The 54698-nt window shown below is 62.8% G+C and carries 57 protein-coding genes, 4 tRNA genes and 1 pseudogene (2 of these 62 only partly in view); 37 read left to right on the top strand and 25 right to left on the bottom strand.

Features of this window, described 5'->3' with window-relative positions:
- From HWX44_RS07865 to HWX44_RS07850, 4 genes are all read left to right on the top strand, one after another.
- A protein-coding gene (locus tag HWX44_RS07865) for a hypothetical protein (protein WP_070513471.1) crosses the window boundary here: on the top strand, positions 1-534 show its 3' portion. Its footprint begins 336 nt before the window's first position; the window shows 534 of its 870 coding nt (coding positions 337-870); its start codon lies beyond the left edge, outside the window; its stop codon occupies positions 532-534.
- Between the two features lie 162 nt (positions 535-696).
- On the top strand, positions 697-1488 hold the full coding sequence (proC, locus tag HWX44_RS07860) for a pyrroline-5-carboxylate reductase (protein WP_175974057.1): 792 nt from the start codon (positions 697-699) through the stop codon (positions 1486-1488).
- A gap of 200 nt (positions 1489-1688) precedes the next feature.
- The gene (locus tag HWX44_RS07855) at positions 1689-1877 is read left to right on the top strand and encodes a helix-turn-helix domain-containing protein (RefSeq protein WP_010189818.1); all 189 of its coding nucleotides are present in this window, start codon (positions 1689-1691) and stop codon (positions 1875-1877) included.
- Positions 1878-2122: 245 nt separating this feature from the next.
- On the top strand, positions 2123-2224 hold the full coding sequence (locus HWX44_RS07850; RefSeq protein WP_003855542.1) for a 30S ribosomal protein bS22: 102 nt from the start codon (positions 2123-2125) through the stop codon (positions 2222-2224).
- A 101-nt stretch (positions 2225-2325) separates the two neighbouring features.
- Here HWX44_RS07850 and HWX44_RS07845 read toward each other — a convergent pair whose 3' ends face one another.
- Positions 2326-3606, bottom strand: coding sequence for an HNH endonuclease signature motif containing protein (locus HWX44_RS07845; protein WP_254868141.1), 1281 nt, complete (start codon positions 3604-3606; stop codon positions 2326-2328).
- A 152-nt stretch (positions 3607-3758) separates the two neighbouring features.
- On the opposite strand from HWX44_RS07845, the gene HWX44_RS07840 reads away from it, so the two are divergent.
- A complete protein-coding gene (locus tag HWX44_RS07840; RefSeq protein ID WP_175974055.1) occupies positions 3759-4337 on the top strand; it encodes an LURP-one-related/scramblase family protein in 579 nt (192 codons plus the stop codon).
- Here the strand turns inward: HWX44_RS07840 and HWX44_RS07835 are convergent.
- Positions 4334-5350, bottom strand: coding sequence for an HAD-IB family hydrolase (locus HWX44_RS07835; RefSeq protein WP_046647811.1), 1017 nt, complete (start codon positions 5348-5350; stop codon positions 4334-4336). The two genes, HWX44_RS07840 and HWX44_RS07835, sit on opposite strands and share 4 nt — an antisense overlap.
- 106 nt (positions 5351-5456) lie before the next feature.
- Between HWX44_RS07835 and HWX44_RS07830 the strand changes: the two genes are divergently transcribed.
- The 9 genes and pseudogenes from HWX44_RS07830 to HWX44_RS07790 all read left to right on the top strand — a co-directional run bounded on the left by HWX44_RS07830 (position 5457) and on the right by HWX44_RS07790 (position 14669).
- Positions 5457-5696, top strand: a complete 240-nt coding sequence (locus tag HWX44_RS07830; RefSeq protein WP_070513456.1) for a glutaredoxin family protein — start codon at positions 5457-5459, stop codon at positions 5694-5696.
- 105 nt (positions 5697-5801) lie between these two features.
- On the top strand, positions 5802-7178 hold the full coding sequence (locus HWX44_RS07825; protein WP_175974053.1) for a glutamyl-tRNA reductase: 1377 nt from the start codon (positions 5802-5804) through the stop codon (positions 7176-7178).
- Positions 7179-8069 carry a hydroxymethylbilane synthase gene (gene hemC, locus HWX44_RS07820; protein WP_175974051.1) on the top strand — a complete coding sequence of 297 codons (891 nt, stop codon included), beginning with the start codon at positions 7179-7181 and terminating at the stop codon, positions 8067-8069.
- Between the two features lie 179 nt (positions 8070-8248).
- Positions 8249-9979, top strand: coding sequence for a uroporphyrinogen-III synthase (locus HWX44_RS07815; protein ID WP_175974049.1), 1731 nt, complete (start codon positions 8249-8251; stop codon positions 9977-9979).
- Between the two features lie 37 nt (positions 9980-10016).
- Positions 10017-10994: a porphobilinogen synthase gene (gene hemB, locus HWX44_RS07810; RefSeq protein ID WP_049154862.1), complete on the top strand. Its 978-nt coding sequence runs from the start codon at positions 10017-10019 to the stop codon at positions 10992-10994.
- Between the two features lie 10 nt (positions 10995-11004).
- Complete coding sequence (locus tag HWX44_RS07805) at positions 11005-11718, top strand: hypothetical protein (protein WP_175974047.1); 714 nt, start codon at positions 11005-11007, stop codon at positions 11716-11718.
- Positions 11715-12212: a hypothetical protein gene (locus HWX44_RS07800; RefSeq protein WP_046647804.1), complete on the top strand. Its 498-nt coding sequence runs from the start codon at positions 11715-11717 to the stop codon at positions 12210-12212. Before HWX44_RS07805 ends, HWX44_RS07800 begins: the two co-directional genes overlap by 4 nt.
- A gap of 38 nt (positions 12213-12250) precedes the next feature.
- A pseudogene (hemE, locus tag HWX44_RS07795) lies at positions 12251-13286 on the top strand (uroporphyrinogen decarboxylase).
- Positions 13287-14669: a protoporphyrinogen oxidase gene (locus HWX44_RS07790; protein ID WP_046647802.1), complete on the top strand. Its 1383-nt coding sequence runs from the start codon at positions 13287-13289 to the stop codon at positions 14667-14669.
- Between the two features lie 193 nt (positions 14670-14862).
- On the opposite strand, the gene HWX44_RS07785 is transcribed toward HWX44_RS07790, so the two are convergent.
- The 5 genes from HWX44_RS07785 to HWX44_RS07765 form a co-directional block, all read right to left on the bottom strand.
- Positions 14863-15117, bottom strand: coding sequence for a Txe/YoeB family addiction module toxin (locus tag HWX44_RS07785; RefSeq protein WP_046647801.1), 255 nt, complete (start codon positions 15115-15117; stop codon positions 14863-14865).
- 5 nt (positions 15118-15122) lie between these two features.
- The gene (locus tag HWX44_RS07780) at positions 15123-15380 is read right to left on the bottom strand and encodes a type II toxin-antitoxin system Phd/YefM family antitoxin (protein WP_046647800.1); all 258 of its coding nucleotides are present in this window, start codon (positions 15378-15380) and stop codon (positions 15123-15125) included.
- 68 nt (positions 15381-15448) lie between these two features.
- Positions 15449-16960 (bottom strand): ABC-F family ATP-binding cassette domain-containing protein, encoded by a 1512-nt coding sequence (locus HWX44_RS07775; RefSeq protein WP_175974045.1) that lies wholly within the window; start codon positions 16958-16960, stop codon positions 15449-15451.
- 84 nt (positions 16961-17044) lie between these two features.
- Positions 17045-18061: an ABC transporter permease gene (locus tag HWX44_RS07770; protein WP_175974085.1), complete on the bottom strand. Its 1017-nt coding sequence runs from the start codon at positions 18059-18061 to the stop codon at positions 17045-17047.
- A complete protein-coding gene (locus tag HWX44_RS07765; RefSeq protein WP_175974043.1) occupies positions 18061-18639 on the bottom strand; it encodes an ATP-binding cassette domain-containing protein in 579 nt (192 codons plus the stop codon). The genes HWX44_RS07770 and HWX44_RS07765 overlap by 1 nt, the downstream gene beginning before the upstream one ends.
- Before the next feature lie 177 nt (positions 18640-18816).
- Between HWX44_RS07765 and HWX44_RS07760 the strand changes: the two genes are divergently transcribed.
- Together HWX44_RS07760 and HWX44_RS07755 are read left to right on the top strand one after the other, a co-directional pair.
- A complete protein-coding gene (locus HWX44_RS07760; protein ID WP_070513429.1) occupies positions 18817-18996 on the top strand; it encodes an antitoxin VbhA family protein in 180 nt (59 codons plus the stop codon).
- Positions 18997-19016: 20 nt separating this feature from the next.
- Positions 19017-19664 (top strand): Fic/DOC family protein, encoded by a 648-nt coding sequence (locus HWX44_RS07755; protein ID WP_070513427.1) that lies wholly within the window; start codon positions 19017-19019, stop codon positions 19662-19664.
- 10 nt (positions 19665-19674) lie between these two features.
- On the opposite strand, the gene HWX44_RS07750 is transcribed toward HWX44_RS07755, so the two are convergent.
- The 5 genes from HWX44_RS07750 to HWX44_RS07730 form a co-directional block, all read right to left on the bottom strand.
- Positions 19675-20322 (bottom strand): NAD(P)-dependent oxidoreductase, encoded by a 648-nt coding sequence (locus HWX44_RS07750; protein WP_254868140.1) that lies wholly within the window; start codon positions 20320-20322, stop codon positions 19675-19677.
- Positions 20323-20802: 480 nt separating this feature from the next.
- Positions 20803-22098, bottom strand: a complete 1296-nt coding sequence (locus HWX44_RS07745) for an ABC transporter permease (protein WP_070701469.1) — start codon at positions 22096-22098, stop codon at positions 20803-20805.
- A complete protein-coding gene (locus HWX44_RS07740) occupies positions 22095-22769 on the bottom strand; it encodes an ABC transporter ATP-binding protein (protein WP_049154852.1) in 675 nt (224 codons plus the stop codon). The genes HWX44_RS07745 and HWX44_RS07740 overlap by 4 nt, the downstream gene beginning before the upstream one ends.
- Entirely contained in the window at positions 22766-24376 is a 1611-nt protein-coding gene (locus tag HWX44_RS07735; protein WP_175974041.1) for an efflux RND transporter periplasmic adaptor subunit, read from the bottom strand. The genes HWX44_RS07740 and HWX44_RS07735 overlap by 4 nt, the downstream gene beginning before the upstream one ends.
- A 223-nt stretch (positions 24377-24599) precedes the next feature.
- Complete coding sequence (locus tag HWX44_RS07730; RefSeq protein ID WP_010189769.1) at positions 24600-25073, bottom strand: hypothetical protein; 474 nt, start codon at positions 25071-25073, stop codon at positions 24600-24602.
- 202 nt (positions 25074-25275) lie between these two features.
- On the opposite strand from HWX44_RS07730, the gene hemL reads away from it, so the two are divergent.
- The 7 genes from hemL (at position 25276) to HWX44_RS07695 (ending at position 31733) form a co-directional block, all read left to right on the top strand.
- A complete protein-coding gene (hemL, locus tag HWX44_RS07725) occupies positions 25276-26610 on the top strand; it encodes a glutamate-1-semialdehyde 2,1-aminomutase (RefSeq protein WP_175974039.1) in 1335 nt (444 codons plus the stop codon).
- Between the two features lie 31 nt (positions 26611-26641).
- Positions 26642-27250: a histidine phosphatase family protein gene (locus tag HWX44_RS07720; protein WP_175974037.1), complete on the top strand. Its 609-nt coding sequence runs from the start codon at positions 26642-26644 to the stop codon at positions 27248-27250.
- Entirely contained in the window at positions 27250-27855 is a 606-nt protein-coding gene (locus tag HWX44_RS07715) for a TlpA disulfide reductase family protein (RefSeq protein ID WP_175974035.1), read from the top strand. Before HWX44_RS07720 ends, HWX44_RS07715 begins: the two co-directional genes overlap by 1 nt.
- A gap of 17 nt (positions 27856-27872) precedes the next feature.
- Positions 27873-28658 carry a cytochrome c biogenesis CcdA family protein gene (locus HWX44_RS07710; RefSeq protein WP_046647905.1) on the top strand — a complete coding sequence of 262 codons (786 nt, stop codon included), beginning with the start codon at positions 27873-27875 and terminating at the stop codon, positions 28656-28658.
- Positions 28659-28670: 12 nt separating this feature from the next.
- Positions 28671-30302, top strand: coding sequence for a cytochrome c biogenesis protein ResB (locus tag HWX44_RS07705; RefSeq protein WP_046647788.1), 1632 nt, complete (start codon positions 28671-28673; stop codon positions 30300-30302).
- 141 nt (positions 30303-30443) lie between these two features.
- The gene (gene ccsB / locus HWX44_RS07700; protein WP_049154848.1) at positions 30444-31475 is read left to right on the top strand and encodes a c-type cytochrome biogenesis protein CcsB; all 1032 of its coding nucleotides are present in this window, start codon (positions 30444-30446) and stop codon (positions 31473-31475) included.
- Positions 31476-31733, top strand: coding sequence for a helix-turn-helix domain-containing protein (locus HWX44_RS07695; protein ID WP_046647787.1), 258 nt, complete (start codon positions 31476-31478; stop codon positions 31731-31733).
- On the opposite strand, the gene HWX44_RS07690 is transcribed toward HWX44_RS07695, so the two are convergent.
- Complete coding sequence (locus HWX44_RS07690; RefSeq protein ID WP_049154847.1) at positions 31730-32038, bottom strand: hypothetical protein; 309 nt, start codon at positions 32036-32038, stop codon at positions 31730-31732. The genes HWX44_RS07695 and HWX44_RS07690 overlap by 4 nt on opposite strands.
- A 43-nt stretch (positions 32039-32081) precedes the next feature.
- Between HWX44_RS07690 and HWX44_RS07685 the strand changes: the two genes are divergently transcribed.
- Positions 32082-32423, top strand: a complete 342-nt coding sequence (locus HWX44_RS07685) for a DUF4229 domain-containing protein (RefSeq protein ID WP_046647785.1) — start codon at positions 32082-32084, stop codon at positions 32421-32423.
- An 8-nt stretch (positions 32424-32431) separates the two neighbouring features.
- Here the strand turns inward: HWX44_RS07685 and HWX44_RS07680 are convergent, their stop codons facing one another.
- From HWX44_RS07680 to HWX44_RS07660, 5 genes are read right to left on the bottom strand one after another with little or no spacing between them, the layout of a single operon-like run.
- A complete protein-coding gene (locus tag HWX44_RS07680; protein WP_175974033.1) occupies positions 32432-33316 on the bottom strand; it encodes a 1,4-dihydroxy-2-naphthoate polyprenyltransferase in 885 nt (294 codons plus the stop codon).
- 5 nt (positions 33317-33321) lie between these two features.
- Complete coding sequence (locus HWX44_RS07675) at positions 33322-34176, bottom strand: metal ABC transporter permease (RefSeq protein WP_010189755.1); 855 nt, start codon at positions 34174-34176, stop codon at positions 33322-33324.
- The gene (locus HWX44_RS07670) at positions 34173-35027 is read right to left on the bottom strand and encodes a metal ABC transporter permease (protein WP_010189752.1); all 855 of its coding nucleotides are present in this window, start codon (positions 35025-35027) and stop codon (positions 34173-34175) included. The genes HWX44_RS07675 and HWX44_RS07670 overlap by 4 nt, the downstream gene beginning before the upstream one ends.
- Positions 35024-35734, bottom strand: coding sequence for a metal ABC transporter ATP-binding protein (locus tag HWX44_RS07665; protein WP_010189751.1), 711 nt, complete (start codon positions 35732-35734; stop codon positions 35024-35026). The genes HWX44_RS07670 and HWX44_RS07665 overlap by 4 nt, the downstream gene beginning before the upstream one ends.
- Positions 35734-36660 carry a metal ABC transporter substrate-binding protein gene (locus HWX44_RS07660; protein ID WP_175974031.1) on the bottom strand — a complete coding sequence of 309 codons (927 nt, stop codon included), beginning with the start codon at positions 36658-36660 and terminating at the stop codon, positions 35734-35736. The genes HWX44_RS07665 and HWX44_RS07660 overlap by 1 nt, the downstream gene beginning before the upstream one ends.
- Before the next feature lie 107 nt (positions 36661-36767).
- On the opposite strand from HWX44_RS07660, the gene HWX44_RS07655 reads away from it, so the two are divergent.
- Positions 36768-37457, top strand: a complete 690-nt coding sequence (locus HWX44_RS07655; RefSeq protein ID WP_046647781.1) for a metal-dependent transcriptional regulator — start codon at positions 36768-36770, stop codon at positions 37455-37457.
- On the opposite strand, the gene menE is transcribed toward HWX44_RS07655, so the two are convergent.
- The 5 genes from menE to dcuC form a co-directional block, all read right to left on the bottom strand.
- Positions 37454-38602 carry an o-succinylbenzoate--CoA ligase gene (gene menE / locus HWX44_RS07650; RefSeq protein ID WP_046647780.1) on the bottom strand — a complete coding sequence of 383 codons (1149 nt, stop codon included), beginning with the start codon at positions 38600-38602 and terminating at the stop codon, positions 37454-37456. The two genes, HWX44_RS07655 and menE, sit on opposite strands and share 4 nt — an antisense overlap.
- An 11-nt stretch (positions 38603-38613) precedes the next feature.
- Positions 38614-38775 (bottom strand): hypothetical protein, encoded by a 162-nt coding sequence (locus HWX44_RS07645; protein ID WP_168162652.1) that lies wholly within the window; start codon positions 38773-38775, stop codon positions 38614-38616.
- Positions 38776-38801: 26 nt separating this feature from the next.
- Entirely contained in the window at positions 38802-39782 is a 981-nt protein-coding gene (locus tag HWX44_RS07640; RefSeq protein ID WP_070754855.1) for a 1,4-dihydroxy-2-naphthoyl-CoA synthase, read from the bottom strand.
- A gap of 367 nt (positions 39783-40149) precedes the next feature.
- Positions 40150-40611 (bottom strand): DIP1984 family protein, encoded by a 462-nt coding sequence (locus HWX44_RS07635; RefSeq protein ID WP_010189741.1) that lies wholly within the window; start codon positions 40609-40611, stop codon positions 40150-40152.
- A gap of 265 nt (positions 40612-40876) precedes the next feature.
- Positions 40877-42286, bottom strand: coding sequence for a C4-dicarboxylate transporter DcuC (gene dcuC, locus HWX44_RS07630; RefSeq protein WP_175974029.1), 1410 nt, complete (start codon positions 42284-42286; stop codon positions 40877-40879).
- Positions 42287-42375: 89 nt separating this feature from the next.
- Here dcuC and HWX44_RS07625 point away from each other — a divergent pair, with 89 nt between their 5' ends.
- Genes HWX44_RS07625 through HWX44_RS07595 form a run of 7 tightly spaced genes read left to right on the top strand, consistent with a single transcriptional unit; the run spans position 42376 to position 50454 of the window.
- Entirely contained in the window at positions 42376-43395 is a 1020-nt protein-coding gene (locus HWX44_RS07625; RefSeq protein ID WP_175974027.1) for an o-succinylbenzoate synthase, read from the top strand.
- Between the two features lie 48 nt (positions 43396-43443).
- Positions 43444-45795 (top strand): ATP-binding cassette domain-containing protein, encoded by a 2352-nt coding sequence (locus tag HWX44_RS07620; RefSeq protein ID WP_175974025.1) that lies wholly within the window; start codon positions 43444-43446, stop codon positions 45793-45795.
- A 10-nt stretch (positions 45796-45805) separates the two neighbouring features.
- Positions 45806-46420, top strand: a complete 615-nt coding sequence (locus tag HWX44_RS07615; RefSeq protein WP_046647774.1) for a hypothetical protein — start codon at positions 45806-45808, stop codon at positions 46418-46420.
- Positions 46413-48101 carry a 2-succinyl-5-enolpyruvyl-6-hydroxy-3-cyclohexene-1-carboxylic-acid synthase gene (gene menD / locus HWX44_RS07610; RefSeq protein WP_175974023.1) on the top strand — a complete coding sequence of 563 codons (1689 nt, stop codon included), beginning with the start codon at positions 46413-46415 and terminating at the stop codon, positions 48099-48101. Before HWX44_RS07615 ends, menD begins: the two co-directional genes overlap by 8 nt.
- On the top strand, positions 48102-48545 hold the full coding sequence (locus tag HWX44_RS07605; RefSeq protein ID WP_049154838.1) for a DUF3592 domain-containing protein: 444 nt from the start codon (positions 48102-48104) through the stop codon (positions 48543-48545).
- 8 nt (positions 48546-48553) lie between these two features.
- Positions 48554-49753: a glycosyltransferase family 4 protein gene (locus HWX44_RS07600; protein WP_046647903.1), complete on the top strand. Its 1200-nt coding sequence runs from the start codon at positions 48554-48556 to the stop codon at positions 49751-49753.
- Positions 49754-49764: 11 nt separating this feature from the next.
- A complete protein-coding gene (locus HWX44_RS07595) occupies positions 49765-50454 on the top strand; it encodes a demethylmenaquinone methyltransferase (protein ID WP_175974019.1) in 690 nt (229 codons plus the stop codon).
- 20 nt (positions 50455-50474) lie between these two features.
- Here HWX44_RS07595 and HWX44_RS07590 read toward each other — a convergent pair whose 3' ends face one another.
- Positions 50475-51713, bottom strand: coding sequence for a geranylgeranyl reductase family protein (locus HWX44_RS07590; RefSeq protein ID WP_049154837.1), 1239 nt, complete (start codon positions 51711-51713; stop codon positions 50475-50477).
- A 93-nt stretch (positions 51714-51806) separates the two neighbouring features.
- Between HWX44_RS07590 and HWX44_RS07585 the strand changes: the two genes are divergently transcribed.
- Both HWX44_RS07585 and HWX44_RS07580 read left to right on the top strand, forming a co-directional pair.
- Complete coding sequence (locus tag HWX44_RS07585) at positions 51807-52811, top strand: polyprenyl synthetase family protein (protein ID WP_070744480.1); 1005 nt, start codon at positions 51807-51809, stop codon at positions 52809-52811.
- A 76-nt stretch (positions 52812-52887) separates the two neighbouring features.
- Positions 52888-52969, top strand: a tRNA-Tyr gene (locus HWX44_RS07580).
- Positions 52970-53019: 50 nt separating this feature from the next.
- Here HWX44_RS07580 and HWX44_RS07575 read toward each other — a convergent pair.
- The gene (locus HWX44_RS07575) at positions 53020-54123 is read right to left on the bottom strand and encodes a glutathione S-transferase C-terminal domain-containing protein (protein WP_175974017.1); all 1104 of its coding nucleotides are present in this window, start codon (positions 54121-54123) and stop codon (positions 53020-53022) included.
- 246 nt (positions 54124-54369) lie between these two features.
- Between HWX44_RS07575 and HWX44_RS07570 the strand changes: the two genes are divergently transcribed.
- The 3 genes from HWX44_RS07570 to HWX44_RS07560 all read left to right on the top strand — a co-directional run.
- A tRNA-Thr gene (locus HWX44_RS07570) sits at positions 54370-54445 on the top strand.
- Between the two features lie 34 nt (positions 54446-54479).
- A tRNA-Met gene (locus HWX44_RS07565) sits at positions 54480-54551 on the top strand.
- 127 nt (positions 54552-54678) lie between these two features.
- Positions 54679-54698 (top strand) — tRNA-Trp (locus HWX44_RS07560); it runs 56 nt beyond the window's last position.

The raw sequence follows: 54698 nt of genomic DNA, 5'->3' as shown, positions 1-54698 counted from the left end.
CCGGAGACCAAGCGCTCCCAGCCCTCTGATGAGGACACGCGTGTTATCCAAAAGGTCAAGGACGAGCCTAAGGAGAAGGCTGAGGCAAAGAAGACTGAGGCTAAGGCCGAGTCGAAGGTCGAAGAAAAAACCGACGATAAGGTCGAAACAAAGGTCGCTGACAAGACCGCACCGGCGGCTGCGGTAGCAACCGAGGATGACACCTTCACCACGGGGGAGCTCGAGGCAGTCGATCAGGACCGTGAAGAGTACGACGAAGACTACGACGACGAGGAGGAGGGCAAGCTCAACCCCTTCGCCGTCGTCCTGCTCGCCCTCGTGGGTATCGTGCTCGGTGCAATCGTATTCAAGGGCTTTGAAATTCTCTGGGACCGCTTCGACCGCCTAGTCGTCGTCGTGCTCGGCGTCGTCGTCACTGGCGTCATCGTCGGAATCGTCCACGCACTGCGTACCAGCCGCGATGGTTTGTCGATGTTCCTCGCAGCCGTTGCCGGCCTCGTGCTTACCTTCGGCCCGCTGCTCGTTGTGATGTAAGAATTAGCTCCATAGGACACCTTCTCATAAGGCATCTGTCACAAGGTATCTTTGCCCCTGAAAACGCCTTCTGACAGATGCCTTTTGCATGCGCGGGGTCAGCCTGCGTGCACAGCCTTGACCTGGTGGCCGCGTTCCAGCCTTTCTGGCACCCTGGGAAGCATGACAAAAATTGCAGTACTTGGTGGAGGACAAATCGGCGAAGCCCTAGTTTCCGGGCTGGTGAACGCGGGTTATGACGCCGCGGACATCGTGGTGACCAACCGTCGCTCCGAGCGCGGCGAGGAGCTGAAGAGCGCTTACGGCGTGTCGGTTACGAGCGATAACGCCGCGGCTATCGACGGCGCGGAGTACATCTTCGCGTGCGTGAAGCCCTATGCCATCGAGGAGCTCCTTGAGGGCCTCGACATCCCCACGACGTCCGTGGTTGTGTCCATGGCTGCCGGCCTAACCCTCGAGACCTTGGAGAAGGCCGCCGGTGAGGGCGTGCCCGTCGTCCGCGTCATGCCGAACACCCCCATGTTGGTGGGCAAGGGCATGTGCACCTGCGCGGGTGGTTCTCACGTCACCGAAGAGCAGCTCGAAGGCGTGGTCAAGCTCCTGGAAGTTGTCGGCGAGGTTGCCGTCATCGAGGAGAAGCACATCGATGCCGCGACCGCCCTGGCCGGCTCCGCTCCTGCCTACTACTTCCTTGTCACCGAGGCGCTGATTGATGCCGGCGTCCAGCTCGGCCTGACCCGTGACGTCGCCGAGAAGCTAGCTACCCGCACCGCCCAAGGCGCCGGCACCATGTTGGCTGAATCCGGAAAGGATCCGGTCACTTTGCGCGCAGGGGTAACCTCCCCGGGGGGAACCACTGCTGCCGCGCTACGGGAACTTGAGGAGTCCGGCCTGCGGGGCGCGTTCTTCCGTGCCGCCGAAGCATGCACCCAGCGTGCGCAGGAACTTGCTTAAAATTTCCTACTGTTCTGGGAGCCCTGTGACACGAGTTGTCACACGGGCTTGATGGAGAACAGCGGTGCGAAAGAGGAAAAAATTAGCTCTTGGGTCGCATTAGTCACAGGTTTCACGCTAAGCTGGCAGGAGCGCGTGCGTGATAGTCCTGTGGGAGGGGAAGCCTACAGCGCGTCACGTGCTGAAGGGTTAAATAAACTATGACGAATGAAGATAAGGGAACTTTCCTGACCATCGCCGAAGTTGCGGAGATCATGCGTGTCTCCAAGATGACGGTGTACAGGTTGGTTCATGCAGGTGACATGCCGGCCGTGCGCGTGGGACGCTCCTTCCGCGTTCACGAATCTGCCGTCAAGGAATACCTTGAGGCTTCCGTCTACGGAGCCTAGCGTTCACCTCTTTCTGGCAGCGCCCACCACTGTGGACCCCTCGCGGTCCGCGGCGGTGGGCGCTGCCCTTAGTTTTGGTGCTGGGCAAGCCGCTAGGTAAGATAGTGAACATTCGTTTCGGCACTGGTATGCCTGTGTCTCCCTGTTTCGCAGGGGGCCGCCACGAGTGCACCGTGTGCGGTTTCATTCCAGGCGTTGCCGGCCGGTTTACGTACGTACTAATTCCGAAAGTGAGGAAACCTACTATGGGTTCTGTCATCAAGAAGCGCCGCAAGCGCATGTCCAAGAAGAAGCACCGCAAGATGCTGCGCCGTACCCGCGTTCAGCGTCGTAAGCTGGGCAAGTAAAGCTTCGCCTGCAACTCCCCGCATGGTCCTTTTAGGTTCGTGGCGGGGAGTTTCTGCTATCTATTCTCCTTTCTATCCGTCGTTTCAGACGACGACGCCGCTTAGAACGGAATGTCTTCCTGTGGAGCGCCCGGGGTGCGGGGTTCCTCAGCGGCGGCCTGCGCTTCCTTAGCTGCCTGCTGGGCGGCTTCCTCCTGGGCGCGCTCGCGGGTGGCCGTAATTTTCTGGGCCACCGTCTGCGCCCAACGCTTCGTCTTCTTCGCCAGCGGGCCGGTCGGCTCTGTCATGGCCCATGTCCCGTCCTCGTAGAGCCACACGATGTCTCCGGTCTGCGGGTCCATGATGTAGTGTGCGCGCCCATCAGTCTTCATATTGTGATGGTGCTGGCACAAGCTGGCTAGATTGCGCGGGTGCGTGGCGCCACCGTCGGCATAGTTGACGCGATGGTCCATTTGGCATAGGTAAGCCGGCCGGTTGCATCCCGGAGCGCGGCAGGTGCCGTCCCGGCCCTCCACGTATTTGCGGATGAGCTCTGAACAAACGTAGCTGGCTGACTCCGGCGGCTGCGAGGAAAGGTCGCGCGTGCGTGTTGCGGGAATGTCCTGTGACGTCCAACCATGCCCTTGGACGAAGGTAGGGGCGTTGTCAATGTCGGTGGCCTGATAGGTGTGCAGAATGACGGTCGCGGGCGGAGAGATGCTGCCGGCGATGAGCTTCTTCAGGGCGTCAGCCTGTGAGAGGCCGTTCTCCTTTGCTGCCTGCTTGATGTAGCCATCCAGAATCATGCCCGTGGCGCTATCCGTATTGAGCTCGAGGATGCCGCGCTCGCCAGTATCGGTAAAAGTATATGAGTCCTTCTTCGGGGAATCGCGGAAGGAAAAAGACTTGTTGATGCTCTTGCAGATATCGCGCACCTTTCGTCCAATCTGCGCCGGGGTAGGAAAGACCTGGTTTGGCGAGGTAGGGGTGAAGAAGGTGACCAGGGCGTCGTCGATAAGCGCGAGTGTTTCCGCAGGCAGCGCGCCCAGCTTGGTCAAGGTGCGGTCGATGGTGATGAGCGCTTTCATGTCGAGCAAGAACTGGCTGTCTTGCAGGGCCTTGACCTGCGGTAGCTCCGTGAGGCGGTGCACGGCTAGACAGCATTCACTAACGGTGTAGTCCCCGACGCCAAGCTTGGTGACGAGCCTCTGACACGCGACACCGAAATCCTCATCGAGGTCTGGCATGGCGGCTACCCACGAGCGGTAGTCTGCGCGGCGAGCGGCGCTGCGTTCTACGGCGAGGGCGCAGTCAGGGTTCATATGGGAAAAGTAGGCGGTTTGGGTGGCGGTGTTCACGGTATCCCCCGGGTTTGACGTGTCGATGATATGTTCTAAGCGCACTATAAAACATGTCCCGGACATCTATCTCTACCTGGCATTATTGGGATATCTGGGAGGGGGTTATGGAGCCTGTATTTGTCGCTATACACCGAGTGGGGAGTGCCATCCTTCTCGCCCCACAGGAGCTCATCGCGTACGTAAAATGGCGAACTATGTTGCCTCGACTCCTCACTCTTAACAGCCTGGTTATTTCGCAGACCAAGTCCTTCATGCAAGATGAATTCCTGATCGCCGATGACGAGGGCGTGCCCGTCGGGACGATTCTGCAGTCGACGAGCCTGAAGGACATGTTCTTCAACGCCTCCCGCAGCCTCCAAGTTGCCTTCACGGATGAGCAGGGAAACCCGCAACAGCCGCTCATGGTGATCAAGGATCCGCCCAACTTCGTGCAGGATACCTATGAGGTGTATCTGCCGGGCGTCGAGAAGCCCATGGCGATCGTGACCAAGCAGTTTGCCATGTTCAAGACGCGCCTGAGCTTGGAGATGGAGGGCTTCCCGGAGATCGAGATTGAAGGCGATGTCTGGGATTGGAATATTACGATTACCAGCCAGGGCCAGCCGCTGGCAGAGGTACGCAACGAGTGGGGAGGCGTGGGCAGATTCCTAACCGGGAAGAACACGTACCGCCTCAGCATTGCGCCGGGGCTCGACCCGCAACAGCATGCCGGGCTGATTGGTGCGGTCATGTGCATGGACATGCTGCGCACCAAGGCTCAAAGCAGCGACTAGCGGCGCACGAAGCGCCAGCTGCCATAGGAGAAGAGCGCGGTGGCGAGTGCCGGGAGGCCGTAGGTGCGCACGGCCTTGCGTACCGAGCGGTAGTCGCGGATGAGCCAGCCTTTTTCCTCTGCAATATCGCGCAGCTTGGAATCCGGATTAATGGCCACCGGGGTCCCCACCATGGAGAGCATTGGGACATCGTTGGCGCTGTCGGAGTAGGCGGTACAGCGCTCAAGATCGAGGTTCTCCAAGGTGGCGAGCGCCGCCACGGCGTGCTTCTTACCTGGCCCGTGGAGGATATCGCCGACGAGGCGGCCGGTGAAGCGGCCATCTTTGACCTCCGCCACTGTGCCGAGCGCGCCCGTGAAACCGAAACGCTGCGCCAGAATCTGCGCCAACTGCACGGGGGTGGCCGTGACCAGCCATACCTGCTGGCCAGCGTCGAGGTGCATCTGCGCCAGCTGCTTCGTGCCCGGGTAGGCCTTGCGGGCCATGGATTGGTCCACGATGCTCTCGCACAAAGCCACCATCTCATCCACCGAGCGGCCCTTGACAAACTCGAGCGCCTGCACGCGCCCAGCAGCCACGTCAGCGGCATTCTCCGAACCGGAGATGCGGAACTTGAGCTGCTTCCAGGCAATGGGAAGGATCTCTGAGAGCTTGAAGTAGCGACGCCGCGCGAGGCCCAAGGCAAAGGACACGAGCGAGGACCCTTGGACCAAGGTGTTGTCCACGTCGAAGAAGGCGGCAGCGCCGGCGTCTTGGGGGATGTCTGGGTCGGGCTCGGTTATGGAGCGCGACCCCGCCGATTCGAAGGAACCCTGGACGGAATCGATGCCGGAGGAGAAGGCGTCCAGGTCGATACCGAAGAGGTGCTCCACGGCGGCGGCTGCCGACGCCTCACCGGCCGCGCGCTGGTGCTCTTCGCCGAGCGGGGCGAAAGCCTGTTGCTCCAGGAAATTGCGCAAGTTTCCCCTGCTTGCGGTCCAATTGGCAAGGAACTCGCGGGGAGAATCGGGCATACCAGGAGGGAGCGGGAGGGGCACGCGTTCAGCTTTCATAGGGTGGGCGGACTAACGTGTCCATAGTAAACCGCGAAACGTTCTACGTCCTACCGAGGAGAGCTTTATGTCCCACGTCGTCGAACTGATGGTGCGTACCACGTGCGGCTCCTGCGCGCGCGTTCTGGAGCAGATTACCCCGGTGGTCCGTCACGCTGGGGCAGAGCTTAAAGTGTGCAACGTCGATGAGGATGCAGAGCTGGCCATGGAATACGGCGATCGCGTTCCTGTTGTGGTTATTGACGGAGAGGAATTCTCCTGCTGGGAAGTGGACAATGAGGAGCTAGCGCAGGCGCTGGCGGACTAGCTTTCTGTGGGCACTTCCGTGAGTTTCGGAAACGAGATGACAACTAGTAGTCTTTTGGATGATCTATGTCATCCAAAGGGATGATGCAAAACTGGAGGGTTGTGCATGAGTGTGCTCGTCGTGGGCATGTCGCATCAGTCGGCGCCGGTGGCGCTGCTGGAAAAGCTGAGCATGGACGAGACCGTGCAGAATGACACTTGCCGGGCCATGGTGTCGGCAGGCTCGTTGAGCGAGGCGATGATTATCTCCACCTGCAACCGCCTCGAGGTCTACACCGTCACCAACTCTTTCCACACCGGGGTCCAGGATGTCGTGCGCAACCTCGCTGACGTTTCCGGGGTGGAGGAGGAGAAGCTGCGCTCCTATCTCTATGTGCGCTATGCCGACGCCGCCGCTGAGCACCTCATGATGGTGGCCTCAGGCTTGGACTCGATGGTGGTAGGTGAGCAGCAGATCATCGGCCAGGTGCGCACCGCCTACCAGTTTGCTTCGGAGCAAGGAACCGTCGGCCCGCGCATCCACGCGCTGGCACAGTCCGCGCTGCGCACCGGCAAGCGGGTGCATTCCGAAACCGAGATCGATGAGGCGGGCTCCTCCATGGTCTCCTTTGCTTTTGATCAGGCGCTAAGCCGCATGGGCAGGGAGGATCTCGCGGGCAAGCGCGTGCTCATCTTGGGCGCAGGCGCGATGGCCTCGCTCGCGGCAACGCACGCGGGGCGCCTGGGTGCGCAGCTAATTATCGCGAACCGCACCATTGCCCGTGCGGAGCGCGTGGCACAGCATGCCCATGAGACGGGCGTGTACGCGGACGTTATCGACTTCTCGGAGCGCGCCCAGGCCCTGCGCGATGTGGACGTGGCAATTTCCGCCACGGGAGCCCAGGGCTTCACTATTACGGCGGCCGACGTCGAGCGCTATCACGTAGCCGACCGCGAGCTGATGCTCGTCGATCTCTCTCTGCCGCGCGATATTGATGACGCTGTGGCAGAGGTCGAGGGAGTCGATCTGGTCAACATCGAGAGGCTCAGCAACTCCCTGCAGGCAGCCGACACCGACCTGGCAGCCGGCACCAGCCCGCACGCGCAGGCGCGGCGCATCGTTAGCGAAGAGCTGGAAGCCTATGCCTCCGAGCAGCGCGTCCGCGACGTCGTCCCGGCGGTATCAGCACTGCGCAAGCGGGCGGCAAACCTGGTCCAGTGCGAGGTGGCGCGAATGGAGCAGAAGCACCCCGAGCTGGACGAGCGCCAGATGGGAGATATCAATCGCGCACTCAAGCGCGTGGCGGATAAGCTGCTGCACGAGCCCACGGTCCGCGCGAAGCAGCTCGCGGCTAACTCTGGAACCGTGAGTCATGAGACCGCGCTGCAGGAACTCTTTGGGCTCCAGCTGGAGGGCAGCGGCGTCGCCGTGGACGTGGCGGTGCTGCCGGACGCCGCGCAGATGGAAGCCGCGGAAAGCACTAAGGAAGAAAAGGACGCATAGATGTTGAAGATCGGTACCCGAGGATCCCTCCTGGCCACCACGCAGTCTGGCCACGTGCAAGAGTGGCTGCAGCAGGAAGGCTATGAGGCCGAGCTGCACATCGTTACCACGCAGGGTGACGTCAACATGGCTCCTGTGGAGCGCATCGGCGTGGGCGTGTTTACCCAGGCCCTGCGTGAGGCCGTCGACCGCGGCGAGTGTGAGATCGCAGTGCACTCCTTCAAGGACCTGCCCACGGCTGCCGATGACCGTTTCGACCTCGTGGTTCCGCAGCGCCAGGACGTCCGTGAGGCGCTCATTGCCCGCGATGGCCTGACCCTGAAGGAGCTGCCGGAGGGTGCGCGCGTGGGCACGTCTGCCCCGCGCCGCATCAGCCAGCTGCGGGCGATGCGCCCGGACCTGGACATCCGTCCGCTGCGCGGCAATATCGATACCCGGATGGGCAAGGTCACCAGCGGCGAGCTCGACGCCGTCCTCTTGGCCTACGCCGGCCTCGTGCGCGCGGGTTACGCGGATCGCGCCACCGAGGTCTTCGATCCGGAGTTCTTCATGCCCGCGCCCGCGCAGGGCGCGCTGGCCATCGAGGCAGTGAAGGGAACCGAGGCGGCGAAGGCCATCGCCCTGCTTGCCGACGCCCCCGCTACCGCCGCCACCCGCGCCGAGCGCACCGTACTTTCCCAACTGGAGGCTGGGTGCACCGCGCCGGTGGCCGCTACCTCCCACTGGGAGGGCGATCAGCTTGTCGTGCGCGGTGGGGTCTTCGCTCTCGACGGCTCCCGCCAGCTCATCGCTCAGGCTCAGGGAACAGCGGACGAGGCTGAAGAATTGGGGCGCGCGGTCTCCAAGGAGCTCTTCGCGCAGGGAGCTGCAGACGTACTGGCAGCGGAGTAATCGCACGTAGATTTTTGGTTTCGGGCCTTTTCCTTTAGTGTGTATCTAGCACACGATCATTGAGAGCAATGATTAAGGGCCCCTTAACTCGCGAGTGAGGGGGCTTTCTTATCTCCATCCCGCGCCTGCCACGCTTCGGCGCCGGGGCACTCGGAACCCACAAACTAGAAAAGAACCTTATGAGCAATGCCGTGCCGGATACCCAGCCTGAGCTGGGTAAGTCTGATCTGGGCAAAGTCGTCTTCGTCGGTGCCGGCCCAGGTAATCCTGATCTGCTGACCGTCCGCGCCCGCGAGGTTCTGGAGACCACCGCTAACGTTGTCACCGACGTGGGGGTTTCGCAGGGCGTGCGCGACATGGTAGCGCAGCAGGTGCCGGTTCCGCAGGAGCTTCTCGACGCCGCCGAGGAAGAGTACGAGCGCATCTGCGCCGCGGCCAAGGAAGCGGGCGCGCGCCGTAAGCCGCCGCGCCCAGCACCGCCGACGGCGGCGGTCTTTGAGGAGGTCGAGGGGGACGTCGTCAAGCAACTGCGTAACGCGCTCGAGCGCGCCGAGGGCCACGACGTGATCCGTCTGGTTACCGGTAACCCGCTCAACCGCGAATCCATCAAGGCGGAGATTACCGCCGTGGCCAATGCAGGCATGGAATTCCAGGTGGTCCCGGGCATGTCCCTGCCCTCGACCGTTCCCTCCTTCGCGGGCATCGCTCTCGGTGCGACGTATACCGAGGCCGACATCACGGAAGGGGCGGACTGGGACGCGCTGGCCACCGCGACGCAGCCGCTGGTTTTGCAGGCCACGGCAGATGACCTGCCGGTCATTTCCGCCGAGTTGGTGGAGCGCGGAATGCCCGCGGAGACGGAAGCATATGTCACCGTTCACGGCACCACGCGCCTGCAGCGCACCCACGAGACCACGCTGGGAACACTCGGCAAGCTCGATGCTGAGCTGCCGGGCGAGCTCGTGGTGACGCTGGGGCGTAGCTTTGATGATCGCTCGAAGTATTCCTGGTGGGAGAACCGTTCGCTCTATGGCTGGCGCGTGCTGGTGCCGCGCACGAAGGAGCAGGCCGCAGCGATGAGCGCGCGCCTGGCTGGCCACGGTGCTATCCCGCAGTCGGTGCCCACCATCTCCGTGGAGCCGCCGCGCAACCCAGCGCAGATGGATCGCGCCATCAAGGGCATTGTTGAGGGCCGCTATAAGTGGGTCGTGTTCACCTCCGTTAATGCGGTGAGCGCGGTGTGGAAGAAGATCGCGGAACTCGGCCTCGATGCCCGCGACTTCGCCGGCGTGCACCTCGCCGCGGTGGGGCAGAAGACTGCCGATGCGATTCGCGCCAAGGGCATGGTCCCGGAGCTTCTGCCGCCGGCGAGAAAGCAGAATGCCGAGGGCCTCGTGGAGGTTTTCCCCAACTACGTTGAAGACATCGATGCGGTGGGGCGCGTGCTGCTGCCGCGCGCCGATATCGCCGGCGAGGCCCTGGTGACTGGCCTTCTGGACTTGGGCTGGGAAGTCGATGATGTGGTGGCCTACCGCACTGTGCGCGCGGCCCCGCCGGCGGCGGAGATCCGCGACATGATCAAGACCGGTGGTTTCGATGCCGTGGCCTTCACCTCGCCCTCGACGGTGCGTAACCTCGTGGGCATTGCGGGAAAGCCGCATGCCCGCACCATCATCGCGTGCATCGGCCCCTCCACCAAGGCGGCCGCCGAGGAGGTGGGCCTGCGCGTGGACGTGGTCCCGGAGGTTGCGGACGTGCCGATGCTTGTCGACGCCCTCGCTGAGCACGTCGCCGCCCTGCGCGCCGCCGGCAACCTGCCTGCTCCGCGCAAGAAGCGCCGCTCGCGCAAGAAGACGGCGCAGACCGCTTCTGGGCGGGCAGGAGAGGGGCGACTAGAGTCGAGAAGGTAGTTCAATTTTCTCGTAGCTCAAAGGAGAGTTTTTACTCATGAGCATTGCTCGCCGCCCCCGCCGCCTACGTCAGAACCCGGCTTTTAGGGATTTGGTTGCGGAAACCTCGCTGCGCCCCTCCGACCTCATCCTCCCGATGTTCGTGGTCGACGGTCTGAACGAACCCCGTGATATCCCCTCCATGCCGGGCGTGCAGCAGCACAGCCTGGATTCCCTCAAGCGTGCCGCGCACGAGGCCCTCGATGCGGGCGTGACTTGCGTTGACCTCTTCGGCGTGCCGCGCGAAGAGGATAAGGACGCGACCGGCTCCGTGGCCTGGGACCCGCAGGGCATCCTCAACGTGGCGATTGCGGAGCTGCGTCAGGAATTCGGCGATGACCTCATCGTCATGGCGGATACCTGCCTTGATGAGTTCACCTCCCACGGCCACTGCGGCGTGGTCGATGACCAGGGCCGCGTGCTCAACGATGAAACCGTGGAGCTCTACCAGGACATGGCCCGCTCCCAGGCACGTGCTGGCGCGCACATGGTCAGCCCCTCCGGCATGATGGATGGCCAGATTGCCGCGATCCGCGAGGCCCTCGATGAGGCCGGCCACGAGGATGTTGCGATCATGGCCTACTCGGCCAAGTACGCTTCGGCCTTCTTCGGCCCCTTCCGCGATGCCGTGGGCTCCTCCCTAGAGGGGGATCGCCGCACCTACCAGCAGGACCCGCGCAACTTCCGCGAGTCCATGCTGGAGGTGGACCTGGACATCGAGGAAGGCGCGGACATTGTCATGGTGAAGCCTGGCCTGCCGTACCTCGATGTGCTGGCCGGTGCCGTCGAGCGTTCCTCCGTGCCGGTAGCTGTTTACCAGGTCTCTGGCGAGTACGCGATGATTCAGGCCGCTTCCCAGAACGGGTGGATTGACGGCGAGGCCGTTATGCTGGAGTCCTTGACCGCGTTCAAGCGCGCGGGTGCGGATCAGATCCTGACCTATTTCGCCACGGACGCCGCCCGCTTGCTCAAGTAAAAGGAGAATCGTGACGTTCAGCCCGAACACTACGCCGTCGGCACAAAAGCCGACGGGGCAGAATAAGGAGCCGGATAAGGAGCACGCCAAGCGCACCGAATCCGTCTCCCTCATGCTCAAGGTGTGGACCGTTGCCCTGGTGCTCGAGGTGGTGCACCTGGTCTTGAGCATCGTGCTGACCCTGCTGAATAGGGAGGAGCTCTTTGCCCAGGCCCGCACTACGGCGGAGTCCGCAGCGGAGAAGTCCGGGCAGGACGTCAGCGATGCCCTCGTACAGCTCGTGGGCTATGGCTCGGTGGCGTTTAGCTCGCTGATTTCACTCGCCATCGTGGTGCTGTTGGGCATCATGCTGGGCTTTATCCACAAGAACTCCAAGGCAGCCGGTACTGGCCGGCGCCTGTGGTTCGCCTTCTCCCTCTACTTTGGCCTCCGCGTGCTCATCGTCTTCATCAGCAGCCCCGCCGGGGCGAGCGCGCCGGATTGGCTCTTCTTACTCGATGGTGCCGTGCAGATCCTCGTCGGCGTGGCGGCCGTGATGGGCTTGATGTTCTCCACCAAGGAAGAGGTGCTCGAGTACACCGGCGAGATGGAGCAGCTGCGCCAGATGCGCAAGGAGATGGAGGAGCAGCGCCGCCAGGAAAACCTGGAGGAGCGCGAGAAGAAGAACAAGGACAATAAAGAAAAGGACAGGGAGAAAGAAGACAACAAGGACGGCAAGCGATGAGCGAGCGCCCCGGTCCCGCGGACTATAACCGCCGCCCACGCCGCCCTAAGAAGCAGGGTGAGCAAGACTTTTCCACCTGGCCTTCGCAGCTGCGCATTGCCTACTGGGTCTGCGTGATTGCCGCAATTGTCATGCTCACCGCCGGAATGGTGGGGATCTTTGGTTCCTATACATCGGTGACGAACACCCAGCTCAGCCCGGAGCAGGTGGACTATATCCGCTTCAACACGCGTTTTGCGGCCATCTCCAACGTGGTGGGTGCCGTCATCATCGCGGCCTGCTCCGCGCAGCTGGCAAGCGGCTCAGTATGGGCGCGCCGCATCATCACCGCGGTGTCTGCCTACACCATGTTCGTCAGCATTGCGGCGCTGATCGCGGGCGTGGGCGGGCTGCTCTTGCTGCTTATCCCGATGGCGCTCATGGTGGCCATCTACTTCCTCTTTCACCCGGATTCAACGGCTTTCATCAAGGCCCGTCGCGCCCAAAACTCCTGATTGGCGCCTACTCCAACTTTTGATTCATAATGGACGGTATGTCTCGACTGTCTGATGCGCCGCTGATTGCTGCCGCTATGGCACACGCTCCCGCCCGCCCGTCTGGTTCATGCGCCAGGCGGGGCGCTCTTTGCCGGAGTACCGCAAGGTGCGCGAGGGAATCAGCATGCTGGATTCCTGTTTCATGCCGGAGCTCCTCGCGGAGATCACCCTGCAGCCGGTGCGCCGCCACGATGTCGACGGCGCCATCTTGTTCACGATATCGTCGTCCCGCTCAAAGCCGCGGGCGTTGGCGTGGAGATTGTCCCCGGGCGTGGCCCGGTCATGGATGCGCCTGTGCGCACCACGGAGGACGTGGCCAAGCTGCCCATCCTCGACGTTGATGTGCCCGAGGTACGCCAGGGCATTGAGATCATCCTGAGCGAGCTCACCGACAAGCAGGCTCTCATTGGTTTCGTCGGTGCTCCCTTCACCTTGGCCAGCTACCTCATTGAGGGCGGCCCTTCGAAGAACCACGAGCGCACCAAGGCACTGATGCATTCCGACCCGGACACCTGGCACCAGCTCATGGAGCGCCTGACCCCGACGATCATTTCTTTCTTGGAGCTCCAGCTGGATGCCGGCATCGACGCCATGCAGCTCTTTGATTCCTGGGCGGGCTACCTCAACGAGCGTGACTACCGCGAATTCGTGCTGCCCTATTCGGAGCGGATCCTCAAGGCCGCAGAAGGCCGCGTGCCGCGCATTCACTTCGGCGTGGGTACCGGCGAGTTGCTCGGCGCGATGTCGGAGGCCGGTTCTGAGGTCATGGGCGTGGACTACCGCGTGAGCATGGATGCCGCCGCAGCCCGCGTCAACGCGGACATCCTGCAAGGCAACCTAGACCCGGCTCTGCTGTTTGCCGGCGAGGATGCGGTGCGCAAGGAAGTACGCGCCATCAAGGCAGAAATAGATGCCGCCCGCGCGGCAGGCAACCTGCGTGGACACATCTGGAACCTTGGCCACGGCGTGCTGCCGACCACGGAGGCGGAGGCCATTACCCGTGCCGTCGCCATCATCCACGAGGAGGGCTAAATGAAGATCGCGATCATCGGTGCGGGCCTCGCGGGCCTCACCGCGGCATGGGAAATCAAGCAGAACACTGAGGGCTCCCACGACATCTTCGTCTTTGAAGCAGCGGATCGCATCGGCGGCAAGCTGCACACCGTGGCCTTCAACGGCGGTCCGACGGACATGGGCGCGGAGGCCTTCATCCGCCGCCGCCAGGACGCCGTGGACTTCTTCACGGAGCTCGGCCTGCAGGATTCCTTTGTGGAGCCCAATCCGGAGTTGCGCCCGCGCGTGTACACCGGCGGCGAGCTGCACTTCCTGCCGCAGGGCGGGGTCATGGGTATTCCTTCCGAGCCGCAGGACTTCTTCTCCGAGGCGACCAACGAGCGCATCACCAACGAGCAGCCCTTCGAGTGGGAGATCGGCGGGGATGTCTCTGTGGGTCAGCTCGTTCGCCAGCAGTACGGCGATGACGTGGTGGACCACGTGGTCTCCGCGCTGCTCGGCGGTGTGTACTCCTGTACGGCCGACGACCTAGGCCTGCGCGCCACGGTTCCGCACCTGGCGGCCACGCTGGACACACTGGCGAAGGACGGCCCCGTCACGCTGTCGGCCGCAATCAAGCAGATCGAGTCCGGCCGCAGCCCGGCCGAAGGCTCCGTCTTTGGAACCTTCAAGGGCGGCTACGCCGAGCTTTACGAGGCCCTGGCTGACAAGTCCGGTGCGCAGATCCACCTGGACACCTTCGTCTCCGGCGTGACGCGCAAGGGCGATGCCTTCGAGGTCAAGGGCGCGCCGGGGGCTATCGGCCCCTTCGACCGCGTGCTCTTTGCCACCCCGGCACCGACCACCGCGCGCCTGCTCAAGGCCGTAGCCCCCGAGGCCGCCCAGGAGCTGTCCACCGTCCAGCTGGCTTCCTCTGTGGTTGTCGGCTTCAATTTCGCCTCCGCCACGGATCCGGAGGGCAACTCCCTTCCGGAGGCCACCGGCATCCTCGTCGCCTCCGATGAGCCTGACCTGCGCGCCAAGGCCTTCACTCTCTCCTCTAATAAGTGGCCGCACCTGAACGAGCGCGAGGGCTTCCTCGTGCGCGCCTCCTTCGGCCGCTTCGGCGATGACGCCCTCGTGCGCGCGGAGGAGGACGACCTGGTGGACTACGCCCTCGATGACCTGCAGAAGATCACAGGCTTCGACGGCCGCGCCGCCGGCGTGGAGGAGATCTACACGCAGCGCTGGTTCGGCGGCATCCCCCGCTATGACGAAAAGCATCTGGCCACCGTTGCCGCGGTCCGCGCCAAGCTTGCCGACGTCCCCGGTATCGCCACCGCCGGCGCCTGGGCTGATGGAGTCGGCGTGCCCGCCGTTATTGCCGGCGCCCGCGCTGCCGCGCAAGCACTCGTCAGCTAGCTCGCTGTCGGCGCCTGCCTTTTGGCGCCTCGCAAAAGGCGCCCCGCAAAAGGCGTCTGATAAAAGGCATCTTTGGGTCTAAAAACTCCATTTGTCAAGCATAAAAGGCGTTTTTGGCCGTGAAAACGCCTTATGACTGATGCCTTTTGCCAGATGCCTTTTAGGCAGAGGCGATACGGGAAGTTGACGCTAGCTAGTAGTGGTATCTGCACCCAGCAATCTCGATGGTCGCGCCCTTAATGCGATAGATCAGTCGGTGCTCTTCGGTAATTCGCCGAGACCAGAACCCGGCCAACTCGAACTTGAGTGGTTCGGGCTTTCCTATCCCTTCATTGCCGTTTCGTGCAATGTCTTTAATGAGGCTATTGATTCTCTTGAGGATCTTCTTGTTGTGAGCTTGCCACCAGAGGTAGTCCTCCCATGCTTCCTCTGTCCACGAAAGAATCATGAAGCTTAATCTTCCTCAACGAGCTCGTGCTCCGTTGCTTCCCCGGCGTTGAGACTCTCGATGGAGTCAAGCAGGCGCTGGGCATTGCGAGGGGAACGCAGAAGGTATGCGGTTTCGCGAAGAGAGTTGTAGTCATCTAAGGAAACGATGACTGCAGACTCATGACCATTGCGAGTGATGATGACTTCCTCACGGTCATCAACGACCGACTGTAGGACCTCGGCGTATCTTGCTCGCGATTCCGAGTAAGACATGGTTTTCATAAGCTATCTCCCTTCTTGTACAAGAAACTGTACAACGAAAAGGGGATGAGCGCTAGAGAGGTTTCAGTTTATGAGGCCACGTGAACAGTGCGCGTTAGGTTTAGCCGCTCGCATACGTGCTCGTCGTGGCTGACCAGGATGAATGCCCCGCGGTAGCTCGTGAGCACCTCAATCAGCCAGTCGGTGGTGGGGATATCGAGGTTGTTTGTCGGTTCGTCGAGAAGCAGGAAGCGCGGTGCCGGATCGCTGAGCAAGACGCGAGCGATTTCGACGCGGAAGCGCTCGCCACCAGAAAGCTGGCCCACGGGCTGGTGGATCTTGTCGTTGATAAAGAGCATCTGGGCCAGCTGGTCGCGCAGGAACTGCGGGTCCGCGCCGGGGTTGGCCTCCCGCACGATGTCGAACACCGATTTCTCCGCGGGCAAGACGATGCGTTGGCGGATGTACCCGCAGGGCAGCGCGTACTCGACGTCTCCGCGGGCGATGCGGTTGAGGAAGGTGGTCTTGCCGCTGCCGTTTGGCCCGGCGAGGCGAACACGCTCGGGGCCAGTAATACTCAGCAGATCGCTGACCAGCACGCGGGTGCCCGCGGGCAGCTCAGTGCCGGGGAGATCGATGTGGACCTGGGTGTCGTCGCGAAGCGCGCGCTGCGCCTTGTCGTGCGCCGACTGGGCGGCAGCCACTGCATCGTTGGCCTGTTGGGAGCGCCCAGCGGCCGAGCGCTCGGAACGGTTCTTGTCTAAGCCCATGGCCATGCCGGGTTTGCGCTTCGAGGCGGCGAAGTTCTTGCCGCGGCGGGCATCGCGCGCAATGCGGGTCTGCATAGCGGCGCGCTCGCGGATTTGTTTGCGGTGTTCGGCCTTGGTCTCTCGGACCTTGGCCTGCGCGGAATCCTGCTCGGCGTCAATCGCTGCGCGGTAGGAGGAGTAGTTTCCCTCGAACTCGCGAAGTGTTCCGTGGTAGAGCTCCGCGATGCTATCGGCGTGCTCGAGGAGCTCGCGGTCGTGTGAGACGACGAGAACCGGCATCGGCGCGGTGCGAATGAGCTCGAGTAAGCGTTGGCGTGATGAGGAATCCAGGTTGTTGGTGGGCTCGTCGAGGATGAGGAAATCCGGCTTGCGGAAGAATGCGGCGGTCAGCGCCACGGTTACGGCCTCACCACCAGACAAAGTACCAATAGTGCGCTCTAAGGGGAAGGGGATACTCGCGGCGTCGAGAGCCGCTTCGATGCGCTCTGCTAAATCCCACTGCTCACCAACAGTGGTGGCGAGCTCTTCCGAGTATTCGCCAGCCTCAATGCGGGCAATGGCGTTGAGGACTTCGGTCGCGCCAAAGACATCGGCGATGGTGCTAGACGTATGGAGGCCTAAATCCTGGTCGACATAGAGGACTGAACCTGCGGATACCGTTCCCGAACTCGGGGCAATAAGGCCTGCAAGGACCTTGGCTAGCGTTGATTTTCCGGAGCCATTCGCTCCGACCAAGCCCGTGAAGTGGGAGGAAAACGTACCGGTGACGTCCGTGAAACAAGGGGTGCCGTCGGGCCAGGTGACGGTGAGATGAGAAAAAGAAATAGGCATGAAGAAGTCCACCTTCGAGTAAGTCGCGTAAAAGAGTGACGTCGAATTAGGAAAAGATCTTCATGCCTGAAAGACTAGCCCCGGCTAATACCCCAGCGCAAGGGCCGCCACGCCAAGGCCGAGAGCACCGCGGGCAATGTAGTGCAGCACCTCGGGGGAGAAGGAGACGCCGAAGCCGCCGCTGTCCAGCATGGACATGCTGTCTACCCGTGCCGGGCGGGAACGCTTAAACGACGCCCAGCTAAGGCCGGCGATGATGAGCGCCACTGCGATGGCGGAAAGATTCCACACCAAGAGGAGGATACCGGCGCCAAGGAGTGCCGTGCCCACAGAAGCTATAAGGGGAAGGCCCCAGTCGGGCCATGCATCGTCGTTGACGCGGCCGAAGGAGGCGGCGCGCCCGACCGCTGCGCCGATGATGCTCCACGCGGACATGAAGCCGACGATAGCCAGCGCCCCAAGCTGTGGGGCGAACCCCAACGTCAAGCCGAGGGCCGCGAGCGCACCGACGCCGATGTACCACCGTCGTCCCAGACGACGGAAGAAGAGACCCGTCAACGTGGAGGGCGCATGGGCGCGACGAGGTATCCAGGCGGACTGGCTCGCAATGGCATCGGAGGTGACCTCCGAATCAAGCAGGCCAAGGCCAGATCCACCGACCAGGCGCGTGCGCCCAGCGCTGAGAAGCGAAGCCAGCGTGAACGAGCGCCATCCCACGACGAAACGCAGGGCCGTGGCTGCCAGCGCGAACCACGGGGATAGCCCGGTGGACACGCAGATGCCGAGGCCCAAGACCCCGAATCCGAGCAGCTGCGCCCATGTGATCCAGTCGGTACCGCGGAGCCGGCCACGCGGGCGATCAACGTACACCCAGCGTTCCCGCGACAGCGCGCGCAGGGGATAGAGAGTCTCGGTGAGCACCATAAGCGCGAGCAGTCCCACGATGCCGGCAATAGGAGCGACGCTAGTTAACGCGATGCGGGCCGGGATGATAGGCAGGACTGCGCCGACTTCTTGCCAGACTGTATAACCGAAGCCGAAGACGAAGCCGGCGAGGATGAGGTACCACATGCCATCACCCAGCCGCGATAGCACGCGCATCACAGCTGCACCACCTCGTCGCAGGCCTGGGTGATGGTGTCGGAATGCGAGGCCACAACGACGCAACGATTCTCCTCGTCGGCTAGATAGCGCAATTCGCTGGCGAGGAACTCGGTCCAGGTGGCGTCGAGGTGGCGCTCGGGCTCGTCGATAAGCACTGCGCGTGCCGGCTGGTATAGCTGCGCGGCCAAGAACACGCGCTGGCGCTGGCCCGAGGACAGACGCGAGGCGCGGTGCGGAAGGAGAGGATCGAGTGCCCAGAGTTCGCAGAGCTTAGCGACGTCCACCCCTGCCGCCTTCCCCATCAAGTCTAGGTGCTCGCCCACGGTGAGGTCGGGGAGGAAAACCGGCTCGGCCACCGTGATCACAGCACCCGGTTGCTCCTTTGTGCCGACGGGATGGCCGTCGCACTCCACTGAGCCTTCGAGCGGTGCAAGCTCACCTCCGAGCGTGGCTAGCAACGTGGATTTACCTGAACCGTTGGGGCCAGCAAGGCCATAGATGCGGCCTGGGGCGAAGTCCTTCTCAAGATGTCCAAGGGGCGTGGAATGCCCATAATCGGCGTCGATGGAAAGCATTGCTGGGCGGCGAGCTCCTTACACTGGGTGACAAGGTAATAGTTAAAACTTATTGATGAAGTTTAGCAAAATGCACGCCCTGAACGTTGTTCTCGAGGTGGGAAACACCCTTGGGATTGGTGTTGTGAGCTGCTAAAATGAGAGAAAATGTAGTTGAAAACTCGGGAGGATACCCACATGACAAGCACAGTAGGAACAGGGAAGAGCGTTGAAGATAGCGTGACGTTTGCCAAGGGGGTATCGCTGTTGGCTGGGCACGATATGGATGCGGAGCAGGAAGCGCTTGTCCGTGCCGTCGCTTCAGGAGAGATGACGGTCGATGAAGCTATCACGAAGGCTAAGTCCCAGCTCAATTAAGTTATGGGAGGAATCGGGGGATGAGACAAAAGAATTGGGATGACTACTACATTCCAGGTACGAGGACTCTGCGCAATCTCTTCTTAAGTGAGGAACATCCCTTTGGGGAGCCAGACTTAGAACGACTGAATCATCTTGAAACCGTTGCCGTCAACGCTCGAATTGCTCAGCTTTACATAGTTCCTCTGGAAGGTGCTTTTGACTACGCGCACTTCAAGGACATACATCGACATCTTTTTCAGGATGTGTATGAATGGGCGGGTGAAGAGCGGACTGCCCCTACAGACCAGTTCATGATTAAGGCTGGGCATGCCTACTATCCGGCGGGGCCGGAAATGACGAAGGCAGCAGAGAAGTTGTTTGCGGGGCTGGCGAAGGATGATTTTCTGCGCGGCCTAGAGATTGATGAGTTTGTGGCCAAGCTGGCGGAGCTGTGGGGCGAGCTCAATGTGGTGCACAGCTTTAGAGAAGGCAACACCCGCACACAGACGGTGTTCTTTGACGCGCTGGTTACGGCGGCAGGATACCAACTTAATGTGGAGCGGCTAGCGAGTGATAGCCGCGTACGCGCGGAGTTTATTGCCGCGCGCTTTCACAGCCAGGACACGGGGGATAACACGCAGCTGGAGGAGGTGCTGCGCGGGCTCGTCGGAAAGCGGGCCGTCTAAACGCTCGGGCCTAGCCCTTGTTGCGGAAGACGAAGATGGAGGAGAAGTCCTGGTCGCCGTGGCCCATGGCCTGCTGCTCCTCAAAGCGCTCGATGGCGGCGGCCACTGCAGGCAGCGGCTTGTTGGCGGTCATCTCCATGAGCTTGGCGTCCTTGCACAGGGCATCCACGGTGAAGTCACCCGGAGTGGTGTTGCGCTCGCCGGTGATGAACGGCCCCTTCATATTCTTCATAAAGGCCAGGCCAGTGATGTCGAGCATCTCGAGGATGACCTCGGAATCGAGGCCCTCAGACTCGCCGAGGTGCAGTGCTTCCAGTACGCCCTCGGCGGTAACGGCGAGGGCTAGGTTGGCCAGGAGCTTTCCAATCGCCGCGGTGGCGGCGGATTCCACGCCGATGAGCTTGTTCTCATCGGCCCAGGACTCGGCGATGGTCATGGCGAGTTCGCGGCGGTCGTCGTCAGGCGTGCCCACATAGACGCCGAGCTTGCCCTCGCGCGCCGGGCCCAGAGAGCCAACGACGGGCGCGTGGACATAAGAGTCGACCGCGGCGGCGAATTCGCGAGCGGCGTCAGGGGAGACGGTGGTGGTATCGATCCAGGTCACGCCGTCCGGGATGAGATTGGTCTCGATGACTCGCTCACGGATGTCATCGGCCAAGCGAGTATGATGATCTCGCTACTGCGGCTGGAATAACGGTCGATCGGCGGCTCGCGCGCGCGGGCGGTACACGGTGCATTCTGAGGAGGTTCGGGCAGCCGTACGGCCAGCGGAATGCGATCTTCATGCGCATGTGCCATCATTGTGGGCAGGCTCGCCGCGATTCATGCGAAACTACCGGACACGAGGCCGATAGACTGGCAATCGTGGTTCGTGTTGATTTTCTCTGGTGCTTTCGAGGCCGTGTGGGCGGCGGCGCTGGTAGCGCAGCCGGCTGGCTCGGTGTCTTTTCGTTGCCTCGCATCGATGGCGGTTGGCATTTATCCCGTGGGCCGGCTACGCGGTGTGAGCGTGGCGGGTCAGTCATCTATTCGCCGCCGCACGAGCATGGAAGGTGCTATCCGCCATGATTATTGGTGGGATCGTGGGGCTGAAGGTGGTGCATTAGGGGCGCCGTCGTTTGAAACGACGACGCGACACTTATTCGTAGCGCAGTGCCTCAATCGGGTCCAGCTTTGCGGCCTTGCCCGCGGGGTAGTAGCCAAAGAAGAGGCCAATAGCCAGCGAGAAGAGCAGCGAGAGAATAACCGCCCACAGCGGCGGTGCCACGAGTGAGCCAATGGCGGCCGCACCCGCCATGCCGGCGGCGGTGCCGATGGCGATGCCGATGAGTCCACCGATGAGGCAGACCACGATGGCCTCCGTGATGAACTGGATGCGGATATCACGGCGGCGTGCGCCAAGCGCCTTGCGGATGCCAATCTCGCGGGTGCGCTCGGTGACGGTGATGAGCATAATGTTCATCACGCCGATGCCGCCGACGAGCAGCGAGATACCGCCGATGGCCGCGAGCACTAGGCTCATCGTGGTGAAGATCTGGTTCAAGGACGCGAGGTCATCGCTGAAGTCGGTCACTTTGACCATGTAGTCCGGGTTGTCCTTGTAATAGCTATCGAAGACACGCTGCAGGTTGCTGGCCACCGCGGACTTATCCAAGTCTGGGTTGCCGCGAACGGTGACCTCGCTGAAGGCGGTGCCGGCACCGGGGGAATCGGAAAGTTCGGCTTCCAGCGGGTAAGGAACGAAGGCGGATTGGCTGGGGCCACCGCCTACAAGAGGGCCGGTTTGCGGTTCTTCAAAAACACCGATGACGGCGAGTTCAATAGGAGAGGCCTCTTGGGTTTCGAAGCTTACGTATTGGCCAATGGCGTCTTCAGGAGCACCGAAAAGTTTGGTGGCGGTCTCCTTATCCAGCATGGCTACTGCTCGGCTGGAGTCGATATCGTCTTCATTGAGGAAGCGCCCGGCCACGATGGAATAGGAGGAGCCTGAGACATAGTCCGGGTTGGTCGGGCGGATGAGGAGGTTGGCGGTCTCCTCCCCGGATTCGCCCTCGACCACGAGGGCGCCGGAATAGGAGCTGTACTCGCCGATATTGATGCCGGCGATCTGGTCCCCCATGACCTCCTTGGCGCGGTCCAGCATGTCCGGGGTGAGCATCGAGGACTCGTCCTCGACATAGCCGCCGCCCATGAAGGGATCGTCGGCTTCTTCCTCTTCGCCCTCCTCAGGGCGCTCCTTGACCTGAACGGTGAAGTTATTAGCGCCGACCTTGTCCAAGTCTTTTTGAACCGAGGCCTGCAAGGAGTGGCCGAGCGTGACGATGGAGATCACCGCGGCGATGCCGATGATGACGCCCAAGAGCGTCAGCGCCGAGCGCATCTTGTTGGTGCGCAGGCTCGTCAGCGCCATCTTGGTGGATTCAGCGAAATTCATGACAGCACCCCGTCCTTCATCGTGACGGTGCGGCTGCATTCATCAGCCAATTCCGGGTTGTGGGTAATGAACAAAATGGTCTTTCCATGCGTGCGGTGCAGTTCGTGGAAGAGGTCCATGACCATGCGGCCGGTCTGCGAATCCAGCGCACCGGTGGGCTCGTCCGCCAACAGAATCTCCGGCTGGTTGGCCAAGGCGCGGGCCACGGCTACGCGTTGCTTCTGACCACCGGATAGCTCATTGGGGAGGTGGTTCATGCGGTCGCTCATGCCGACCATCTCCAAAAGCTCTTCCGCGCGCTGGGTGCGCTCGTGGGTCGAAACGCCCGCATAGACCATGGGCATCTCCACGTTTTTCAGCGCGGACATGCGGCCGATCAGGTTGAAGTTCTGGAAGATGAAACCGATTTTTTGGCCGCGGAAGGAGGCTAGTTTGTCGTCGCCAAGCGCCAGCGCATCGACGCCAGCCAGCTGGTACTCGCCGGCGGTGGGGCGGTCGAGCAAGCCAATGATGTTCATGAGCGTGGACTTGCCGGAGCCGGACTGGCCCACGACTGCCACAAATTCGCCTTCGTCCACGCTGAAATCGAGGCCCGGGATGACGGTTAGCTCGCTGTCGAGGCCCTCGTTGAAACGTTTGACGATTCCCCGCATCTCAATGAGGCGGCTCATGCGTTCTCTTCCGCATCATCGGAGCCATCGACGGAGGCGGACATGCCGACCATGTCCTTGTGGGTATCCGCCTGGCTGATGACGGTCTCGCCCTCCTTGAGGCCGGAGGAGATGGCGGCGGAGAAATCAGATTCGCTGGCCACCTTGACCTCGCGCGCCTGGATCGTGCCGTTGTCGACGACGAGGACGTTCTTCTTGCCGCCTTCTTCATAGATGGCGGAGAGCGGCACGGTGATGACGTTCTTGTCCTTCTTCGTAATGATCTTTACCTTTGTGGTGGAACCGAGGCGCAGCCCCTCGCGGTTGCCGTCGACACGGATGTGCACGGGGAATTCGGGCTTGGAGGAGCCAGTTGGCTTGCCGGAGCCGCCGCCTGCGCCAGCCTCGACATCGGGCTGCTCAGCGGTGGGGGAGATGAAGGTGACCTTGCCTTTGAACTCCTTGCCTGGGCTGGAAGGCGAGGTGAACGAAACTTCATCGCCGACCTTGATGCGGGCGATATCGCCCTCCTTGACCGTGGACTTCACCAGCAGGGAGGAGTCATCCGCCACGGTGAGGATGGGGCCTTCGGCGGGCATGCCGGCTTCGCCATTGACGGCGGGGATGACTCCCGCCAGCGGGGGGGGCAGGTCGGCCTGGGGGAGCCGGGACTCCCGCGGCCCCTTTTCCTTGGCATTGTTCGCGTTCGCCGACGCCGCCGATTCCACCGCGTGGTTCACCGCTTGGGACTGGGAGGAAATCTGCTGTTCGATGGCGAGGTTGCTGGCTTGCAGCGCGCGTTCGGCATCGGCAACCGCTTGGTAGGAGGCGGCGGTGGCGCGCTGTTGTTCGCCTAGCTCGCGGTCGATGCCGCGGAGGACGCGACCATAGGATTCCTCGGACTGCTTGAGCTGGCGCTCGGAGTCCTGCACGGCCTCGTCAGAATCGAGGTAGCTCAAGAAAGCGCTGGCAGTGTTGATTCCGGAAGGATCTTCGGTGGCGGTGCCGAGGGAGGCCAGTGCGGACTGGAAAGACTTGGACTCAGCATCGCGCACCCCGGAGCGTGCTTGCTCGACGGCGGCGCGGGCTTCGGCAATCTCGGGGCGGTCGCCCTTGGCAGCGAGGGCATCATCGAGCTTGCGCTGTGCCTCGGCGTACTCGGTCTGCGCCGAGTTCACGGCGGACTGGGCGCTGTTGACCTCGGGGTTGAGGCCTTGGTCGAGGGAATCCTGAAGCTGGCGCAGCTGGAGCTGGGCATCCTCGATTTGGTGGACGGCCTCGAGCTTGCTGGCCTCCTGGGAGGTGCGCTGGGCCTCGAGCTCGCGCTCGGTTTCGGTGGTGTCCATGCGGCCGAGCAACTGTTGGGCTTCGACGCGATCGCCCACCTTCGCGTCTAAAGACTGGATGGGGCCGGTCAGCGAGGCGGTCAGTGAGAGTTCGCGCTCGGCAGAAACCGTTCCGGAGGCGGAGACGGAACTGATCAGGTCTTCTTTGGTGGTTTTCGTGACATCGGTTGCGGTGAGCTGAATATCGGAAGACCCACTGGTTAGTGCGTACATTCCACCGCCGCCTGCGAGGAGAACCGCAGCGATAGCGCCAGCAGTGATGCCGAGAGCTTTCTTATTCATGAATCCCTTACTGTCAGGTTAACGCCGTCATTGAAATCGGGTTCAGATTAACTCTCGGGCATGTGTCTTGTCATGCGCAGTGGGGGGAATATAGGAGGTAGATCAGGGTCTACCCTTAGATGGTGCGAGGCTATGAGGTCTGGTGACGTTTCGATCAATTAAGGTCCCGAAAATGGGTGATTTTCTGCCACTATTTGATCGAAACGTATGTGGCATCTGACTTTTAGAAGGGCACATCGATGTAGATCTCCTCCGCCTTCGGCAAAGGCGGCAGTTTGGGTAGCTGATCGAGACCCTCCTGGACTTCCGGCGGGAGGGGAATCTGCGGAGGCTCGGGCAGTTCTAGCTTGGGTTTGGGCCGCTGCGGTGGGGCCGGGCGTGGCGCCGGTGCTGGTGCGGGCGCTGGCGCGCGGACGGTGACGGTTTCTACTTCGACGCGTGGCGTGGGTGTTTCGGCTACTACGGGTGCGGGAGCTGGTGCTTCGGCCGTAGGTTCCGGTTCAGCCGGAGCTGGCGCGATGGAGGTGGTGTCACCCAAGCGGTTGACCGGCTGGGGTACCGCATCAGGCTTCCAGGAAGGCAGCTGGGCCGAGGTGGTGGGGTTGGGCTCGGCTCGCGGAGCAGGTTCTGCCTGCGTGGCAGCGCAGGCAGAAAGCGGAAGGCAAGCAAAAATGACAAGAATACGGCGCGATGCCATGGGAATCCCCCTTAAGTAGTGCCTCCCACAGCGCACCCCAGCGCTTAATTAAAGAAAGGCAGAATCAACAGTGTGCTGCCAGCATAGCGTTCCCATGGCGGGTGCGCAGCGCGAGCGCGCTCAGGGGGCTCGCGAGGGGGTGGAGAGGAGGCTGCAAGACACGAGGGGACTCCAACTTTTGTATAGGGCTAAAACCGATACAATGTGGGCTATGCCTAACTCCAGCCAGCTAAACCAGCAGAATACGTCCCAGTCCGCTGAGTGGTTCGAGCGCGCCACCAAGGTCACCCCGGGCGGTGTGAATTCCCCGGTCCGCGCCTTCGGATCCGTGGGCGGCCAAGCCCGCGTTATCGCTCGCGGTGAGGGCTCCCGCCTTTGGGATATCGACGGCAACGAGTACGTCGACCTGGTCAGCTCCTATGGCCCGATGATCCACGGCAATGCCCACCCGGCCATCGTGGAGGCAGTGCAGAAGGCGGCTGCCGACGGCCTCTCCTTCGGTGCCCCGACCGAGGGCGAGACGCTGTTGGCGGAGCACATCGTCAAGCGCACCGCCGTGGAGCAGGTGCGCCTGGTCAACTCCGGTACCGAGGCCACCATGTCCGCCGTGCGGCTGGCCCGCGGTTTCACCGGCCGCGCCAAGGTCCTGAAGTTTGAGGGCTGCTACCACGGCCACGTGGATGCGCTGTTGGCGTCGGCTGGCTCCGGCGTGGCCACCTTCGCGCTGCCGGATTCCCCGGGCGTCACGGGTGCCTCGGCCGCGGACACCATCGTCGTCCCGTACAACGATCTCGACGCCGTCCGCGAGGCCTTCGCCGCGCACCCGGGAGAGATCGCCTGCATCATCGCCGAAGCCGCGGCGGGCAACATGGGCACCGTGGCCCCGGAGGAGGGCTTCAACGCGGCACTCAAGGAGATCGCGCATGCCGACGGCGCCCTGCTCATCCTCGACGAGGTCATGACCGGTTTCCGCACCTCCTACAAGGGCTGGTTCGGCGTCGATGGGGTAGCGGGTGACCTGGTGACCTTCGGCAAGGTGGTCTCCGGTGGCCTGCCGGCAGCTGCCTTCGGCGGCCGCGCCGACGTCATGGCTTCCCTCGCCCCCGCCGGCCCTGTCTACCAGGCGGGCACGCTGTCCGGTAACCCGGTGGCGATGGCCTCCGGTCTGGCCTCTCTGGAGCTGGCCAACGAAGAGTTGTACCCGCGCCTGCAGGCCAACGCGGACTGCCTGACCAGCCTGATAACGGCGGCACTTGATGCCGCCGGAGTGGCACACCACATCCAGCGCGCGGAGACGATGTTCTCCATCCGCTTCGCCGAGGGCCAGGGCCGCAACTTCGCCGATATGCAGGCGGCCGATACCTGGCGCTTCGCACCCTTCTTCCACGCACTGCTGGAGGGCGGCGTGTACGTTCCGCCGTCAGCCTTCGAGACCTGGTTTGTGTCTGATGCGCTCACGGACAATGATTTTGAGGTAATCGAGGCAGCTCTCAAGCCTGCCGCCCAGGCCGCCGCCAGCGCGCAGCGCCCGCAGTAAACCAACCATTTGAGGGGATAGACACAGGTATATGTCCACCACCATCGTCCACTTCGTCCGCCACGGCGAGGTTTATAACCCGGATAAGATCCTTTACGGACGCATCCCGGGCTATCACTTGTCCTCCCGTGGGCATTCCATGGCCGCACGCACAGCGAAAGCCTTCGAAGGCCATGACGTGACCTACCTGGCGGCCTCGCCGCTGCAGCGCGCGCAGGAAACCGCGCTGCCGATTGCGCAGGTGACGGGCTTGGAGGTGGACGTCGATAAGGGCGTCATCGAGTCCGGCAACCGCTTCGAGGGCTTGCGCACCAAGGGCTGGAATTCGCAGCTGTGGAATCCGCAGCGCTGGCCGCTCATGGTCAATCCGCTTGAGCCCTCGTGGGGCGAGCCTTTCGAGGAGATCGCCGCGCGCATGATGGACGCCGCCGAGCGCGCCCGCGCCAAGGCCGAGGGACACGAGGCCATCGTGGTTGCCCATCAGCTGCCCATCGTCATGGTGCAGCGCACCGTGTTGGGCAAGCGCCTGGCCCACGCGCCGTGGGACCGCACGTGCGCGCTGGCTTCGGTGACTTCGCTGGTCTACCGTGACCGCGAGATCATCGATATCTTCTACTCCGAACCGGCGCAGGACATCTAATGGGACGCAGAACTATCCGCGCCGCCGCGGCCGGTGTCCTTGCTGTGTTTGCCTTGGCTGGCTGCTCGCAAAGCGAGGAAAACGCGCAGAACGCCGTGGCTTCCGGCGGCACCTTCGAGTTCATCTCGCCCGGCGGGCAGACCACCATCCGCTATGCGGAGGAAGACCGCAAGCCGCTCAAGGATTTCTCCGGTGAGGACCTGCGGGATGAGTCCACGACGATCAAGCTTTCGGATTTCAAAGACCAGATCGTCGTCCTCAACTCCTGGGGTCAGTGGTGCGCGCCGTGCCGCTCCGAATCGGATGACCTCCAGGCCATCCATGCGGAGTTGCAGAAGCGCCAGGTCGGCACCGTGCTAGGCATCAATGTCAAGGACTTCAACCCGGAGATCTCCCGAGACTTTATGGCCGATAACGGCCTGGAATACCCCTCCATCTACGACCCGCCCTTCAAGACGGCCGCGGCACTTGGCGGCGTGCCTACCTCCGTGGTGCCCACCACCATCGTGCTGGATAAGCAGCACCGCCCCGCCGCGGTCTTCCTGACCGAGATCACGGAGAAGGATGTCCTCGAGGTCGTCGACGAACTGGAGAAAGAACAGTGATCCTCGCCGCTGACGGTATGGGGCAAAGCTTCGCCGATGCCGCCGTGTCCGGCCCGCTCCTGATCGGAGTGCTCGCCGCGGCCGTGGCCGGATTGGTCTCCTTCGCCTCACCCTGTGTGGTTCCACTGGTTCCTGGCTATATCTCTTACCTCGCCTCCGTGGTCGGCGGTGAGGTGAGCTATGACGAGGAGTTGGGGGTGGGCGTCGGCAAGCGCCGGCGTTGGGCCGTCGTCGGTGCCGCAGCACTCTTCGTGCTGGGCTTTACCGTCGTTTTCGTCCTAGCCACCGTGTCAGTCTTCGGCGCCATTTCGGCGCTGACGCTCAACGCGGATACCCTCATGCGCGCCGGCGGTGTCATCACCATCCTCATGGGTGTGGTGTTCATGGGCGTGGTGCCGGTACTACAGAAGGACACGCGCATGGCGCCGCGGCGCTGGACCACGTGGCTGGGCGCGCCGCTGCTCGGCGGGGTTTTCGCCCTGGGCTGGACCCCGTGCTTGGGCCCCACGCTGGCTGCCATCCTGTCTGTCTCCGCCGGCACCGAGGGAACCACCGCGCTGCGCGGCACCATCCTCATTATTGGCTACTGCCTGGGCCTGGGCCTGCCCTTCTTGCTCGTGGCACTGGGCTCCGCTAAGGCCATGCGCACCGTGACCTGGATGCGGGAGCACTCCCGGACCATCCAGATTCTCGGGGGCATCGCCATGATCCTCGTCGGCCTGGCGCTGCTGACCGGGCTGTGGGGAGATTTCATCAACGCCATCCGCCAGTGGACCGTGTCCTATGGCGCGACGCTGCTGTAAAGGAGATTTTTCGTGAGATATATCCGCAAGGCCTGGCACTGGCTGACCAGCATGCGCACCGCGCTGGCGCTGCTCTTCTTGCTGGCCATCGCCGCCATTCCCGGATCGCTCCTGCCGCAGCGCTCGCTCAATGAATCTAACGTCAACGACTTCATTGAGACCAACGGCAAGGTGGCGGAGATCTACGACAAGCTGCAGCTTTTCGACGTCTTCTCCTCCGTCTGGTTCCAGGCCATCTACGTCCTGCTCATGATTTCTCTGGTGGGCTGCATCATCCCGCGCTCCTGGGATCACTACAAGGCCTACCGCACACCGCCGACGCGCGCGCCGAAGTATCTGGAAAAGATGCCGCTCAACGCCACCGGGCATTCGGAAAAGTCCCCGGAGGAGATCGCAGCGGCCACCACAACCATGCTGAAGAAGTGGCGGGTCTCCGAGGTCTCGCCCGAGAAGGACCGCGCGGGTGCGCAATCCTTCTCCGCGGAGCGCGGCTATGCCCGCGAGCTGTGCAACCTCATCTTCCACATCGCGTTGGTGGCAATCTTGCTCACCATGGCAGCCGGGCGCCTGGTGCACTACGAGGGACAGGTCATCGTGGTCACGGAGAAGAACTCCCAGGGGCAGACCCAAGAGCAGGCGCAATCCACGGAGTTCTGCAACACCTCCACCTCCGTCTATGACTCCTTCCGCGCCGGCCCGCTATTCGACGGCACCGGCCTGCACCCCTTCTGCTTCTTGGCCCACGACTTCACCGCGGACTACCTGCCCAATGGCCAGGCGGAGATGTTCACCTCGAACGTGTCCTATGCCGCCGGCGACGACATCTTCACGGACCCGGAGACCTGGGAGGACTACCAGCTGCAGGTCAATCACCCGCTGCGCATTGACAAAAACCGCGTTTACCTGCAGGGCCACGGTTTTGCGCCGACCATGACGGTGGAGTGGCCTAACGGTGAGAAGCGCACGCAGACCATCCAATTTCAGCCCACTGACACCACGTTCTTCCTCTCGTCGGGAGTGATGCGCTTCGACCCGCCGGCGGGCATGTACCCGGACCTGTTTGAGCGCCGCCAGAACCAGATCGCCATCCAGGGCCTGTTTGCCCCGACCGCCGAGTGGTCCGGCGAGAGCGGCAAGCTGTTGCAGTCTTCCTACCCGGCGATGCTGGATCCGGCCGTGGCTATCGATATCTACCGCGGCGATGCCGGCCTGGACACGGGTACCCCGCAGTCCCTCTTCTCCCTCGATTCCAACCTGGTCCACACGGGCCAGCTGCAGAAGATCGACCGCGTCAACCTGAACCAGGGTGAATCGGTCACGCTGGACGACGGCACGAAGATCACCTTCGACGGTGCCTCCGAGTTTGCGAACTACCAGGTTTCCTATGACCCCTTCCAGAGCTGGGTTCTCGTGTCCGCGCTGGTCATGCTGGTATCCCTGGTTGGCTCGCTGGTGATCAAGCGCCGCCGCGTGTGGGTGCGCATCCGGCCGGGGGCCAATGGTGGCACCGATATTGAGATGGGCGGTCTTGCCCGCACCGACCGCGCGGGCTGGTCTGAGGAATTCCATGAGCTTCACCGCGAGCTCCTGGAACTGCCGGATCCCGATGAGGTGGAGGAGGACGAACTCTACTCCGCCGACTAAAGGTGAGAAAGCTATCCGTCAAAAGTTGGATACTCCCGCTGAAGGGGGGTACTCTGATGAGCACCATAAATCTCTCCGCTCATGCAGCCTCGTGCGTGAAGCACGGTGTAGGCACGATTGTGAAGGCAAGGTTTCCCACTCATGCAGGTTGATCAAAATCTGTCCAACTTTTCCGACATCGCGGTGCAAACCGCGTTCGTCGTTTATGCTCTCGCCTTGGTGTTGTCCCTGGTCTACTACGGCCGGATGCACAGCATCATCGAGGCGATGCGCTCCCGCACGACTGCTGTGGCGCAGCAGCGCGAACTCGCTAGCGTGGGGGCCTCGGCAGACAGTGCCGCGCTTGGCGACGTCCCCCCGACAGCCAGCACTGGCCCCGATGCTGACCTAGACGCGGATCTGTCGAAGAAGCGGGAGAACGCCGACAAGCTCGGCGGCATGACGCAGATGCTCCTGTGGTTGGGTATCGCCTTACACTTGGCGGCCATTGTGCTGCGCGGCCTGGCCACGGGGCGTTTCCCGTTTGGCAACCTCTACGAGTACGTGCTCATGGTGACCGCCGGCGCCATGGTGGTGGCGACCATCGCCATGCAGCGCAAGGAATGGCGCACTCTGTGGCCGTGGCTGCTCACGCCGATTCTGGCGCTGATGTTCTACGGCTCCACCAAGCTCTATGCGGAATCCGCTCCGGTGGTTCCGGCACTCCAGTCTCACTGGCTGCCCATCCACGTCACTGTGGTCTCGTTGGGTGCGTCCATCGGCGTGGTCTCCGGTATCGCTTCTTTGCTCAGCGTGCTGCGTGAGTTCCAGCCGAAGGGCAGTGAGTCCGGTTTCTTTGGTGCGCTTGCCCGCCCGCTTCCTTCTGCTAAGAAGTTGGACCGCTTGGCCTACCGCTTGGGCGTGGTGACGCTGCCGACTCTGGGCCTGGGTATTGTACTGGGCGCTATTTGGGCCGAGTCCACATGGGGACGCTACTGGGGCTGGGACCCGAAGGAGACCGTATCCTTCGCCACCTGGATCCTCTACGCCGCCTACCTGCACGCCCGCGCGACGCCGGCCTTCCGCAAGGCCGCGCCGTATATCAACATCGCGGCGATGCTGCTCATGATCTTCAACCTGTTCTTCATCAACATGGTTGTCTCCGGCCTGCACTCCTATGCGGGGCTGAACTAAATGGCGGATACCCCTAAGCCGCGGCACAAACAGGGCAAGCCGGCGGGCGATAACCCGCAGCTCATCGCTCTCGGTGAGGGCTTTGCGCAGCGCCGCCGAGAACTCGGTATCTTGCAGCAGGAGCTGGCTGAGAAGGCCGGGATTTCGCGCTCCACGCTGCACACCATCGAGCACGGCGGCTCTGGCGTGCGCTGGGAAAAGGTGATTGCGGTGGCTGAGGCCCTCGGCCTTGAGATGACCTTCGAGCCGAAGGCTTAGGCTTCGTCGGCTTTATTGTCTTTGTCCTCGGGGGCCTTGGGTTTCTGGGAACCTTGTGAACCCTGTGAGCGACGGCGGCGCTCTTCTTCTTGGCGCTCTGCCTCCCGCTCCCTGGCGCGGCGCTCTTTGAAGCGCTGCTTCTCTAGGTTCCACAGGAACTCTTCGTCATCGTCTGGGCCCTTGATTGCGGGGCGCTGCGGCTGCTGTGTCTGCTGCACCTTCTTATTCCAACTCGACGGACCAAAGGCCTTCCATACGAGGACCGCCGCGAGGACAAACAAGAGTAGTAGTATCAATCGACCCATGCGTTGTATTCTACGGAATGCCCGCAAAGCAAAAGTGAGAATTATGAGTCAGACAGAAAACACCACCAACGCCTCCCAGAACTCCGAACCGCCCCAGCCGGACCCGGCGCTCAAGCGCCGCTCCCGCGTCGCTTTGTGGAAGTACGGGGCTGCCCGCGTGGTGCTGTTCATTGTGCTCACCGCGGTGATTCAGCTGCTGGCCATGGCGGTTCTCGGGACCTTTCCGCTGCTGGTCTCCGCCCTGTTGGCGTTGTTTGTGGCGCTGCCGCTGTCCATGCTGATCTTCTCCACGTGGCGCATGGAAGCCACTCAGACGCTGGCGGAGTACTCCGCGCAGCGCAAGGCCCACAAGAAGTGGGTCCAAGAGGAGCTGGCTGGCCGCTAAATCGGTGGTTAAACCAGAGCCAGCGCTACAGCGTTGATAACCGCCCACACCAGCATCGCGCGGCCGGCCATGCCAAGTACTGGGATGAGTTTCGGGCCGCGTGCGCCGCGGTTGACGGTGCGGATAGCACCCAGCGCGAGAGGGAAGTAGAGCAGCGAAGCGAGCGCGGCCCAGGAATCGAAGGCTAGGCCGATGGTGAGTAGTACCGGCAGCAGCAAGAGGGTCATGAATAGCGTGCGGGACTTTTTATCACCCAGGCGCACCGCCAAAGTGATCTTGCCGGTGGCCTTATCGGAGGGGATGTCCGGGATGTTATTGGCCAGGTTTACCGCCGCACTCATACCGCCGATACCCACGGCTAAGGCAAGGCCTGTCCACGTGATGCGGCCGGCCTGTGTGTACTCGGTACCTAGGACCGCGACGAGTCCGAAGAACACGAAAACGGCGATTTCCCCGAACCCGCGGTAGCCGTAGGGGTTCTTGCCACCGGTGTAGAACCAGGCACCGGCGATACACACGGCGCCGACGAGGATGAACGAGGCGGCGTTGGCAGCTAGGGAGAGTGAGATGCCCGCGATAGCCGCCACGCCGAAGGAGGCGAAGGCGGCGAACTTGACGTGTTGCGGTTTGGCCAGCCCGCCCCCGGTAAGCCGCTGGGGGCCGGTGCGGTCATCATCGGTGCCGCGGATGCCATCGGAGTAATCGTTGGCGTAATTCACGCCGATGATAAGCGCCCAGGCCACGATGAGCGCCAGCAACGCCCGGCCCCAGTGCAGGCCGTGGGCCGCGGCAGCGGCACCGGTACCAGCGATAACGGGAGCAAAGGCATTGGCCCAGGTGTGCGGGCGAGCACCCTGGAGCCAATCGGCAGGAGTGGCGGAAAAGGCAGACATGCTCACTATTGTGCCACTGGTGTGGTGTGCTGCGGCAATGAGCTGGTGCGTTGGCGAAAGCGGTAGATGATGAGCACTGCAACGAAAATAACGGCATTGGTGACTGTCATTGCGGCAGAGGTAGCCGCGTCAAGGACATAGGCAACCCAAAATCCCACGACCGCGCTGATAGCGGCAACGCCACAGGCGGTCAACACCAGCGTGGGCACGCGCTGAGTAAGCAGCCGCGCGGTCATCGTCGGGAATACCATGAGAGCGATGACCAGCATGGCACCGGCAGCGTGAAAGGCGGCGGTGGCGGTGCAGGCAACCACGGTCATAAATATGATGTGAAGAACGCGCGTGGGCACCCCGCGTGCGGCACAAAAATCGGCGTCAAAAGTCGTGGCGGATAAACGCGGCAGTGTAAGGGCGAGGAAGAGAGCATTGATACCCAGCACTGCGGCCATGATGTAGCAATAGTTGGGATTGGAGAAGGCCGCGAGGTTGAGATCACCGACGAGAACGGCGTGGACATCAAGGTGCACGTGGCTCATGTGCGTAGAAATCAGGATGACTCCGGCGGCAAACAGGGCGGGAAAGACCAATCCGAGGGCGGAATCAGCAGTCACCAGCGGGCTGCGCTGTAGTGCGTCAGTTCCCAACGCCACCACCAAGGCGCCAGCGGCCGCGGTAACGAGCAAGATGGGTGAATCTAGATCTGCGGTAAAGAGGTAGCCGACGGCAATTCCGGGAAGGACGGCATGGCCGATGCCGTCGATAAGCATGGCCTGGCCTTTGAGGACAACAAAGGTGCCGGGGATAGCACAGGCCAAGGCCGTCAGAACGGCAAGGAGACAAGCGGTCGCGGCGAGGGTCATGAGGCGAGCTTTCTACTGGTGAGGCTGATAGTGACGAGCGCCGCCTGAGCCAGGACGATGACCGGACCGGTGGGCAGCGGGCCGTGCGCAATGGAGACATAGCAGCCGAGAGCAGCGGTGGCCGCGCCGAAGAACCCGGAGAGCGCGATGAAAGGTAGCAAGCGCGTGGTCCAGGGGCGGGCAGCGGCGGCAGGGCTGATGACCACGGCGACCATGAGCACTACGCCGACGACTTTGACGCCGAGCACCGTGATGGCGGTGAGGGCGAAGAAACTAGCCGCGTTGAGGAACGAGGTGCGGATGCCGGCTACCTGGGCAAAACTTGAATCAAAAGTGACTGCGGCCTGCCGGGTGTGAATGAGGAAAAGAAAAAGCAGCACGCAGCCACCGATGATGAGTGTGGACCGTACATCCGCGCGAGTGAGCGTGGAGGCATTTCCCAGCAAATAATCCTGGATTCCGGCCTTGCCAGGCAATGGTCGGCGGGAAATATACTGCATGAGCAGCATTCCCACCGAGAAAAATGTGGTTAGCGTGGCCGCCATCGCAGTGGTTTGCCCCAGGGGAGTTAACCGCGGGATGAGGTGAATGCACCCCACCGCGAGGGTTCCGGTGAGCAGGGCGCCGCAAGAAAGAAGCCAGACATTTCGCCCGTCCCAGCCAATGGCGGTGGCCACGAGGAAGGCGGTGAGCAGTCCAGGCAGGGAAGAATGCGAGATGGCATCGGCCAGCAGGCTGGTGCGGCGAACATATACCAGTGGGCCTAGCGCGCCAGCGCAGCCACCGATGAGCACGGTGCCCAGGAGTGCCTGGGTATAGGTGTAGTTCTGAAGAAGCTCGAGTGGGTTCATGATGGCAGGGAAAACATGTCGGCAATGGCGGACTCGGTAAGTACCTGCTCGGTGGGGCCAGCAGCAATGAGCCGGCCGTGGCCGACCATGAGGACCTCATCGCAAAAGTCGGCGACCTCCGCCAGGTTGTGATGCACCAGCAGGATGGTCACGCCGTTCTCGCGCAGTTCCTTGAGTACATCCATGATGGCGCGCTGACTCGCGGCATCGACACCAGCGAAGGGCTCGTCGAGGATGATGAATTCCGGCTCGCTAACGAGCGTGCGCGCCAACAACACGCGCTGGCGCTGACCACCAGACAGGGCGGAAATCGGCAGCTGCGCGTGTGCCTGCATTCCGGTGCGGGAAAGCGCGGCGTGAGCGGCGTCTTTGTCAGCGCGGCTGGGCCACTGCCACCAGCGCAGCCCGGCGGTGCGGCCCATCAGGGCGATGTCGAAGGCGGTGGCAGGGTAATTCCAGTCGATATCCGCATGTTGTGGCATATATCCGAGACGCTGCCGAAAATGTGCCAGATCGACGCCATCGAAGGTCATCGACCCGCAGGCTAGAGGCGGAAGGAGCCCTACCAGCGTGCGGACCAGAGTAGACTTTCCCGACCCGTTCGCACCCACCAGCCCGGTGATAGTCGCGGGGGTGAGGGTGAAGGAGGCGTCGTGAAGCACCGGCGTGCGGGGATAGCCGGCGGTGAGGTTTCCTACGCTGAGCATTAGCTTAGTGCTTTCGCCACGGCGCTAGCGTTATGTTCGAAGGCTCCGAGGTAGGTATCGGTTGGGGCTTCCGGGCCGAGGGTATCGGCAAAGAGCTCTTCATCCGAGATGGTGACTGTCCAGTTGCGGGTTTCTACGGCTTCCTTGAGAGAAGTGATGGCCTGTGGGTTCGCCTGGTTATCTTGGAAGATAACGGGGACCTTCTTCTCCGCGATCGTATCCGCGAGCTCGGAGATCTCAGTGGCGGACTTGGTGGCTTCGGTGGTCACGAAGTCGGTGGCTTGGACTTCAAAGTCGAAGGTCTTGCCGAAGTAGTTGAAGGCGTCATGGCCGGTGATGAGGACGCGCGGGGAGGCGTTTTCGAGTTCCTTAGCCGCTTTGTCATGCGCGGCTGCAATCTTGTCTTCATATTCATCGGCGGCCGCGGCATAGTCTTCGGCATTGTCAGAGTCGATTTCGCCGAGTTTGGTGCCGATGTGATCGACGACCTGGCTCCACAGCTCGGGGCTATTCCAGATGTGCGGGTCGTAGAGTTTTTCGCCCTTGTCACCTTGCTCGGGCCACGGCAGAAGGTCAGCAGTATCGAGCTGTTCGCCGACAGCTAGCTGCTTCTCACCGAGGGAGGAGAGCTGGTCCACCATTTGCGCCTCGAGGTGAAGGCCATTCCAGAGGACGAGGTCGGCATCCTGCATCTTTTCAATATCGCGCGTGGTGGGCTGGTAGGTGTGTGGATCGCCGCCGGGGCCGACCATGGTGGTGATGTCGGCGTCCGGGGCGATATTGGCGGCCGCATCAGCCAAGTAACCGGTCGTGGCGAAGATCGTCAGGTTATCGTTCTGGGCTTCGGTGGAGTCGCTGCTGGTGCAGGCGCTCAGCGTGCTTGCGACCACGAGGGAAGCGAGGGGAAGCGCAATAAGTTTCTTCACGGGAAACCTCTCTTATTAAAAGTGAATGTCGATGTTCAATGGATTGAACTTGAAAGAGCATAAGTGCTGAAACCGTTGGAAGCAATAGGCTGAACTACGATGGGGGTATGCACATCAGTGAGCTGCCCGAACGCACCCAGGATTACCTCAAGATCCTCTGGACCTATGAGGAGAAAGAGGGCGCTAATACCGCGATGCCGCTGGGGGACCTAGCTAAAGCGGCGGGGCAGAAGCTGCCCACCACGTCGGAGGCGGTCAAGCGCCTGGCCGCGAAGGGGCTGGTGGAACACGAACGCTACTTCGGTGTTCGGCTTGTTGAGGAAGGCCGGCGGCTGGCTGTGGCAATGGTGCGCCGGCATCGGCTCCTGGAAACCTTCCTCGTGCGCACTCTGGGCTATACCTGGGATGAGGTGCACGATGAGGCAGAAATGCTAGAGCACGCGACGTCCGACAGGCTCGTTGAACGTCTTGATTCTTTCCTGGGCAACCCCGCCCGCGATCCGCATGGTGATCCCATACCTGCCCCGGATGGCACTGCCGAGCCGGTCTCGCGCATTACGCTTATCGACGTCCCCGCGCAGACCCCCGTCACCGTGGAGCAGGTCACTGACGCTGATGGCGAATTTTTGCGCTACCTGGATAAATATGGAGTGCGGCCGGGAGTAGAATTGACCGTCGTTGCCCCTTCGGTTGCGGGTGTGCTCGAGGTTGCCGTCGATGAAGGTTCACACTTCCCCCTCGGGGAATCCGCTGCGCGCGGCATTGCCGTACGCAGCTTTGGCGAAGCGGAGGCTTAGCTGTCCCACATGCGGGCGACGGCGAGGCGGTCAACCTTGCCGGGACCGGTGGTGGGGAGTTCAGGCAGGCGCTTGAAATCCTTGGGGATGTGCCACCGGGGAAGGCCAACGTCATCGAGAGCCACGAGGATATCGCCGACATCCGCCCATCCGGTATAGGCGGCAACGATCATCTGCCCCAAGCGTGGGTGGGGGATGCCGACCACGCACACTCCTTCCACTCCCGGCACGCGCAGGATGTGCTGCTCGAGCTGCTCCGGGTGGAGCTTGAGCCCGCCGGTGTTCAGGATGTTGTCGAGGCGCCCGGTGATGGTGAGGTGGCCGTCGTGAAGCGCGCCGGCGTCGGAGGTAGCAAACCACGAGGTGCCGGATTCATCGACCATGAAGGCATCTGAGTCCACGTTTCGGTAGCCCTGCGCAATCATGGGCCCGCCGAGGTAAATGCGCCCCTCGTCGCCGATGCGCACGCGCGCGCTATCGAGGGGACGGCCGTTGTAGACGCAGCCGCCGGAAGTCTCTGAGGAACCGTAGGTGGTGACGATGGTGATGCGCAGCTTCTTCGCTGACTCCAACAGTTGCGGGTGGGTGGCAGCACCTCCGACGAGGATGGCATCAAAGGTGCGCAGGGCCTCGATTCCTTCTAGCGAATCCATGGCCTTGGCCAGCTGCATGGGGGTCAGTCCCGTGTATGAGCGATCCCCAGTGGCGGCCAGCTCGTGCGCGGCGCGGGCGAAATTGGGGATGGAAAAACCTTCCGACAGGTCAAGGCAGAGCGGCTCCACGCCCGCGACGAGGGAGCGCACCAATACCTGGATGCCCGCGATGTGGGAGGCAGGCATGGCTAGCAGCCACTGGCCGGTGCCGCCGAGAGCCCGGTGCGTGGCATCGGCGCTGGAGACCAAGTTGGCAGCCGTGAGTTGCGCGCCCTTCGGTGTGCCCGTGGACCCAGAGGTGGCCACGACCAGCGCGATGGAGGAGTTAATGGGTTCTCCTGCGCGCATGTGGTTGCGCAGGAGCTGCGCGCGGGTGCAGTCCTCCGCCGGGACGGGCAGGAAGGTGGCTTGTCCTGCGATGGCCGCTTCCAGATCAGGCAGGATGGCGGCGGGGTCATGTGGATTGACAGGCAGAGGGGAGAGGATGGTCACGGTTAGCTAGGTTACCGCCCGCGGTGTTCGTAAGGGTTGATGAGCTCGTCCTCCTGGTCGAAGGGGCGCTCACCGTCCCTTTGGGCCTGCTTGATGTGGCGCAGCATCCACACGCGAGATGCAATGACGGCAACCAGCGCGATGGCCGCGAGGGCGATGGCGAAGTAGAGCACTGTGGGTTCTCCTCGTGGACTGACGGTTAGTAGTAGTACGGGAAGTCATCCCAGTTGGGCTCGCGCTTTTCCAGGAAGGATTCCTTGCCCTCGACAGCCTCGTCGGTCATGTAGGCCAAGCGGGTGGCCTCACCCGCGAAGACCTGCTGGCCCATGAGGCCATCATCGGTGAGGTTGAAGGCGAACTTGAGCATGCGCTGGGCGGTGGGGGACTTCATGTTGATTTCGCGCCCCATCTGGATGGCGGCGTCCTCCAGCTCGGCGTGGTCAACTACCTCGTTGACCGCGCCCATCTCGTACATGCGCTGTGCGTCGTAGGTGCGGCCCAGGAAGAAGATCTCGCGGGCGTACTTCTGGCCCACCATCTTGGCCAGGTAGGCCGAGCCATAGCCGGCGTCGAAGGAGCCGACGTCGGCGTCGGTCTGCTTGAAGCGGGCTTCCTGGCGGGAGGCAATGGTCATATCGCACACCACGTGCAGGGAGTGTCCGCCGCCGGCGGCCCAGCCGTTGACCACGGCGATGACCACCTTGGGCATGGTGCGGATGAGGCGTTGGACCTCCAGGATGTGCAGGCGGCCGCCCTCAACTTTTTCGCGGGCGGTGTCGACGGTGGATTCGTCGGCAGTCGCGTCATCATGCGCGTGCTCCGTGGCATAGCGGTACCCGGAGCGGCCGCGGATGCGCTGGTCACCGCCGGAGCAAAATGCCCAGCCGCCGTCCTTCTGGGAAGGTCCGTTACCGGTCAGCAACACCGTGCCGACATCCGGCGTGCGGCGCGCGTGGTCCAGCGCGCGGTAGAGCTCATCCACCGTGTGGGGGCGAAACGCGTTGCGCACCTCCGGGCGGTCGAAGGCGATGCGGACGATGCCGTCTTTCCGCTTGGGCTTCGGCTCATCGCTGATGAGCCGGTGGTAGGTGATATCCGTGAGGTCCTCAAAGCCCTCGACGGGGCGCCAGAGCTCCGGCTTGAACGGATTATCGGTGCTGTAGTTCTTCTGCTCGCTCATGGCACACAAGCTTAATTGGAAAGCGGTGTGCCGGAAGTATAGTCCCCATTCCCAACCCTCACCTACACTCTCCGCCCAGCGCGGCGGTGATAAACAATAAACAATACTGCGGGATTATCCCCGTCAATGTGCACGTGTACTCCGTACCAGCGCGGTACACCATACAGTGGGACGGAATCGAACCTCCCTGCCTTCTTGCGCTACGAAGGCGCCTGAGAAGCACTGGACTTTTCCCTGCCCAGAAGGGGTGCGCTCGCTGCGAAAAGTGTGGGCTACCGTCGCGCGCGTGGCGCGCGACATGACGTGCCGCAAAAATGCGACACAAAGCGAAAGCGCCGCAAGAATGCGGCACAACTAGCGGCAGACCTTATTTAGTTATCAGTTCCGTATTCCAGTTTAGCTGCTGGATACGGGTATCTAGCTCGCGGTACTGGCGGGCCAGATCGTCGGCGCGCTCGCGCAGCTTCGGCACGGGCACCGTGGCCACGAACTTGATCTCTGAGCGGGAGTAACGGTCGTGGCGCGCACCCGCACGCTCTGCCAATCCCTGGTAGATGCGTCGCTTGCGCAGCAGACCATCACGCAGCGCCAGCGCTTCCATGAGCGTGATCTCATCGTCGAAAGCGGTAGCCGTGTTCGTAGCGTTGATGGCGATGACGAGCTCGTCGATGCGCTTGGTCACGCCCTCGAGTTCGCGGAGGAGATCCGTGGGGTTCTCATCCGGTTCATCGCCTTCCTGAATGCGGACCGTCGCCGCGAGGCGGTCACTCAGCGAGTTGAGGCGCTCCTGCGCCTGGGCACGCTCGGCCAAGGCTTCAGCCAGTAGCATGGTTCCTCCTTTTGCCCTTAATGGGATTCATTGTCTGGGCAATTGTACGGCAGTCAGTAGGCTCCGCCTTAGAGCCGTGACGGTTCTAACAAATAGGGCCCCAAAACTTCGATGATCTGGGGCCTTATTTGATCGTTGTGTACGTCGTGCACGGTTGGTTGGTACGTTTTCGTAAATATGCCCGCAGTTTTTCGGATTTGGGGGACCTTATTTACCAAAACGTACCGCGGGCTCAGCGAGCACCGGTGAGCCCGGGCGGAAACCGCTACCCAATAAACATGAACGCAAACAGCGTGTTGAGCACCGTCGCCACGATCATGGGCACGGAGGTGCGCTTGACCAGTTGGATGGGGTTGACCTTGATAGCGCCGGAGACAATGAGCACCGCGGCGTTGACCGGGGAGACCTGGCGCATCAGGTTGGAGGTACCCCAGATGGCGGTGAGCATCTGCGGGGCGTGGATGGAGGTCTGCGAAGCCAGGTTGGGCACCACCTCAGAGAAGGCGAAGTAGGGCGCGGTACCGGAACCGGTGAGTGCGGCCATCGCGGCGGTGGCAGCGACGAAGACGAGGACGATGAGGACGGCGGCGCCGGAGGAGCCCTCGGCGGCGTCGATGAGCATGTCGATGACACCCATCTGCGTAATACCCTCCACCAGGACAGCAGCAGCCACCAGCAGGGCCACGACGCCCGCAGCACCTTCGCCCATGCCCTTGAAGAAGCTGGAGATGGAATCCACAGCACCGGTGACGGTGCGCTTGCGGATGGACTCGATGATCATCGCGATGAACAGGGAGACCACGGTCACCGGGAGGATGCCGCCCTCAAAGGGGATGACACCCAAACGGTTAAGAATGGCGGAGATAATGATGAGCAGCAACGGCATGAGCGGGAGCACGGCGTAGTAACCCGGCAGGGAGGCTGCGCGGGCGATGGCTTCCTCGGTAGCGTCATCGTGCATCGAATCGGCGCTGACCTCACCGGAGCTTTCGGCCTTGCGGGCATCCACCTTGTCGCAGTGGCGTTGCCACCACATGTGTACGAAGGCCGTGATGAGGAGCGTGGGCACCGTGGCGTAGGCGACGGCGCCGTAGACGAACTCGGTTGGCGTCATGTTGGTGAGATCGGCGCCCTGAATGAGGCCGGCCTCAAGCGGCGTGGGCACGATGGTGGAGGAGGTCACCACGATGGCGCCCACGGTCAGGGGTGTCAGGCCCGCGGCGATGAGTGCCGGCAGGAGCGTGGCCACGAGCAATAGGGATAGCGCTGCAGCCGAGGGGATCACCAGCGAGAGCAGCGTGCCCAAGATGAAGCCCACTGGAACCAGCCAGTAGGAGCCTTTGAAGCGCTTGAGCGGTGAGGAGAGCACCACGACCGTCTTGGCATCAGCACCAATGTGCCGCATATAGGACACGAAGCCGAAGAGCACCATAATCGCCATGCCGATGCCGGAGAAGCGTGCTTTGAATAGCGCATCCACGACGAGCAGCTGGTCATAGAAGGCATTGCCCGTGGCTTCGATTTCGGTGGTGCGGAAGTTCGCGCGCCCGGTGAGAGCGGCGAGCATGAGCAGGATTACGCCAACGGCGAAGATGGAGGCCGCGGCGTGGACTTTCTTATAGATGAGATAGACAACTGCGGCGATGGCCAGCAGTGCGATGAGAAGGTAAAGCATCTGAGGATCCTTCTTCTGGTTATATCCACTTACCGTTATAACCTAACACCGGCTATGACAGGTGTCGCGCTGAGCCCCCCACACGTACGATGAACCTCATGCATATTGATGACGTCCTCGACCGCGCCCACGTGGTATCCCTTCCACTCGCCGTGAAATTCCGCGGCATTACTACCCGGGAGGCGCTGCTTATCGACGGCCCCGCGGGTTGGGGCGAGTTCGCCCCCTTCCTGGAGTACGGGGCGGAGGAATCCGCCCGCTGGCTCGCCGCCGGACTGGAGGCGGCTTACGAGGGCTTTCCGACACCCGTGCGCGAGTGGGTAGAAGTCAACGGCACTATCCCCGCGGTCCCCGCCGAGCAGGTGCCCGAGGTCATGGCGCGCTACCCCGGTTGCCGCACCTTCAAGATCAAGGTGGCGGAGAAAGGGCAGAGCTTGGAGGATGACATCACCCGCGTGGCTGCCGTCCGCGCCCATATCGAAGCTCAGGGCCGCGTGCCGGTTCTGCGTGTCGACGCCAACTGTGGATGGAGCGTCGAAGAAGCTGTTACAGCGGCAAAGGAAATGATGCCGCTGGATTACATGGAGCAGCCGTGCCAGACCGTGGAGGAGCTCAAGGAGGTGCGCACCCAGCTCATGCGCGCCGGGATTTTCGTGCGTGTGGCGGCAGATGAGTCCATCCGCAAGGTCAGCGACCCCTACCGTGTGGCGGAATTGCAGGCGGCGGACGTCGCCGTGGTCAAGCCCGCGCCGCTGGGTGGTGTGCGTAAGGTGCTCGAGGTGGCCTCCCACCTGCGCGAGCGCCACATGGACATCACGGTGGCCTCCGCCCTGGACACCTCGGTGGGCATCTCGATGGGCTTGGCCGCGGTGGCGGCACTGCCGCAGATCTATGACGACGAGGACATCGACGTCACCCCGGCCGCCGCGGGGCTGGCCACGGGGTCGCTGTTCCTGGAGGACGTGACGGAGCCACGCGAGCTTGTCGACGGTTTCTTGCGCGCCGAAGCCCTCGCCCCCGCCCCGGATCGCCTCAGCGCACTGGCGGCACCGGCGGCGCGGCGCGACTGGTGGTTCGAGCGTGTGCGCCAGTGCTGGCCGCACCTTTAAAAATACAGCTCACGGTCCATGTCCGGGGTGCAGCGTAGGCTGGCGGGCATGACCATTTCCGTGAGAGACGCGCACCTGCACAACCTTCGCAACGTCGACGTGGACCTCCCGCGCGGCCAGCTCGTGGCCGTGACCGGGGTGTCCGGCTCCGGCAAGTCCTCTCTTGCCTTCGGCACCATTCATGGCGAAGGGCAGCGCCGCTATCTGGAGTCCGTCGCGCCTTTCGCCCGCCGCCTCATCGCCTCAGCGGTGGACCCGCAGGTCGGCCGCATCGAGGGGCTGCCGCCGACGGTGGCGTTGCAGCAGTCGGCGTCGGCAAGCAGCGCGCGCTCCACGGTGGGCACGATCTCCGCCATGTCCAATTCCGTGCGTCTGCTCTACTCGCGCTGCGGTGACAACCCGGAGGGCCTGTACTCCGATTCCTTTTCACCCAATACCCCGGAGGGCATGTGCCCGGAGTGCCAGGGCACCGGCGTGGTGCATGAGCCCACGGAGGCCTCCATGGTGCCGGACCCCAGCTTGAGCATCGAGGATGGGGCGATTGCCGCCTGGCCCGGGGCCTGGGCGGGCAAGAATTTCCACGACATCCTCCAGGAGCTGGGCTATGACCTGGACTCGCCGTGGGAGCAGCTGCCGAAGAAGGACCGCGAGTGGATCCTCTTCACTGAGGAACGCCCGGTAGTAACCGTCAAGCCGCACCGCGGGGCGGATCAGATCCAGCGCAACTACGAGGGCACGTGGCGCTCCGTGGCTAGCTACCTGACCAAGACTTATGCGGAGACGAAGTCGGATACGCTTCGCGCCCGCGTCTTGAGTTTCATGGAAACCCGCCGCTGCGATGTTTGCGATGGGCGGCGGCTGACGGCGAAGGCGCTCAAGGTGACCTATGCCGGGCTGCCTATCGACCGTTTCAATGCCCTCCCGCTCAGCGAAACCTTCGAGCTCCTCAAAGCCCAGAAACCGCAACCGAATGACGCTGAGGACCTGCTCCTCAAGGCCCTCCTGCCGGCTTTCGAATCGGCCTTGGAACTCGGACTTGGGCACCTCAGCCTGGATAGGCCGACGGACACGCTCTCGGGCGGTGAGGTGCAGCGCCTGCGCCTGGCAGCGCAGCTGCGCTCCGGGCTCTATGGCGTGACCTATGTCCTGGATGAGCCCTCTGCGGGCTTGCATCCGGTGGAGCGGGGCGCGGTGCTCGACATGTGCCGTCGCTTCATCGCGGAGGGCAATTCGGTGCTGCTGGTGGAGCACGATATGGAGCTGGTCAAGCACGCCGATTGGATCGTGGACGTCGGCCCGCTCGCCGGTGAGCGCGGCGGCCAGGTGGTGTACTCGGGTCCTGTTGCTGACTACATTGCGGCCGCGGACTCCGCCGATACCCCGACTGCGCGTGCCTTGGCCCGCCCGCGCCCCACGCCCAAGGCCGAAGCGCGCTCGGCTCACGGGGATATCGCGCTGCGCCAGGTGCACTCGCACACCATCGACGGCCTCGACGTGGACTTTGGGCTTGGCCAGTTCACGGCTATTACTGGGCTCTCGGGTTCCGGTAAATCCACACTGTTGGCCGCACTCCATGACACGCTCACGGGGCCGGAGTGCCCGGAGCAGGTCAAGCGCGTGGTCTCCATTACCCAAAAGCCGATCGGCCGAACCCCGCGCTCCACGGTGGCGACGTACACCAACCTCTTCGACAATGTCCGCAAGCTCTTCGCCGCCACGCCGGAGGCCAAGAAGAAGAAATGGACGGTCTCGCGCTTTTCTTACAACGTCAAGCAAGGCCAGTGCCATACCTGCGGCGGCGCCGGCCAGATCGAGGTCGAACTGGTCTTCCTGCCCGGCTCCTATACCCAGTGCCCAGACTGCCAGGGACAGCGTTATAACGATGACACCTTGTCCATCCGCTGGCAGGGCCGGACCATCGCGGACATCCTGGACCTCACGGTGGAAGAAGCCCTAGAGGTCTTTGCAGATGAAGCGCCGATCCTCCACGCGCTGCAAACCCTGGAAGCGGTAGGTCTGGGTTACCTGCGCCTAGGCCAGGGTGCACCGGAGCTCTCCGGCGGTGAGGCACAGCGCATCAAGCTCGCCACGGAGCTTCAGCGCTCCCGCAATTCGCACCGGGGCCATACCGTCTACCTGCTGGATGAGCCCACTGTGGGCCTGCACCCGGCCGATATTGACCTGCTCATTACTGAGCTGCACTCGCTGGTGGATGCCTCGCATAGCGTCGTGGTGGCAGACCACGACCGCCACCTCATCGCTGGCGCTGACCGCGTCATCGAGATGGGCCCGGGCTCAGGCGCGGAGGGCGGACAGGTCGTGGCGGATGGCACACCGGCTCAGGTCGCGGCGGGGGAGACGCCCCCCGGCCGGGGGCTAAGTGGCGCGGGTGCACGATAAGGTAAATCCCATGACCAACAACAACGGCGACAACGAGACGCGGCAGTTCGGCCGCGTCAACGGTGAGAACGAAACCCGCCAGTTCGGCGCGCCCCAGCAGCAGCCGCCACAGCGTCCCCAACAGCACTTCCCGGAGCCCGGTTCCCAGAACACGCAGGCTTTCGGCCAGTCCTATCAGCAGGGCTATGACCAGAACTATCAGCAGCCGCAGTATGACCCGGTTCCGTCGAGCTACCAGGTGGAGGAGCCGAAGAAGGGCGGGGGAGCCCTGTCCTATGTCTTCGCGGCCATCGCCGCTATCGCCGTCGTTTTCGCCGGCGTGCTGTTCTTCCTCTGGCGCGGTGCGGCCGCAGATGCCAACAAACCCGCCCCGGAACCGGTCACCGAGACCGTGACCACCGAAGTCCCCACTACGGTGACCACCACGAAGGAATCTCCGTGGGATCGCCTCCCCACTGAGATTCCTACTGAGCTGCCGCCGGAGGTCCCGACGGAGCTGCCCCCGAGCATCCAAGATCAGCTGGATCAAGGCGGATCTGACCTAGAGAGCTTGCTCAACGATCTCTTCGGTGAATTAGAGTCGGGCAACGGTGAGCCCGGTGCGGGCGGTGCAGAGAATGCCTAATACGCCTAAAACACAGCCCGCGGAGTCTTCGCAGCCGGAGTCGATGCAGCTGGCTGAAGCACTAGCAGCTCAGCTCTCGCGGCACCTCACCGACGTCGTCCTCTGCCCCGGCTCACGCAACGCGCCGCTGTCTCTGGCGCTGCTCGCGCGCAGCGATATTCGCGTGCATCCCCGCCTCGATGAGCGCTCCGCTGCCTTCGCTGCCCTCGGCCTCGCCCGCGTCCAGCGCCGGCACGTAGGCATCGTCATGACCTCCGGTACCGCGGTGGCCAACGCTTTGCCCGCGATGGTGGAGGCGCATTACTCGCATACCCCGCTGGCCGTCATCAGCGCGGACCGCCCCGCCCGCTTGGTGGGCACGGGGGCCTCCCAGACTATTGAGCAGCCCGGCATCTTCGGTGTGTATGCGGAGACTACCCAGGTGGAGACCACGGGTGATATCCCGCGCGTCGCCGAGCGCTTCCTGAATGATCGCCAGGTGCACATCAACGTGGCCCTCGATGCCCCGCTGGTAGGGGAGGAGCTGCCCGGTACCCCGACGGATCGTACGCAGCACCGCGCTCGTACCCCGCGCTGGTCCAACCACGGCGAGGTGGCCGTCGATCTCAGCCGCAACACCCTTGTCATCGCGGGCGACGAAGCCTGGGAAGTAGATGGGCTGGAGGACGTCCCCACCATCGCCGAGCCCACGGCACCCGCGCCCTATCACCCGGTGCACCCGGCTGCGGCCCACCTCTTCCGCCGCGCTCAGGTGTCCGCCAATGACTACGTGGTCAACACCAAGGTGGACCAGGTCATCGTCGTGGGCCACCCCACCCTGCACCGCGGAGTTCTGGCACTGCTCAGTGATCCCGATATCGACCTCATCTGCCTGTCCCGCACGGAGGACTTCACCAACCCGCGCGGTGAGTCCGCGCAGTTGGGAACCACCGTCAAAATCAGCGGCGCGCCCACCCGCGAGTGGATGAAAATCTGCGAAGGCGCGGCCCAGATGGCGGCCGACGGTGTTCGTGAGGTCTTGGCGGAGACCACCGGTGAGGACGCCACCAAGCCCGAGATCGGCTTTACCGGCCTCCACGTCGCCGCCGCGGTGGGGGACACCCTCGCCGTCGGCGACACCCTCGTCCTGGGCGCCTCCAATGCGGTGCGGGATGCTTCCTTTATCGGCCTGCCCTTCGACGGGGTCGAGACCTACTCGCCGCGCGGGGCTGCCGGCATCGACGGCACCGTCGCGCAGGCCATCGGTATTGCGCTGGCCGCTCAGTCCCGCGAGGCCGACGCACCCCGCGCCCCGCGCACCGTGGCGCTCATGGGGGATGTCACCTTCCTGCACGACGCCACCTCCCTCATCCTCCCCGAGGACAATCCGCGCCCGGAGAACCTCACCGTCGTCGTTTCAAACGACGACGGCGGCGGCATCTTCGAGGTGCTCGAGCAAGGCCGCGAGCCCCTGCGCCCCTCCTTCGAGAAGGCGTTTGGAACGCCGCATGGGGTGGGCGTCGCCAAGCTGGCGGAGGCTTGCGGCGCTGAGCACCGAGAGGTGAGCTCGGCGCAGGAGCTTCTCGATGTTCTCGCAGAGCTCAAGGAATACTCCACCGGCGTCACCGTCGTGGAGGCGCATACCACCCGGTCCTCGCGCCGCGCGCTGCAGGAGGCGCTGAACGCCAAGGTAGGCCAGTAAATGCCGCGGCGCCGGGTACGCCAGCTGATCCTGGTGCTGTATGCCGCGGCATTAGTGGGCATGGCGGGAATGGTCATCGGCCCTTTCTTGAACGACCGCACCATCAACGCCAACCCCGGGCGCGCCCTGGCCACGGTGACGGATGTCGGCACCTTGCGCACCTTCGTGGATTTCCAGGATGCCGAAGGTATCTACCACACCCCACCCACCGGGCTGCTTTATCCCACCGGGCTAGGGGAAGGCCAGCAGGTCTGGGTGCTCTACGCCAAAAGCAACCCGGACTTGGTCAAGGTAGAAGGCCGCGAATGGACCCTGTCCATCATTCCGGCGCTGTCTTCGGCAGCCGTCGCTACCCTGTTAGCGGGTGCCTTGTGGTGGGCAAGCGGGAAAATTAACCGGAATTTAGCACGTGCTTTACCAACCGAGCACTCAGGAAAGGAATGATGGGGCGCATGCGTGTTGCCATCGTCGCGGAATCCTTCTTGCCTAACGTCAATGGAGTGACCAACTCCGTGCTGCGTGTCCTCGAGCACCTCCACGAGCACGGCCACGAGGCCATCGTCATCGCCCCCGGCGCTCGGGATGGACAGGAGGAGATCCCTGATTACCTCGGGTTCACCATCGTGCGCGTGCCCACCGTGCGCGTGCCGTTAGTGGATTCGCTCCCAGTCGGCGTTCCCACCTCCGCTGTGGATGAGGCGCTACGAGAATTCAAGCCGGACATCATCCACCTGGCCAGTCCCTTCGTGCTGGGCGCTGCGGGGGCCTTTTCCGCCCGCCAACAACGTATTCCGGCCGTGGCGTTGTACCAGACTGATGTGGCAGGCTTTGCCACCAAGTACCACGCCTCCGCGCTGGCCTATGGGGTGTGGGAGTGGCTGCGCACCATCCACAATGCGTGCCAAATGACTCTCGCGCCCTCCTCACTGACCATCGCCGACTTGGAGAAGCACCACATCAAGAACGTGCGTCACTGGGGCCGCGGCGTGGATTCGGAGCGCTTCCACCCCTCGAAGCGCTCGGAGGCGCTGCGCCGCGAGTGGGATCCCACAGGAAGCAAGAAGATCGTCGGCTTCGTGGGCCGGTTGGCCGCGGAAAAAGGCGTGCACCGCCTTTCCGCGCTCAATGATCGTGAGGATATCCAGCTCGTGATTGTGGGTGATGGCCCAGAGCGCCCGCTGCTGGAGGCGCAGCTGCCGGAGGCGGTCTTTACCGGGGCGCTGGGTGGCGAGGAGCTCGCAGCCGCATATGCAAGCCTCGACATTTTCGTGCACGCCGGCGAGTTCGAGACCTTCTGCCAGGCTATCCAGGAGGCTCAGGCCTCGGGCGTGCCCACCATCGGCCCCCGCGCGGGCGGCCCGGTGGACCTCATCGAGGAGGGCTATAACGGGCTGCTTCTCGACGTTTCAACGTTCGTCGAGGACCTCCCCAATGCGGTGGACGCGCTGCTCAACCCGGAGATTCACCAGGAGTTGCGGGAGAACGCCCGGAAGTCGATTGCCTCCAAGACCTGGCCGGCGTTGTGCGAGCAGCTGCTGGGCTACTACGACGAGGTTTTGGAGAATGTCCGTGAGGTCCCGCTGACCATTTTGGGCCAGCGTCCGGAGCTGCCGCGTTGGGCCGCCCGCGCTCTGGGAGCGCGCGTCGCCTAAACTAGGCGCTTGTGTCTAAGGCAGATCTGGAGAAGAAGCCCTTCGATGTCGCGCGCATGTTTGACGCGGTGGGCAAGAAATGCGACATCACCAACACGGTGCTGTCCTTTGGTCAGGATGCACGCTGGCGCCGGCTGACCCGCGAGCGGCTCAACCTGAAGCCGGGGGAGAAGGTCCTCGACTTGGCTGCCGGAACGGCCGTCTCGACGGAAGAGCTGTCCAAGTCCGGCGCGTGGTGCGTGGCCTGTGACTTTTCCCTCGGCATGCTTGCAGCTGGCGCGGAGCGCGATGTACCCAAGGTGGCCGGCGATGGAATGCGCCTACCCTTTGCGGATAACACTTTTGACGCGGTGACCATTTCCTATGGCTTGCGCAATATCCACGACTTCGAGCTGGGCCTGCGGGAGATGGCGCGCGTGACCAAACCCGGCGGGCGCCTGGCAGTAGCGGAATTTTCCAAGCCGGTCATCCCGGTCTTCGGCACCGTCTACAAGGAATACCTGACCCGCTTGCTGCCGCCGATTGCCAAGGTGGTCTCCTCCAACCCGGAGGCCTATATCTACCTCGCAGAGTCCATCCGTGCGTGGCCGGAGCAGCACGAACTGGCCGCTGCCATTAACCGCAACGGCTGGGAACAAGCAGGCTGGCGCAACCTGACCTTCGGCATCGTGGCGCTGCACTCCGCAGTGAAGCCCGCCTAGGGGCCCTAAGGCCAAAGGGCTCAGGACCAAAGGGGAGTATCGCGGCGCAACGCGGAGACCGCCCCGCCGGCCAGCCGCCAGGCGCGGGCAAGCAGATCCTTGTCCTCGTCGGTGATGAGGTTGCCCATGAGGCGCGCTGCGGCCGGCATGAGCATGCGGCCCACCGGCCCACGCATGGCCACAGGTCCGGCCAGCGGCAGGAATTGTGGGTAGGTCAGCAGGCGCGCGGCGGTGCGGGCAAGTAGGAAGGCCTCGCCATACTCGGCGCGTAGCCGGTCTGGCCACGCCAAGGTGAGGTCCTTGGTGCCGAGCATCTCCACGGCGAGCGCCGCCGTTTCCAAGCCATAGTCGATGCCCTCGCCGTTGAGCGGATTAACGCAGGCCGCAGCGTCACCGATGAGCATCCAGTTCGCGCCGGCAACTCCAGACACCGCACCACCCATGGGCAGCATCGCCGAGGTGACGTTGCGCAGCTCGCCCAGACCCCATTCCGAACGCTGCTGCTCAGCGTAGAAATCCAGCGCCTTCTTCGTGTTGAGGCGGGCCGGGCGGGCGGCCGTAGAGAGCGCGCCCAAGCCGATATTGACCCCCTGGCCCAGCGGAAAGATCCAGCCATAGCCCGGCTGCACCACGCCCTCGGGGTCCTTGAGCTCAACGTGGGAGTGCATCCATTCCTCGCCGTCCTGCGGTGAATCGGCATAAGCGCGTGCAGCAATGCCATAGACCTCCTCGCGGTGCCAGGTGCGGCCCAACTGCTTGCCAAATGTCGAGCGCACGCCGTCGGCCACGATGACCCACCGGGCGCGCACGCGGCGCTTGCCGACGGAGAACTCGACCAGCCGGTTGCCGTCCAGCTCCGGCTGCGTTGCCGTGCCGGTTATAAGCTGCGCGCCGACGTCTCGGGCGGCGTCAACCAGCAGCGCGTCGAATTCATAGCGCGGCAGCGCCGTGCCTTCGTGCGAGGGGTAGGCCTCAGGCCACGGAGCGGTCACGGTGCCGCCGAAGCCGTGTAGCTTGAGCCCGCGGTTGCGGTAGGACGCGTTGACCTCGATGCCGAGGAGCTCCAACTGGTGCATGGCGCGCGGGGTCAGTCCATCGCCGCAGGTCTTGTCGCGGGGGAAGGGGGAGGCGTCGACAAGCAGCGTCTCATGGCCGGCGCGTGCGGCGTGGATAGCGGCGGCAGCGCCGGCGGGCCCGGCACCTACGATGGCGACGTCAACAAGGGTGGAATCGATCTGCTCCGACATGGGGACTATCATTGCACGGGATAGTGGCCACAAGTGTGTTGAGGGCCGTGCCATGGGCTACGGTAAGTAAACACTAGGATTTTTGAGCTTAAAGGAACACGTTTAATGTCACACGGCCAAACTCACGCCAAGCACGTGGACTTGGGGGATGCGCAGCTCACCGAGCGTATCAACGCCGGGATGGCTGCTGTAGAGGACCTGCTGAATACGGAGCTCGACCGCGGGCAGGACTTCATTAAAGACAAGGTGCGCCACCTCTCCCTGGCCGGGGGCAAGCGTTTCCGCCCGATGATGGCGTTGCTGGCCTCCGAGTTTGGTGAACGCTCGCAATCCCCTGAGGTGGTTAAGGCAGCAACCGTCGTGGAAATGGTCCACGTGGCCACGCTCTACCACGACGATGTCATGGATGAGGCGGACCGCCGCCGCGGCGTGGATTCCGCGAACTTCCGGTGGACCAACTCGGTGGCCATTCTGGCGGGCGATGCATTGCTCGCGCACGCCTCGCGGCTGATGAGCCAGCTGGACACCCACACAGTGGAGCATTTTGCGGAGACCTTCGAGGAGCTCGTCACTGGGCAGATGCGGGAAACCATTGGTGCTGGCGAAGCCAATGCCGTGGAGCACTACACGGCGGTGATCCGGGAAAAGACCGCGGTGCTCATTGCCTCCGCCGGCTACCTGGGTGCCTACCACGCGGGTGCGGGCCCGGAGCAGTGTGAGGCTCTCCGCCAGATCGGCGCGGCCGTGGGCATGATCTTCCAGATCGTCGACGATGTCATCGACATCTTCTCTGACTCCGAAGAATCCGGGAAAACCCCGGGCACGGACCTGCGTGAGGGTGTGTTCACCCTGCCGGTGCTCTATGCCTTGGAGGAGGAAGGCGAGGTCGGCGATGAGCTGCGCGCGCTGCTGACGGGCCCGCTTGAAGACGACGCCTCCGTACAGCGCGCCATCGAGCTGCTGTGGCAGTCGGGTGGCCGCGATAAGGCGCTGGCCGACGTCAACGCGTACCTCCGTGTGGTGGAAGACCAGCTCTCCCTGCTGCCGGAGTGTACGGCTAGTGAGGCCCTGCGCCAGCTGGCGGACTATACCGTTCAGCGCGTGGGTTAAAAGCCCCTCCTGCCTGGCGATTTGCATGTTAGGCGGGAGTTCATAGTAAAGTACATAACCGCACTCAAGAGTGCATGCCAGGTTGCCCGAGCGGCCAAAGGGAGCGGACTGTAAATCCGCCGGCATTGCCTTCAGAAGTTCGAATCTTCTACCTGGCACAAAATGAATCCCGCAGACGCAAAGATGCGTCTGCGGGATTTTCTCATTGCTATCGCTGGAAATCCGTGGGATTCTTCAGCCGCTCGGCCTCAGGCAACGGCCCCGGCAGGGTGGTGCCTTCGGCGAATGGTGCACCCGGCAGATGATCGCGGCCGTGAGGCTGGGCCAACCCAGACAGATCCGGACCGGCCGGCACGATTTGGGTGGGATTAATTTCGCGGTGGACGATGTAGTAGTGCTGCTTGATCTCCGTGAAGTCGGTGGTATCGCCGAAGCCCGGGGTCTGGAAGAGTTCGCGCAGGTAGCCGTAGACATTCGGCATCTCGCTGATTTTGTTCCGGTTCGTCTTGAAGTGGCCGTGGTAGACGGCATCAAAGCGGATCAGGGTGGTGTATGCCCGGATATCGGTCTCAGTGATGTGCTCACCCATGATGAACCGGCGGTGGGCTAGTCGCTCTTCCAACCAATCGAGGACCTCAAAGACATCCGCATAGGCCTCTTCGTAAGCCTCTTGGGATGCGGAGAACCCTGCGCGGTACACGCCGTTATTGAACTTCCTGAAGATGAAGTCGTTGATTTCTTCCATCTCCTCCTGCTGCTCGGCCGGCGGCAGCAGGTTGGGCGCTCCTTCTCGCTGGTACTCGGTCCACTCGGTCTGGAAGTCCCGCACCATGGAGTTGAAATCGTTGGTCACGACCTTGCCGCTGGATTCTTCCACGATGGCTGGCACCGTGATGCCCCGCGGATAGTCCGGGAAGCGTGCGAAATACGCATCCTGCAGGCGGAGGATCTGAAGGACGGGGTCGAGCCCACCCGGGTCGAGATCGAATGTCCAGGAGCGCTTATCGTGGGTTGGGCCCGCCAGGCCTAAGGAGATGGCATCCTCCAGCCCCATCAAGCGGCGGACGATGACCGCGCGGTGTGCCCACGGGCAGGCGCGCGCTGCGATGAGGCGGTAGCGGTGGGGCTGCACCGGCCAGTCCAAAGTCTCGCCACTGCCACTCGCGGAGGGCTGTGGATTGTCACCGGTGACTGAGGCGAGGATGCGGTCACCGATGTAGTTCGTATCCCGCTTGAATTCACCGTCCGTCGAAGCGTTCTGGGCATCGCCGGCCCAGTCCTTGTGCGTATCCTTCTGAGCGCTGTCAGCCATGTCGGTCCTCTCTACCGGCTAAAAAATACCTGATACGTCAACAATAGCGAGGGTTGAGCTATGAGCGCTGGGGTCTGCAGATTCTGCGGCGTAGTAAAGCTCGCTGTGGATGAATCTATGCGCGTATAAAGACCCTCAAAAACCTGTTCTGTACTGGCGATTTGTGTTGTTTAAGCGTTTCGGGTTAATCTTTTCAAGGCTTCAACGAGAGCACAGCGGAGATAATCCGTGACTCAAAGAGGCTGTGCCCCCTTAGCTCAGTCGGCAGAGCGTTTCCATGGTAAGGAAAAGGTCGACAGTTCGATTCTGTCAGGGGGCTCCATTCATGTTTCTGGAAGCTTTCAGAAGGTGAATATGGCGGTGTAGCTCAGTGGTAGAGCAAGCGACTCATAATCGCTGTGTCGCGAGTTCAATTCTCGCCATCGCTACCGGGAAAGAAAAGCGCCCGCATACGGGCGCTTTTTCACTACCGACTCCCAGCCTTATACGGCACGTGGTTTCCATGGGGAATCATCGTTCTGGTAGGGTTGTGCGTTGTCCCAAAAGGGCACGCAGAGGGGCGTGGCGCAATTGGT

Origin of the sequence: Corynebacterium sp. Marseille-Q2823, from assembly GCF_903645345.1 — a bacterium.
GTDB classification, from domain to species: Bacteria; Actinomycetota; Actinomycetes; order Mycobacteriales; family Mycobacteriaceae; genus Corynebacterium; species Corynebacterium hiratae.
This window is presented reverse-complemented; position numbering and strand designations above follow the sequence as displayed.

Excerpts from the sequence above, each read along its gene's own strand:
- HWX44_RS07780 (WP_046647800.1), bottom strand. The coding sequence starts at position 15,380 with ATGAAAACCATGTCTTACTCGGAATCGCGAGCAAGATACGCCGAGGTC.
- HWX44_RS07790 (WP_046647802.1), top strand. The coding sequence starts at position 13,287 with ATGAAGATCGCGATCATCGGTGCGGGCCTCGCGGGCCTCACCGCGGCA.
- HWX44_RS07620 (WP_175974025.1), top strand. The coding sequence starts at position 43,444 with ATGACCATTTCCGTGAGAGACGCGCACCTGCACAACCTTCGCAACGTC.
- HWX44_RS07765 (WP_175974043.1), bottom strand. The coding sequence starts at position 18,639 with ATGCTTTCCATCGACGCCGATTATGGGCATTCCACGCCCCTTGGACAT.
- HWX44_RS07625 (WP_175974027.1), top strand. The coding sequence starts at position 42,376 with ATGAACCTCATGCATATTGATGACGTCCTCGACCGCGCCCACGTGGTA.
- HWX44_RS07635 (WP_010189741.1), bottom strand. The coding sequence starts at position 40,611 with ATGCTACTGGCTGAAGCCTTGGCCGAGCGTGCCCAGGCGCAGGAGCGC.
- HWX44_RS07745 (WP_070701469.1), bottom strand. The coding sequence starts at position 22,098 with ATGAATTTCGCTGAATCCACCAAGATGGCGCTGACGAGCCTGCGCACC.
- HWX44_RS07785 (WP_046647801.1), bottom strand. The coding sequence starts at position 15,117 with ATGATTCTTTCGTGGACAGAGGAAGCATGGGAGGACTACCTCTGGTGG.
- HWX44_RS07590 (WP_049154837.1), bottom strand. The coding sequence starts at position 51,713 with ATGATAGTCCCCATGTCGGAGCAGATCGATTCCACCCTTGTTGACGTC.
- HWX44_RS07655 (WP_046647781.1), top strand. The coding sequence starts at position 36,768 with ATGCACATCAGTGAGCTGCCCGAACGCACCCAGGATTACCTCAAGATC.
- HWX44_RS07695 (WP_046647787.1), top strand. The coding sequence starts at position 31,476 with ATGGCGGATACCCCTAAGCCGCGGCACAAACAGGGCAAGCCGGCGGGC.
- ccsB (WP_049154848.1), top strand. The coding sequence starts at position 30,444 with ATGCAGGTTGATCAAAATCTGTCCAACTTTTCCGACATCGCGGTGCAA.
- HWX44_RS07825 (WP_175974053.1), top strand. The coding sequence starts at position 5,802 with ATGAGTGTGCTCGTCGTGGGCATGTCGCATCAGTCGGCGCCGGTGGCG.
- HWX44_RS07815 (WP_175974049.1), top strand. The coding sequence starts at position 8,249 with ATGAGCAATGCCGTGCCGGATACCCAGCCTGAGCTGGGTAAGTCTGAT.
- HWX44_RS07690 (WP_049154847.1), bottom strand. The coding sequence starts at position 32,038 with ATGGGTCGATTGATACTACTACTCTTGTTTGTCCTCGCGGCGGTCCTC.
- HWX44_RS07770 (WP_175974085.1), bottom strand. The coding sequence starts at position 18,061 with ATGCGCGTGCTATCGCGGCTGGGTGATGGCATGTGGTACCTCATCCTC.
- HWX44_RS07855 (WP_010189818.1), top strand. The coding sequence starts at position 1,689 with ATGACGAATGAAGATAAGGGAACTTTCCTGACCATCGCCGAAGTTGCG.
- HWX44_RS07720 (WP_175974037.1), top strand. The coding sequence starts at position 26,642 with ATGTCCACCACCATCGTCCACTTCGTCCGCCACGGCGAGGTTTATAAC.
- hemL (WP_175974039.1), top strand. The coding sequence starts at position 25,276 with ATGTGGGCTATGCCTAACTCCAGCCAGCTAAACCAGCAGAATACGTCC.
- HWX44_RS07830 (WP_070513456.1), top strand. The coding sequence starts at position 5,457 with ATGTCCCACGTCGTCGAACTGATGGTGCGTACCACGTGCGGCTCCTGC.
- HWX44_RS07670 (WP_010189752.1), bottom strand. The coding sequence starts at position 35,027 with ATGAACCCACTCGAGCTTCTTCAGAACTACACCTATACCCAGGCACTC.
- HWX44_RS07740 (WP_049154852.1), bottom strand. The coding sequence starts at position 22,769 with ATGAGCCGCCTCATTGAGATGCGGGGAATCGTCAAACGTTTCAACGAG.
- HWX44_RS07735 (WP_175974041.1), bottom strand. The coding sequence starts at position 24,376 with ATGAATAAGAAAGCTCTCGGCATCACTGCTGGCGCTATCGCTGCGGTT.
- proC (WP_175974057.1), top strand. The coding sequence starts at position 697 with ATGACAAAAATTGCAGTACTTGGTGGAGGACAAATCGGCGAAGCCCTA.
- HWX44_RS07665 (WP_010189751.1), bottom strand. The coding sequence starts at position 35,734 with ATGCTCAGCGTAGGAAACCTCACCGCCGGCTATCCCCGCACGCCGGTG.
- HWX44_RS07760 (WP_070513429.1), top strand. The coding sequence starts at position 18,817 with ATGACAAGCACAGTAGGAACAGGGAAGAGCGTTGAAGATAGCGTGACG.
- HWX44_RS07640 (WP_070754855.1), bottom strand. The coding sequence starts at position 39,782 with ATGAGCGAGCAGAAGAACTACAGCACCGATAATCCGTTCAAGCCGGAG.
- HWX44_RS07615 (WP_046647774.1), top strand. The coding sequence starts at position 45,806 with ATGACCAACAACAACGGCGACAACGAGACGCGGCAGTTCGGCCGCGTC.
- dcuC (WP_175974029.1), bottom strand. The coding sequence starts at position 42,286 with ATGCTTTACCTTCTCATCGCACTGCTGGCCATCGCCGCAGTTGTCTAT.
- HWX44_RS07600 (WP_046647903.1), top strand. The coding sequence starts at position 48,554 with ATGCGTGTTGCCATCGTCGCGGAATCCTTCTTGCCTAACGTCAATGGA.
- HWX44_RS07730 (WP_010189769.1), bottom strand. The coding sequence starts at position 25,073 with ATGGCATCGCGCCGTATTCTTGTCATTTTTGCTTGCCTTCCGCTTTCT.
- HWX44_RS07710 (WP_046647905.1), top strand. The coding sequence starts at position 27,873 with ATGGGGCAAAGCTTCGCCGATGCCGCCGTGTCCGGCCCGCTCCTGATC.
- HWX44_RS07685 (WP_046647785.1), top strand. The coding sequence starts at position 32,082 with ATGAGTCAGACAGAAAACACCACCAACGCCTCCCAGAACTCCGAACCG.
- menD (WP_175974023.1), top strand. The coding sequence starts at position 46,413 with ATGCCTAATACGCCTAAAACACAGCCCGCGGAGTCTTCGCAGCCGGAG.
- hemC (WP_175974051.1), top strand. The coding sequence starts at position 7,179 with ATGTTGAAGATCGGTACCCGAGGATCCCTCCTGGCCACCACGCAGTCT.
- hemB (WP_049154862.1), top strand. The coding sequence starts at position 10,017 with ATGAGCATTGCTCGCCGCCCCCGCCGCCTACGTCAGAACCCGGCTTTT.
- HWX44_RS07605 (WP_049154838.1), top strand. The coding sequence starts at position 48,102 with ATGCCGCGGCGCCGGGTACGCCAGCTGATCCTGGTGCTGTATGCCGCG.
- HWX44_RS07800 (WP_046647804.1), top strand. The coding sequence starts at position 11,715 with ATGAGCGAGCGCCCCGGTCCCGCGGACTATAACCGCCGCCCACGCCGC.
- HWX44_RS07755 (WP_070513427.1), top strand. The coding sequence starts at position 19,017 with ATGAGACAAAAGAATTGGGATGACTACTACATTCCAGGTACGAGGACT.
- HWX44_RS07715 (WP_175974035.1), top strand. The coding sequence starts at position 27,250 with ATGGGACGCAGAACTATCCGCGCCGCCGCGGCCGGTGTCCTTGCTGTG.
- HWX44_RS07675 (WP_010189755.1), bottom strand. The coding sequence starts at position 34,176 with ATGACCCTCGCCGCGACCGCTTGTCTCCTTGCCGTTCTGACGGCCTTG.
- HWX44_RS07680 (WP_175974033.1), bottom strand. The coding sequence starts at position 33,316 with ATGTCTGCCTTTTCCGCCACTCCTGCCGATTGGCTCCAGGGTGCTCGC.
- HWX44_RS07850 (WP_003855542.1), top strand. The coding sequence starts at position 2,123 with ATGGGTTCTGTCATCAAGAAGCGCCGCAAGCGCATGTCCAAGAAGAAG.
- HWX44_RS07575 (WP_175974017.1), bottom strand. The coding sequence starts at position 54,123 with ATGGCTGACAGCGCTCAGAAGGATACGCACAAGGACTGGGCCGGCGAT.
- HWX44_RS07840 (WP_175974055.1), top strand. The coding sequence starts at position 3,759 with ATGTTGCCTCGACTCCTCACTCTTAACAGCCTGGTTATTTCGCAGACC.
- HWX44_RS07585 (WP_070744480.1), top strand. The coding sequence starts at position 51,807 with ATGTCACACGGCCAAACTCACGCCAAGCACGTGGACTTGGGGGATGCG.
- HWX44_RS07775 (WP_175974045.1), bottom strand. The coding sequence starts at position 16,960 with ATGCCTATTTCTTTTTCTCATCTCACCGTCACCTGGCCCGACGGCACC.
- HWX44_RS07835 (WP_046647811.1), bottom strand. The coding sequence starts at position 5,350 with ATGCCCGATTCTCCCCGCGAGTTCCTTGCCAATTGGACCGCAAGCAGG.